Here is a 43,286-nt window from a genome sequence, read left to right as displayed (position 1 = left end):
CGCGGTGCCGCACAGTACGAGGAAGCCTGGGAGCCCGCACGGAAGGTGGCTGAGCTGACGGCTGCCATGGGCGGCGAGCACATCGTGGTCATTCCCGCGATGTGGCGCGACGACGTCACCGGTGAGGCTGTAGAGAGCGGGGAGCTGTCGCAGGAACAGTGGAATGATCTGTTCGCCGGCCACAACCGCATGGGCAAGGTGCTGCTGGAAGACTTCGGCTTGAAGCAGCAATTCCACTCCCACGCTGATTCCCATGTCGGCGCCCAGGCGGATATCGAGCACCTGCTCGCCGAGACCGATCCCCAGTACCTGAACCTGTGCCTGGACACCGGACACGCGGAATACTGCGGAGCCTCCAGCCTGGAACTGATCAAGAACTACCCGGACCGCATCGGCTACCTGCACTTGAAGCAGATCAACCCGGACGTCCTGAGACAAGTCAACGAGGAAAACATGACCTGGGCGGCAGCCAATCTGGCCGGGGTCATGACCGAACCGCCGAACGGCCTCCCGGACCTGCGTGCAGTCATCGAAGCCGTTGAAGGACTAAACCGCCCGATCTTTGGCATTGTGGAACAGGACATGTACCCCGTGGCCTTCGACGTTCCCATGCCCATCGCCAAGCGCACCCGCAACTACCTGCTCTCGTGCGGTTCCCGCACCACCGTTCAGTAGCACAGGCACAGACAACTAAGGACAGAACATTGACTGACATTCTTCGCGTGGCCGTCATCGGCGCAGGCCGTATGGGCGCCGACCACATCAAGCGGCTCAGCACCCGCATCCACGGCGCCGAAGTGGCCGCCGTCGTCGACGTCGACCTCGCCCGTGCGCTGGCCGCCATCGAAGGGATCGACGGCGCCGTCGCCCTCGCCAGTGCCGAAGAGGCCCTCAACAACGGCGACGTCAACGCCGTACTGATCGCCACGCCCGGTTTCCTGCACGAGGAAATCCTGTACAAGGCACTGGAGAAGGACTTCCCCATCCTCTGCGAAAAGCCGCTCACCCCGGATGCCGAGAGTGCCTGGAAGGTTGTCCAGGCCGAAACGGCACTCGGCCACAAGCGCATCCAAGTCGGCTTCATGCGCCGTTTCGACGCCGAATACGCCGCCTTGGGTTCCGTGATCCGCGATCGTGAACTCGGCGAGCTCCTCATGCTGCACCACCAGCACCGCAACCCGGACACGCCCCAGGGCTTCACCAACGAGATGCTCATCAACGACTCGGTGGTCCACGAGTTCGATGCCATCCGCTTCTTCACCGGCGAGGAAATCACCTCCGTGCAGGTCCGCCTCGGCAAGGCCACGCGCAACGCCCCGAACGGCCAGCACGACCCCCAGCACGTCCTGATCGAGACGGAGTCCGGCGTCCTGGCCGACGTCGAAATCTACGTGAACGCCAAGTTCGGCTACGAAGTCGCCACCCAGGCGTCCTTCGAGGACGGCATCGTGAGCATCGGCGGCGACGGCGGTCCTTACGTCCGCAGCGCCGGCCGCTGGGGCGGGAAGGTCACTCCCGGTTTCGAAGAGCGTTTCGGTGCCGCGTACGACGTCGAGGTCCAGGCCTGGGTGGACGCCGCCCGCCGCGGCGAAATCGGCGGTCCCACCGCCTGGGACGGTTACGCCACCGCTGCTTGCTGCGAAGCAGGCGTCGAAGCCCAGAAGTCGGGCGAAAAGGTCGCGGTACAGCTCAACACCAAGCCTGAGCTGTACAAGTAGGAATGACCGTGAAGATTGCCCTCGATCCCACACCGTTCCACCACAGCCACAGCCTGTTGGAGTTTCCGCGGCTGGCCGCCGATCTCGGCTACAAATACCTGCAGCTGACCCCGCATGCTGACTTCATCCCGTTCTTCAACCACCCCAAGGCCGACGACGAGCTGGTGGGCCAGTTGAAGAAGGCGTGCAAGGATGCCGACGTCGAGATCGCCTCGGTGCTTCCCGTGTTGCGTTGGTCCGGTCCCGACGAAGACGCCCGCGAGGCCGCTGTCCGTTATTGGAAGCGTGCCATCCAGATCACGGTTGATCTTGGCGTGCAGACGATGAACACCGAGTTCAGCGGCCGCCCGGAGAAGGCAGAGGAGTCCGAAAGGGCCTTCTACCGCTCCATGGAAGAGCTTCTTCCGATCATCGAGCGCGAAGGCCTGGACGTCCTCATCGACCCGCACCCGGACGACTTCGTCGAGGACGGACTCGCCGCCTTGCGCGTCATCCGAGGCGTGAACTCGCCCAATATCGGCATGGTCTACGTTGCCTCCCACACGTTCCACATGGGCAACAAGCCGCTCGACATCATGCGGGCCGCGGGGGACAAGCTGCGCCTCGTCCACGTGTCAGACACCATGGACCACCACGCCTCCCACGGGCTGCGCTACATCACCAACCCACCCGGGAACGCCGTGCGCGTGCACCAGCACCTCAAAATCGGCGACGGCGACGTCAACTGGGACGAGTTCTTCGGCGGACTCAAGGAAATCGGCTTCCTGGACAAGGACAACACCGTCATGGTGTCCAGCGTCTTCGCCGAGGACGACAACGCCAACGAGGTGTCCCGCTACCAGCTTGAGACCATGGGCAAGTACATCGCCAAGGCCTAGTAGGGGCGGACAACAGGGCGGCGATCTCTCAAGATCGCCGCCTCTACCGGAGCAGGGAGGTCAGGCAGGTATTGAATCCGGCCATGACTTCCTCGAAGTTAAGCAGTCGCGGCGTGCCGTAAGCGCTGGTTGTCTTGGGAAGTGCGGGGAGTTCTTCCGGGGCGCACAGCAGCGGCTCGCAGCTGTGCCCGGCGGCTGCCAAGGTGGCGATGCCCCAAGGGTGAACGGCCTGTGTGACGGTAATGCCGATGGCGTTCAGCGTGTCGGTCAGGAGGTTGCGAGTGACTGACTTCCAGGCGGCAATGAAGGATTCGCGGAGCATCTCGAACTTGTCGTTGTCTTTGAGATCATAAGCCCGGCGCAACTCCTCGGAGAGTGTGTCCCATTCCTCGGCGGACCGCACGAGCAGGTGGGCGGCCCGGATACGGGGGCTGGTTTCGTTCAAGGAAGGCATTGGTCTTCTTTCAAGGGTGGGCGTCGGTGGGGTCGGTTGCGGCCGGACCGGATTCCGGGTTCCTGCCGGGGTCGGGTGCGGTGCGTGCCCTGGCGGCGCGGACGACGTGGCTTCGGGCGTGTTCCACGGCGGGGGCCAGTTCAGTGAAGAGGTGTTTGTGGTGGCGAAGGGAGTCCAGGACCCCGACCTGGGTGACGAGCCGAAGGTGGCGGTCCTGGATTCCTTTGATCAGCACGGTGATTCCGCGGCGTTCCAGGGCCTGGATGATGTCTGTGATGGTTCTGGCCCCGGTTGCGTCCAGGATCTGCAGCTGCGACATGCGGATGATCACGACGTCGACGTTCCGGATGGTGCTGACCCGGTCCAGGACGCGCTCGGCGGCGGCGAAGAAAAGTGCTCCGTCGAGCCGGAATACCGCGATGTGTTCGTCCCCTTCGTGGACTGGGCCGGGGATTTCTTCCCGGTGCACCCCGCTGGATCGGACCAGGGCGCGTAGGGCGAAGAATGCGGCGACGGCGATGCCGATTTCCACGGCTTCGATCAGGTCGAAGGACACGGTAATCAGGGCGGTGACGAAGAACACGACCGTGTCGGCGCGGGTTGATCCGATCACGCTGCGCAGGGTCTTGAGCGAGACCATGCGTGCCGCGGTGACCATCAGCACCCCGGCCAGCGCGGCAAGGGGGATGCGTGAAACCGGGCCGGTGGCCAGGTACACCACGGCCAGCAGGACCAGCGCATGCGTGATAGCGGCGAGGCGGGTCCGGCCGCCCGAGCGAATGTTCACCGCGGTGCGCGCGATCGCACCTGTGGCCGGCATGCCGCCGAAGAATCCGGAGGCGACAGACGCCAGGCCCTGGCCCAGGAGCTCACGGTCCGCGTCGTAGGGGCCGGTATCGGAGATCGACGCCCCGACCCGTGCCGAGAGCAGCGACTCGATCGCCGCGAGGGCCGCGATCGTGGCCGCGGACCCCGCCAGCGCGGTGATCGTCGCCAGGTCCAGGGAGGGCATCACAGGGGCTGGCAGGGAATCGGGCAGGGCTCCGATCCGGGTCACGGGCAACTCGAGCAGCTGCGCGGCCACACTGGCGATGATGATCGCGATGAGCGAGCCCGGGATCCGCGGGTGGATCCGCGGCGCGGCAACCATGATCACCGCCACGAGAGCCACCACGGCAACCGGGGCGAGAACCGCAGTTGGGGACACGGTGCCGATGGCCTGGATTGCCGAGACGACGGCGTTGCTGCTGGGCCCGGGCTTGACTCCGAACGCGGCAGGGACCTGCTGAAGGAAGATGATCACCGCGATTCCGACGGTGAAGCCCTCGATCACCGGCCAAGGCAGGAGCGTCACGACCCGCCCCAGTTTGAGCAGCCCGGCGGCAACCACTATCACCCCGGCAAGGACCGAGACCGCGGCCAGTGCGCCGAGCCCGTGGGCCGCGATGACCGGGCCCAGAACCACGACCATGGCTCCGGTGGGTCCGGAGACCTGGATGTTGGAACCACCGAAGACGGCCGCGATCACGCCGGCGATCACGGCGGTGATCAGTCCGCTCGCCGCTCCCGCGCCGGAGCTGACCCCGAACGCCAAAGCCAGCGGCAGCGCGACAATGCCGACGGTGACCCCGGCGACCAGGTCCCCTTTCCAGGTACGAGGCAACAGCGTGTAGTCCTGCCGCCCGGGCAGGAGGGCCCGGACCGCGGCCAAGGGCTTCACCGGGTGCTGGCCGCTGCGGCTGACGAGGGTGCAGTCGCTTCTGAGGACTCAAGCTGCGCCCGGGTGGTGTGCAGAATGTCGTTGAGCAGCAGTCTGGCCACGGAGAGGAGTTCCGCGACCTGTGGGTACGCCAGGGTGTAGAACATCTGCAGCGCCCGTCGCTCTCCCTTGACCAAGTGATATCGACGCAGCACCGACAGATGCTGGGACAGGTGCGATGCCTCCAGGCCCGTTGCGGCCAGAAGCTCTGTCACTGACACCTCGGGCGCCGCCGACAGCAGCTCAAGCACCCGGATCCTAACCGGGTGGGCCAGCCCCTTGAACAGATTGGCCTTCACCTCGTACAGCGGTGCCCGGAAATCCGCGAACTCTTCCATGCATGTCTCCCTGCCCGTCAGCACAACCCCTTGCTTGACTATTTTATGGATTCATCATCCAGCATAACAAGGGTAGGAACGCGTCCGTGACTTCCGGCGGACGGGCCGGTTCCAGACCCGCACGGCGCAGCAAGCAGCCGACGCCGACGGAGCAGCGTGAGGAGGCGACGCCGTCGTTGGTCAGTACGTTGAGAGGGCTCCATCCGAACTTCGGATGGAGCCCTCCGTTACGCTGGCTTGTAGAGGAAACTCCAGGAGATGCCCGCACATGATCGAACAGAACGGTTTTTCCATCAGTGAGCTACGGCGCCGTCCCGTTGCGGCCCTCACGGGATTGCTGGGCGTGCTACTTATTGTGATCGCGATTGCGCTGCCTGCGCTGTGGACAGACAGCTACCCGGTTCGAATATTCTCAGCGAGCATGACCGTAGCGGGCGCTGGCGTCTTGGTGTTCGGGCTTTCAGTGAGCACGTTCCTGAAGTCAGGTACCCGCGCCAAAGAATTCACCTTCATAGGTTGTGGAGGGATTGGAATGGCAATGATGGTCATCGGCGCACTGACGCTCGTGGAAATCTACCGTCCGGTTTAGAACCGACTGGGAGGGCCGGGAACCCCGGCCCGCCCACTCGATTAGTGCGACGGACTGCTCAGGCAGTCACCCTCAGCGACGCCGTGAGCGCTGCGTCCGCGTCCCGCAGGACCTTGGCGGCCACTTCGAGACCTTCGATCCGGCCGAGGGAGGTGTCTTCGTGCTCGATGTTGACCAGCATGTTCGGGTCCACCTCGTGAAGCGCACGCAGGAACTCGGTCCAGTAGGCGGTGCCGTGCCCGCGGCCCAGGGCAACGAAGTCCCACGCGGAGTTCTTGGGCCACTCATTGGCCCACTCGTCGCCCCCGAGGTTGGTGCGGTTCTCCTCCGGCGAGAGCCGGCGGAAGCTGTTGTCGAGGACCCCGTAGAGGGCGGCGTTCGCGGTGTTGACTCGGACGTCCTTCGCGGCCGCCTGGAAGACCAACGGGCCGAGTTCTCGGACCACGGCGACCGGATCCATGTGCTGCCAGAACAGGTGCGATGCGTCCAGTTCGACGCCCACGTGCGTGGCGCCCGTGAGTTCGATGAGTTTGTGGACATCTGCGGTGTTGAACACGATGTTCTGCGGGTGCAGTTCGAGGGCCACCTTGACGCCGTGGTCCGCGGCCAGGCGGTCGGTCTCGCGCCAGAACTTCGCCGCGACATCCCATTGGTAGTCCAGCACGTCAAGTGCCGCCGAGTTCCAGGCGTTGACCACCCAGTTGACCGTGGTGGCTCCCGGCTCACCCCCCGGCAGGCCGGACATGGTCACCACCCGGTTCTGGCCGAGGCGCTCTGCGAGCCGGATGGAGCGGCGGACGTCGTCGGCATGCTTCTCGCCGATCTCGCGCTTCGGGTGCAGCGGGTTTCCGTTGCAGTTCAGGCCTGCGATGGCGACGCCGGTGCCCTCGAAGATCGCGAGATAGTCATCACGCGCGGCGTCCGAAACCAAGATGTCGTCCATGGTGGGGACGTGGACGGCCGGCAGGAATCCGCCCGTGTTGATCTCGATCCCCGTCAGACCCAGGTCAGCGATGACCTTGAGGGCCTCGGGAAGCGGCCTGTCGTGCAGGATTGCGTTGTAGACGCCGAGTTTCATAGCGTGATCGTCTTTCCGTTGTTGAGTGCGGATTCCGTGACAGCGCCGAGCAATTCCATGTTGCGCACGCCTTCGTCGAACGTGGCACAGCGGGGGAGGGACTCGGCCTCGGGAATGCCGGCAACCTCTTCGAGGAACGCCCGGGCCTGGTAACCGAAGGCGTCGTTCTGGCCGAAGCCGACTTCGGGGGCGTCCATGGCCAGGCCGCCGGCGATGTAGGGGTGGCCCGGGCCGAGGATGACTTGGCGATAGCCGTTTTCGTTTCCGGAGCCATCGTTGAGGAAGAGCTGGATTTCGGAGGGGCGGCGCTGGTCGAACTTGGCCGCACCGTTCTCGCAGAACACTTCGAAGTTGAGGCTGTTCGCGTGTCCTGCCGCAACACGGGAAACCTCGAAGCTGCCCGCGCCGCTTTCGAACGCTGCGTTGAAGGCGGCGTAGTCGTCATTCTCCACAGCCTCAAAGGTGTCGCTCACCGCTGCATGGTCATGTCCCATGACGGCGCCGAGCGGCAGGGGGCGCTTGTCGATGACGGTGCTGAGGCGACCACCGGAGATGGACTTGATGTCGCCGCAGAGGAACTCGGAGATATACGTCAAGTGGCTTCCGACGTCGGCCAGCGCGCCGGAGCCGGGCCCGCCCTTGTAGCGCCAGCTCATGGGGGCGGACGGGCTGAATCCGTAGTCGGTCCAGTAGCGGCCGCTGAAGTGCAGCACCTTGCCGAGGACGCCGGTGCGGATCAAGTCGCGGATGTAGGCGATCCCGGGCGTGCGGCGGAATGTGAAGCCGATGCGCGCGATGCTGGAAGCGTTGCGGGCGGCTTCCGCCATGGCGCGGGCGTCCTCGATCGAGTCGCTCAGTGGCTTCTCGCAGAGGACGTGCTTGCCTGCGGCCAGGAGTCCCTCGACCACCTCGCGGTGGAGGGAATTCGCGATGACGACGCTGACGACGTCGATATCGTCTGCTTCGGCGATCGCCTGCCACGAGGTGTCATTGCGTTCGTAGCCAAATCGCCGGGCAGCGAGGGACCCGAACTCCGCGTTCACGTCGCCGATCGAAACGAGGCGCACCGGCGGAAGCACCGGGCTGTAAAGGGCAGACGCTGTGCGGTAGGCCGCCGCGTGTGCCTTGCCGGCCATTCCTGCGCCGATGACGGCGACCCCTAGGCTCTCAGCCATTGATTTCTCCTTCGAAATTCAGCCTGGGTGCCGAACACCCCTATGGCATTTTGGAGCGCTACAATTTAGCACTGGACTCAAAGCCTAATCATGTGAGTATGTCCTGTCAATGTTCTGCGCATACCCTTGACAGCAGAGGAGAAAGGTTCCCGAATCATGAGTTCGACAAGTCCCAAAACCCGCCGCCCGACCATCTATGACGTTGCCAAGCATGCCGGCGTCTCGCCGTCGTTGGTGTCTTTGGTCCTCCAAGCGCCGGCGCGGGTCAGCGACAAGCGCCGCGAAGCCGTCCAGGCTGCAATATCGGAGTTGGGCTACCGGCCCAGCCGGGCCGCAACCACCCTGGCGAGCAATCGGACCAAGAGCATCGGCCTGGTGATCGACGACTACCGGAACCTCTGGTTCGTGGACCTGCTGAGGGGCATGGAGTCCGTCCTCTCCGACCTCGGCTACCACGTCATGCTGGCCGACTCCCAGCCCGGCGAGAATCGCATCAAAGAAGCCACGGACGGCCTCCTCGCCATGCATATTGACGCGCTGGTGATCGCGGCGGAACCGAGCGAGCCAATGCTGGCCCGGACGTGGGTGCCTACGGTGGTGGCCGGGTGGCGCAAGGCGATGCCGAGCGGCGCAGACCTCATAACCAACGACGACGACGGCGGGGGCGCCATGGCCGCCAGCCACTTGCTGGGGCTGGGTCATACCCGCATCGGCCATCTCTCGGGGTCCGATGGCGCGTCAGCCCATCGGCGCGCCGGTTTCCGGCGGCAAATCCAGGCCGCCGGCGTCGAACTTCTGATTGCCGAGTCCAAGGGTACTTCGGAGGAAGATGGCTACGCCGCCGCCTCTTGGCTCCTGGACCACCATCCAGACACCACCGCGATCTTCGCGGCCAACGACACCATGGCCGTGGGCGCCTTTGCCGTCCTCAAGGCCCGGGGCCTTCGCGTGCCCGGCGACATTTCGGTGATCGGCTATGACAATTCCCCGTTGGCCAAGTCGAGGTATCTGGATATCACGTCCGTTGACAACCGAAGCGACGTGGTGGGGACCGACGCTGCGCACCGTCTGCTCGCGAGGATTGAAGACCCCACTATCAAGCCCGAGCGCACTTTGATTGATCCCATCCTGGTTGTCCGCTCGACGACCGCGAGGGTGTCGCGCGCGGCACCCTAATTCGTCATCAAACCGCTTCTTCACGTAAAAACATCCTAATGTCAGGACAAAGTATTGACATATGTGAGGCTAGTCACCATGATCTGTGTAGAGGGCTTTGAGCTCCTGCAGAGTGGCAGGGCCACAACCCCGATCAAAGGAGATAAATCGTGAAGAAGTTTTCCTGGCGGAAGGCGGCACTCGTTGCGGCCGTCGTTCCGATGATGGCTCTCAGTGCCTGTTCCAGCACGGGCGGGAAGCCCGCTGACAGCGCCAACGCCGCCGGAGGCGGACAAGCCGTAAGCACTCCTCGCATGAAGGTGGCCCTCATTACTCACGCCGCTGCGGGTGACACGTTCTGGGATATCGTCCGCAAGGGCGCTGAAGAAGCGTCGGCGAAGGACAATGTTGACCTCCTCTACACAAGTGACCCGGAAGCTGGCCGCCAAGCGCAGCTCGTGCAGCAAGCCATCGACCAGAAAGTTGACGGCATCGCCGTCACCCTCGCCACTCCGGATGCGCTCAAGGACGTGCTCAAGAAGGCCACCGACGCCGGCATCCCCGTGGTGAGCCTCAACGCCGGGGAGGACGTCTCGGCACAACTCGGCGCGTTCACCCACTTCGGCTCGAACGAGAAGCTTGCCGGCGAGGCCGTTGGAACCAGGCTGGCATCGCAAGGCTTCAAGCACCCGGTCTGCGTGATCCAGCAGCAGGGCCACGTTGGCCTCGAAGCACGGTGTGCCGGTGTTAAGGCGAAAGTACCCGGAACGGAAATCCTTTACGTGGATGGCAAGGACATGACCTCGGTCCAATCTACCGCCACCGCGAAGCTCCAGGCAGCCAAGGACGCTGATGTCATTATCGGCCTAGGCGCACCGATCACCCTCACGCTCCTCAAGTCGGTCACGGACGCCGGCAGCCCCGCAAAGGTTGCCAGCTTCGACCTGAACGCGGACCTCGCCCAGAAGATCGTGGATGGCTCCGTAATCTTCACCGTGGACCAGCAGCCGTGGCTCCAGGGCTACATGTCCGTTGACGCTCTCTGGCAGGCCAAGCGCGGCGGCTTCAAGCTCGGCGGCGGACAGCCTGTCCTGACCGGTCCGACCATCGTGGACAAGTCCAACGCTTCCGACGTCCTCAAATTCGCCCAGCAGGGCGTCCGCTAGATCCAGGATTCCGGCCGCGCGGCGGGCGACCGCCGCGCGGCCAGACCAACAAGGAGCTCTTCCTATGGCAAACACAGCAACCCTGCCGCCGGCGCCGGCTTCGGCCCCCGGCGATGAGCGGATCGGACGCCGTAGCCCGATCCAGAAGTTTTTGGGCAGGCCCGAAGTCGGCGCCCTGGTGGGGGCCGTTGTCCTCTTCATTTTCTTTGCTTCGGTGTCCCAGACGTTCACCCAGCCGAATGCTTTGGCGACGATCCTTTACGGTTCTTCGACGATCGGGATCATGGCGGTGGGGGTGTCGCTGTTGATGATCGGCGGCGAGTTCGACCTCTCCACCGGTGTGGCCGTGATTTCCTCGGCCCTGACCGCTTCCCTGTTCAGCTGGAACTTTTCCCTGAACGCGTGGGTCGGCGTCGTGCTGGCCCTCGTCGTCTCGCTCGGCATCGGGTTCATCAATGGGTGGATTCTGGTCAAGACGAAGCTGCCGTCCTTCATCGTGACGCTGGCGACGTTTTTGATGCTCACGGGCCTGAACCTGGCCCTGACCCGCCTGATCGGGGGCAGTGTGTCTTCTCCGTCGATTTCGAAGCTGGATGGTTTCGATTCGGCGCACGCGGTGTTCGCGTCCTCGATCAGCATCGGCGGGGTCGAGGTGAAGATCACGGTGTTCTTCTGGATCATCCTGGTCGCGATCGCGTCCTGGGTGCTGTTGCGCACGAAGGTTGGCAACTGGATCTTCGCGGTCGGCGGGGACGCGAACGCGGCCCGGGCCGTGGGGGTTCCGGTGACGAAGACGAAGATCGGGTTGTTCATGGCGGTCGGGTTCTGCGGCTGGATCCTGGGCATGCACAACCTCTTCGCGTTCGACGCGGTGCAGTCCGGTGAGGGCGTGGGCAACGAGTTCCTGTACATCATCGCCGCGGTGATCGGCGGCTGCCTGCTCACCGGCGGCTACGGTTCGGCGGTGGGCGGGGCGATCGGTGCGTTCATCTTCGGGATGGCGAACAAGGGCATCGTGTACGCGCAGTGGAACCCGGACTGGTTCAAGTTCTTCCTGGGCCTGATGCTGCTGCTGGCCACCATCGTGAACCTCATCGTCAAACGCCGCGCGGAACTGAAGTAGAAAGGGACCCGGGAACATGAATGCCAAACAGATCGACCAGCAGACCCTGCTGCGGGACGAGAAGGACCCGCTGACCCACACCCCCGTGCACCTGCTCTCCCTGGAAGCGGTCGGCAAGCATTACGGGAACATCATCGCCCTGCGCGATGTGACGATGGCCGTGGACAACGGCCGGGTCACCTGTGTGCTCGGGGACAACGGCGCGGGCAAGTCCACGCTGATCAAAATCATCGCCGGCCTGCACCAGCACGACGCCGGGGTGCTGAAGATCATGGGCCAGGAACGGAAGTTCAACTCCCCTAGGGACGCCCTGGACGCCGGGATCGCCACCGTGTACCAGGACCTGGCCGTGGTCCCGTTGATGCCGATCTGGCGGAACTTCTTCCTCGGCTCGGAACTGACCACCGGGTTCGGGCCGTTCAAGTCCATGGACGTCCAGAAAATGAAGGACATCACCCTGAAGGAACTCGCCGAGATGGGCATCGACCTGCGCGATGTCGAACAGCCCATCGGCCAGCTCTCCGGCGGTGAACGCCAGTGCGTCGCGATCGCGCGGGCCGTGTACTTCGGGGCGAAGGTGCTGATCCTGGACGAACCCACCGCCGCGCTGGGCGTGAAGCAGTCCGGCGTGGTGCTCCGGTACATCCTGCAGGCCCGGGACCGGGGCCTGGGCGTCATCTTCATCACGCACAACCCGCACCACGCCTTCCCCGTGGGTGACCGGTTCCTGCTGCTCAAGCGCGGCAAGTCCATCGGCTACTACGACAAGAAGGACATCACCCTGGACGAACTCACCGCCCAGATGGCCGGCGGCGCGGAACTGGCAGAACTCGCCCACGAACTCGAACAACTCGGCGGCCACACCGAAGCCCTCAAGGAAGTCCAAGCCGAAGTCGCCGGGGTAACTGAAGTGACGGACGTTGCCGACACATCTGACGCGTCAAGGGAAAACAGCCCACGGCACGCGTAGCGCACAGGGAGACAGTGCGGACGGAGACGGGGGTCCCCCGGAAGAGCGGATGGGCCCCCGCTCGCCGTGCCACGGCGGGAATGTGAACAAAGTAGTAGACGGGAAGACAACATGCCGATCCGGGTAGGCGTTATCGGCGCCGGCGTTATGGGCGCAGACCACATCAGAAACCTCTCCACCACTATCAGCGGGGCCGAAGTCACTTTTGTGGCAGACCTCGACGCCGGACGTGCGGCAGCCGCGGCGCCGCCATCCGCGCGTATCACCACCGACCCTTCCGAGCTGATCAACTCCAGCGACGTTGACGCCGTCGTCGTCGCTTCCCATGACTCCACCCATGCGGGGCTGGTGCTGGAATGCTTCGAAGCGATGACCCCGGTACTATGCGAAAAGCCGTTGGCCCCCACGCTCCTGGAAAGCCGCGACGTAGTGGAGGCCGAAGCTGACCTCCTGGCCGCAACGGGTGCCCGGCTGCTGTCAATGGGCTTCATGAGGCGCTTCGATCCCGGCTATGTCGCCCTGCGCGAAGCCACCCGGGCGCGCACGCAAGGCGAGCCTTTGCAGGTCCACTGCATTAGCCGGACCGAAGCTGCGGGACCGGGCACGAGCTCGGAATCCGCCATCACCAATTCGGCCATTCACGAGCTCGACATCATCCCCTGGCTGCTGGACTCGCCTATCACCGAGGTGTCCTGGCAAGCGGGGCGGAGTTCCCGGTACAGTACCGGTGATCTGCGGGATCCCGCCTTCATGCTTCTGCGCGCGGCCGACGGCACCCTGGCCACCCTCGAACTCTTCCTCAATGCGCAGTATGGCTACACCACCCGGTGCGAGGTCGTGTCAGAGTTCGGCACCGCGGCGCTCCCGGAACCGGCTGCCCTCGATGTCCGGCAGGAGGGGAGGCGCAGTTCCGAAATCCCTGCCGACTGGCGTCCACGCTTCGCCGACGCTTACCGCTTGCAGCTTCAGGCCTGGATTTCAGCCCTCGAAAAGGGAGAGCCTGCGCCGCTCGCCACGGGTGAGGACGGATTGAGGGCATCGCAGCTTGCCCAAGCCATGATCCGTTCGCTCCACAGCGACGGAGCGTACACGAAGGTGGTCTACTGATGGTTTCATCCGGTCTTCCGGTGTCCCGCGTTCCGGATTCGCGCGAAGCCCCGGCGTTGCGCTGGGGGATCATGGGCCCGGGGTGGATTGCCGAACGCTTTACGGAATCGGTGCAGGCGCATTCAGCGCAAGTGATCGCCGCCGTCGGCTCCCGTTCGTTGGACCGGTCCAAAGCTTTCGCGGATGCCTTCGGCGTGCCCGCCGCCTATGGGAGCTACGAAGAGCTGGCTGCGGCTCCGGACATAGACATCGTGTACGTGTGCACGCCACACAACTTCCACCACGGGGCCGCCGTGCTCGCCATCGGCGCCGGCAAACACGTCCTGATCGAAAAACCGATCGGCCTGAACGCTGCGCAGGCCCGGGATATCGCCGCGCGGGCCAAAGCAGCCGACGTCTTCGCGTCCGAGGCCATGTGGAGCTTCTTCCTTCCGAAGTTCGACGTGATCCGGCAAGTGCTCGACGCCGGGACGCTGGGTACCGTGACAACGGTCCTGGCAGAGTATGGCGAGCACTTCGAACGCAGCCACCGAATCTTCGACCCCGCACTGGCTGGTGGGCCTCTGCTGGACCTCGGCACCTACCCGCTGGCCCTCATCACTGAGGTCCTGGGTCCGCCGGAACGGTTGAGCGCTTTCGGCCAGCCCCACGAATCCGGTGTCAACGCCCAGCTCTCCGCCATCATGCAATTCCCGGGCGGAAGCCAGGCCGTGATGAATACGCACCTGCATAATTTCACCCCTACTGCGGCAACGATTGTCGGGTCCGAGGCCACGTTGACCATCGATGGCCCCTTCAACATGCCCGGAGGTTTCGAGATCCGGTTCCCGGACGGCACGCGACTTCGCCACAACGAAGCGGCGGGCGGGCATTTAGAAGGCTTGCACTACGAAGCCGCAGCGGTGGCCCGCGCCGTCGCCGCCGGTGAGACTGAAACCCAACAACGGCCCCTCGCCTCCTCCATTCGGACGATGGAAGTTGCCGATGAGATCCGCCGCCAAGTGGGCATTGAATTCCCGGGCGAAGGCAACGCGCCCGCCTGAGCAATTGTTGTACTGACTATCGAAAGGACGGGCCCATGGCCTACATCGAACAGCATTCAGCCGGATTTCCCACTCCCGTGCGGATTGGCCTCATAGGCTCCGGCTGGATGGGAGCGTTCCATGGCGAAAGCATAGCCCGCAGGGTTCCCGGTGCGGTCCTGGCCGCCGTCGCCGATCCCAACGTGGACTCCGCAGCGTCCGTGGCTGCCCAGCTTGGTACGGCGAAGGTCACCGCAGACGCCGCCGACATCATGGCCGATCCGGACATCGACGCCGTGATCATTGCCAGCCCGGCCCGCTTCCACGCTTCCCTGATTGCCCAGGCCGCCGCCGCAGGCAAGCACGTGTTCTGCGAGAAGCCTGCCGCGCAGAGCCTCGAAGAGCTCGACGCCGCGCTCTTCGCCGTCGATGCGGCGGGGGTACATTTCCAGATCGGCTTCAACCGCCGCTATGCCACGGACTTCCAAGCGGCCAAGAAGGACCTGGCCGGAGGAATTGTTGGGGAGCCGCAGCTCTTGCGTTCATTGACAAGGGATCCGGGCACCGGGAGCATCGGACATGCAGCCAGGATTCCGGCCTGGACGATCTTCCTGGAAACCCTCATCCACGATTTCGACACGCTGAACTGGTTCAACGAAGGCGCCGAGCCGGTGGAGGTCTACGCTGTCGCGGACGCCTTGGTGGAACCGGGCCTGCGTGACCAGGGATTCCTGGACACCGCCGTGGTCACCATCCGCTACAGCAATGGAGCTTTGGCGGTGGCCGAAGCTAACTTCAGCGCGCTGTACGGCTACGACGTCAGGGGCGAAGTCTTCGGCTCCAAGGGCATGGTGCAGGCCGGACGGCCCACTGAAACGGCTGCCCTGCGATACACCGCAGAGGGCCTTTCCGCCGAGACTCCGAGGCTCAACGTCGAACTGTTCCGCGATGCCTACACCGATGAACTCGCGGACTTCGCGGCAGCAGTCCGCGCACGCCGCGATGGCACGCAGCGGCCGTCGGGCGCTTTCACCCTCACCCCTGGGGCCGCTGACGCGCGGCGCGCCCTCGCGATGGCGTTGGCCTGTATCGAGTCGGTCCAGCAAGGCGGACCGGTGGCGGTACCCGCCGTTTCGAGCAACAGCGCCGTTTCGAGCAACAGCAAGGCCGGTGTCTGATGCGGCTGGCCGTTTGTGCGGAGATGGTCTTCACGCAGCTGCCGTTCATCGAACGGGTACATCGGATCCACGAGGCCGGTTTCGACGTCGAACTCTGGGACTCGAGGAGCAAGGACATTGCGGCACTCAAGGCGAGCGGCGCGGTCTTTTCCTCCATGACCGGATACACCTCGGGGAGCCTGGTTGACGCGGACACTGCCGATGACGTCGTGAAGACCGCTGAGACGCTGATTCCGACTGCTTTGGAACTCGGCGTCAGCCGCATGGTGGTGCACTCGGCGGAACTGATCGACGGCAAAGCAGCCCGACCCGTTTACCGGTCCAACGGCAGCATGTGGATCACGGGCGCCCGAACCCTGGAGCGCCTTGGCGCGCTCGGGGAAAAGCACGGACTGACGTTCTGCCTCGAAAACCTCAACACTCTGCTGGATCACCCCGGAATTCCGCTGGCCCGTGCCAAGGACACTTTGGTGCTGGTGGAGGCGGCCGGACACCCGAACGTGAAGATGATGCTGGACCTCTACCACGCACAATTGGGGGAGGGGAACCTCATTGAGCTGGTCCGCACCGCCTTGCCGCACATCGGCGAGATCCAGGTGGCGGACGTCCCGGGCCGCCGCGAGCCCGGCACCGGCGAAATCAACTACTCGGCCGTGGCCCGGGCGCTCGTGGCTGCGGGCTATGAAGGCACCGTCGGCATGGAGGCATGGGCCAGCGGAGACAGCATGGAGGCGCTCGAGGCGTTCCGCCGGGCGTTCACGCTTGAGGCCGACACGGTTCACGATGGCCTGGGTCAGGACGCAACAGCTTTTTCAACGGAGGTAGCACTATGAAGGACGTCGTTCTCGGGCTGGTTGGAGTAGGGCGGATCGGCGTGATGCACGCCAACAACATCGCCGCCCTCAACGGGGAATTGAATGCTCAGGGCATCAACGTGGAGTTGCGGCTCACGGACGTGGCTGAAGAACACGCCCGTCGGGTGGCCGCCGGGCTCGGCGCTCAGTTCCTGCCGTCGGTGGAGGCTTTGATCGCCTCCGGAGTGGATGGGCTGGTGATCGCGACCGGAACGGGCACGCACCCGGAACTGATCCGCGCGGGAGTGGACGCCGGTATCCCGGTGTTCTGCGAGAAGCCCGTGGCCATGAATGTGGCCGATTCGCTGCCGGTCTTGGAACACATCCGCGCCAACGATGGTGTGGTGCAGATCGGGCACCAGCGTCGCTTCGATGCCGGCTACCTTGAGGCCAGGCGAGCCTACCAAGCGGGGGAGCTCGGCTGGATCCACTCGCTGCGCGCAGTCACCTGCGATATGGCTCCGCCGCCCGTGGAGTTCCTGGCAACGTCCGGCGGGCTGTTCCGCGATTGCTCGGTCCATGACTTCGACATCCTGCGCTGGCTGACTGGCCGCGAAATCGTGGAAGTCTATGCCAAGGGGTCGAACAATGGTGATCCCGCCATCGGCGAAGTGGGCGATGTGGATACGGCCTTGGCTTTGATCACGTTCGACGACGGGACGGTTGGCACAGTCTCGGCAACCCGCTACAACGGTGCGGGGCACGACGTCCGCCTCGAAATCCAGGGCTCCAAACGTTCCCTCATGGTTGGCCTGGACGACAAGACAGCCATGGAATCAGCCGAAGCAGGGATCGCCTTCCCCTCCGGAGAACCCCACAAGACCTTCGCCGAACGCTTCGACCAGGCCTACCGCTCGGAAATGGCAGCCTTCGTTGAACTGGTCCTGGGCCAGCGGGAAAACCCGTGCACCCCAGAGGACGCCGTCGCGGCTTCCCGCGTGGCGGATGCAGCGCAGGAGTCGCTGGCAAGCGGGGTCCCGGTCAGGGTAGCGCTGGTGACGGCCTAGGCCAGTTAGGCGATTAGGGGCCCCAACTGACTCGCAGTTGTTGTCGTTTTGACGGCCCAAAACGACAACAACTGTTAGTCAGTTGGGTGTGCGAACGACTTAGGCGCCGAACGGCAAGCGGGGGTCGATGTCCTGTCCATCCCAGCTCTGCCGCACCCACCCGTGGTGGGGGTCGTCGCTGATGAGCCATTCGCGCACGGGTCCCGGGCCGGCCATGACGTTCAGGTAGTACAAGTCGTAACCGGGAGCGGCCATGGCGGGGCCGTGCCAACCATACGGAACAAGTACGACGTCGCCCGTACGAACCTCCGCGGCCACATCGATCGGGCGCTCATCGGAGGCGTAGACGCGCTGGTAGCCGATCGCGTCTGCATGTGCGGAGTCAGGGGCGCCGGAGCCGTCAGCCACGCGGGTCTCGAAGTAGTAGATCTCCTCGAGCTGCGTTTCGCCGTCCTTTTCCTCGTCATGCTTGTGCGGGGGATAGGAGGACCAGTTGCCCGCGGGGGTGAGCACTTCGCAGACGATGAAACGGTCGGCCTCGAGGGCGGCTGGAGTGCCGAAGTTGTGGACCTGGCGGGAGCAATTGCCTGCTCCGCGCAGCTCCACAGGGGTTTCCGCGGCGGTCACTAGCCTGGTGGGGTACGACGCGTTGGCCGGGGCAGTCGCTACAGCGACGCGGCCGCCGTCGGGCGAACTGATGGTGACGGCAGCGTTCGTGCCGGAATACAGGACATCGCTGGGGCCATGGAAAACCGACGCCCGCCCCGCAAGGGGATACTCGACGTCGTCGACCGTCACTGTAAAGGCGCCGTTGAGCGGCACAACGATCCGCTCTTCCGCTGCGGCGGGGAGCTCGACGGCGGTGCCCGCGGCGAGCGTGGCGACCTTGAGCCCCGTGTGGGCCCAACCGTCCACGGTCAACGCGGAATCGGAGGTTCCGAGTGAGATGTCCCAATCGCCGTCGTTGGCGGTTCCCAGTGGATAGACCCAGTTGGCCATGAAGTTATGTCCTTGCGTTAGCGCTGTACGAGTGTCATTTCAAAGCTGTAGGAATCGGCCCGGTAGACGTGGTGGCCGGTCTCTACCATGCGTCCGGTGTCGTCGACGGCGGTGCGTTCCATGGTGACCAAAGCCGAGCCGACCTCCGCCTCCAAGAGCGGTGCCTGGTAGTCGTTGGCGATCATGGCGCCGATCCGCTGCGAAGCGAGGCGGAAGTTGACGCCGCCGCGGCGGAGGATGGCGTAGAGGCCTTCCGCAGCCAGCATGGACTCGTCCATGGTGGCGATGTCGTCGCGGACCCAGTTCTCCATGAGCGCCAGCGGCTTGCCGCCCACTTTGCGCAGGCGGGTGAAGTGGTAGACCTTGGAACCGGCCGGAAGCTGGAGGGCGGTCAGCGTGGCTTCGTCGGCTTCCATGTGCGAGAAGCTGAGGACCTGCGTTGTGGGCTTCTTGCCGTTGTTCGTCAGATCGTCGTAGAGACTGGAAAGCTCCAGGGGCCGGCGGACCTGGCTCGACACCACCTGTGTGCCGACGCCGCGCTTGCGGACCAACAGGCCTGAGCGGACGAGTTCGTCCATGGCCTTGCGCATGGTGGGCCGGGACAGGTTGAGCTGGGCGGCGAGGTCTATTTCGTTGTCCAAGCGGCTGCCGGGCTCCAAGACTCCGCTGTGGATGGCGGCCTCGATGCCCTGGACCACCTGGTGGTACAACGGCACAGGGGAAGAACGGTCGATAGTGAGGCCAAGTTGATTCGCCATTGCATGCTCCCTCGCATTCCGGGACTGTCCCGGAAGTTGCAAGCATGTCCGCTCATGTTCGCTTGATAGGACATACTGCTTTACTGATGATAGCAGGAGCGTTGCGCGGGTCAAGGGTATTGGCGCTGCGTCTATTGCGCCGTTTCAGAGTCCACGTTTGGGACATGTCCAGACATCAGAACCAGGCGTCGACGCCGGTGCGGCGCGGACGTTTAGCGGCTTCCGGCGGCGCGTGCCTTCCGGCGGCGCGGACGTTTAGCGGCGGCGTTGGCGGGCGCTGCTGCGTTGCCTGAGGTAGCCGACGCCTGCCAGGACCGCGCCCAGCCCCTCGGCGACTGCGCTGAGGGACTTCTCGAAAAACCATACCGGCTCGTACATGGAAGGGATCGGACCTATGGCAGGTATGTCGACATAGCGGTAGAGGAGGACCGCTATCAAAGCGCTTCCAGCGACGACCAATGCGGCCGCGTAGGCCGGCCTACTGCCGCGGACCAGGACATACAGGCCAACGAGGATTGCGGCGGCGGCCTCAATGCGGAACAGATTGCCTTGCCCGATTCCGCCAGGGGCGCCCAACTGGTAGCCCGGGGCAAGATCGAAGTGCACCACGGCGTCGATGACGAGGGCTGCCGCCACAAGCAGTCGCAGCAGGATGTCCCGGGGCCGGCGGTTCGTCGGCTTGCGGCGGGCCGCTTCACGAGTGCTCATTTCCCTGTCCTCATTTCCCGAGTGCTCATTTCCCAAGTGCTCATTTCACTGTGCTCATTTCACGACCAGGGTTCCATGCATATTGGAGTGGTAGGCGCAGTGGTAGGGATAGCTGCCCGGTGTGGTGGGCGCGGTGAACTGAGCTGTTCCACCCCCGCCATCGACGGCGGCGTCGAAGGCCTTTCCATCGTCCGAGGTGACCGTGTGGGCCTGGGTGTCCTCGTTCTTCACGGTGATTTTGGCGCCCGGGCTGACCGAGACGGGTCCTTGATAGCCGAAGTCCTTGATGGTGATGGTGAGCGATTGGGAGGTCCCGGACGGCGGAGCAGTCGAGGAAGCTGCAGTAGGTTGGCTCGACGACCCGCCCTGGTAGCCATTTCCGGACACCCCGCAACCGCTCAAGGCAATCAGGGCGGCCGCTCCAACGATGGCCATCATGGCTTTGGGGTTGTTCCTCATGTTTGGTTCCCCGCTCTTCGTGTCCGGTGGCGCGAATTTGCTTGCCACATTGATGAGACGAATTCCGGGGCGGTCAGGTTCACCGGAACGGGCAATTTCCTCCGGCAGGCGGACACCGGCCGTCTCCGTCAGGCCACGGGACGCAGCGTCCTACAGACCTCCACGAAAGCCTTGAACGGGGCGAGCCGTTCCTCCTCAGGCAGCTGCGAGGCCTCGGGATGCCATTGCACTGATGCCACCCAGCGTTGTGGGTCCTCAAGGGCCTCCACCGTGCCGTCCTCTGCCACCGCAGTCACCACCAAGCCATCGCCTACCCGGGCCACGGCCTGGTGATGTCCCGAAGCAATCCGCACCGAGTCCCGTGAGCCGTAAAGCCCGGCCACTTTGGAATCTGGCGAAAGTTCGACGTCGTGCCACGCCCAGGCGCTCAGCTCACCCTCCGCCGGAGTCAGGCCGTTGTGCTCCACCAACGATGGGTGCATGTCCTGGATGAGCGTCCCGCCGTAGGCCACGTTAAGGAGCTGGTGGCCGCGGCAGATGCCGAGGGTGGGCAAACCGGCGTCGAGCGATCCACGGGCGACCGCCAAGTCCAATCGGTCCTGGTCAGGATTGACGTCGTAGCAGGCTTCGGTCGCTTCTTCACCGTAGAGTCGCGGATCCAGGTCCCCGCCGCCGGGCAACAGGACCCCGTTGAGCGAACGGAGCTCGGCGGCCAGCCGGCCGGCTTCGTCGGTGAAGGAGGCGTCCAGCAGTACAGGCTCCGCACCGGCGTCGCGCACTAATTCGACGATGAAGTCGAAGAGTTCATTCGCCTCTCCGACGCGGGCATCCGCGTTTTGGGAGCTGCTCAGGCGGACGGGAATGCCGATCCGGGGCCGGACGCTGCTCTGCTGTTCGGAAGTCTGCATGCTCCATGATGCACTGGCCGGGCGACTCCTGCGCAACGGGAACCGCGGGCTTACGCTGATGCCATGAATCCGTCCCGCGCCCTGGTTCCCAGTCCCCGCACACTCGACATTGAGAGCGTCGCCCATTTCGACAGCTTGCTGAGCTCCGGGGCCGCAACGATGCACGGATGGCACGCCCAGTCGCTGGACCTGCGAGGCCGACGGGCGGACCTGCAGAGGCTGGATCCCCAAGGCGCCATCTTCCTGGGCTGTACCTTCGACGACGGCGTCGAGGACTCCCTGCGCAGCCGCGGAGCACTCATCTTTCCGAAGCTGCGCGGCGTGCCGTTCAACCCGTACCGGGGCAGCCTCTACAGCGCCGCTGAACTGTACGAGGACATTGACGCCACGGAGTACGAAGCAACCCTGGACGCCCAGGTGTACCACTGGAGCATCATGCCGGGGCAACGGACCAGCCTGGACGCCACCCTCGCCGCCGCGCTGCACGACCACGCCATCGGGGACGCTTTGGACGAACTCCTGGGCAACGGGGATTTCGCGGGGAACAAGATCGTGGGAGTCATGGGCGGCCACGTCGCGCAACGCGGAACACAGGACTTCGACGACGCCGCGCGCTTGGGTCGGCTCTTGGCGCTGTCCGGCTTCACAGTGGCCACCGGGGGAGGGCCGGGTGCCATGGAAGCCGCCAATTTGGGCGCCTACCTGAGCGGCCTGCCCGACGTCGACTTCGCCGTCGCGCTGCAATCGCTCGCGGCCGTGCCGGGTTTCCGGCCCTCGGTGACGGCGTGGGCGCGGGCGGCGGCCGCCGTCGTCGGGCACCATCCCCGCGGGACGACGTCGCTGGGGATCCCCACCTGGTTTTACGGGCACGAGCCGCCAAACCTCTTTGCCACCCACATCGCCAAGTACTTCGCCAATTCCATGCGCGAAGCGATCTTGCTCGAGCTATGCAACGGCGGGATCGTGTTCCTCCCGGGCTCCGCCGGCACTGTGCAGGAAATCTTCCAGGACGCGTGCGAGAACTTCTACGGAGCCCCGGAAACCGTCACGCCCATGGTGCTCGTAGGGCGCGACCACTGGGAGCACAAGTATCCCGCTTGGCCCATGTTGCAGAGTCTTGCTGCCGGGAAAGTGATGGAGGGCCGGATCTTCCTGGTGGACAGCGTCGAGGAAGCGCTCGCCGTCGTCGCGGACTAACTGCGTTCAGTCGCCGCGGCCCTTGGTTCCCGCCCGCCCGCCACCGCCGCCACCGGCACCGCAGCCCAAGTGACTCGCATTTGTTGTCGTTATGAGGGCTCAAAACGACAACAAATGCGAGTCAGTTGGGGCTTCCCGGCAGGTTAGTGCGGGGCGCGGCCGCCCAGGCGAGTGGTGATTTTGCCGGCTGCGTCTTGGCATGCCTCGCCGAGGCTGGCGAGCGTGTCCTGCGAGACCCGGAACTTGGGCGCCGGGATCAGGACGGAGGCCACGATGTCTCCGCGGTGGTCAAAGACCGGGGAGGCGACGCCGACTTCTTCAATCGACGTTTCGCCGAAATTGAAGGCCCAGCCACGCTTCACTGACTCCTGGAGTCGGAGAAGGTAGGCCTCGAGTGCTTCGTCGTCGAGACCGGGCAATGTAATGGAGCCGCTGCGCAGGAGCATACGCACGCGGTCGGCGTCTTCGGAGGCAAGGAAGACCTGTACCGAGGAGCTGAGCGCCTCGTTGTAGCGGGCACCCAACGGGGCAAGATGCTTGACTTGGTGACGGCTGGCGATTTGCTCCACGCACATGGATTCGCTCCCGTTCCACACCATGAGCGCGCTCGTCTCGCCGGTCCGTTCGCTCAGCTCACGCAGCACGGGATAGGCCACCCGGCGCTCTTCCAGTTCGGCAAGGAGCGGGCCGGCAAGGGCGATCATCCCCAGGCCCAGCCGGAAGCGGCGGGACTCGGGGTCGCGCTCCACCAAGTGTTCCTGTTCGAAGGTTGCCAGGATCCGGGACACGGTGCTCTTGTGCAAGCCGATCCTGCCGGCGATCTCGGTGACACCCAGCAAGGGTTCCTCGGCGGTGAAGCTGCGGAGCACGGCAATGGCGTTCTCGAGGACCGAGGCGCCTCTGGAATCGCCGTTGGCCGGAGTGTCGCTGGTGGTTGCACGCGGTTCTGCTGGGGTCATGATGGTCACTATATGGCTCTTTTAATCGGGACATGCCCAGCCATGGCCTACAGCAATGAGCATATGAGTCATATGTCCACTGCTCGGGCGCAAGGTTGGGCATGTCCGGTGGAGGGCAGGTGTTAAGCGCCGATGATGTTGTATTCCGGGCCGAACGGGAACTTGGTGATGTTCTCGGCACCGTCTTCGCCGACCACCAGGATGTCGTGTTCCCGGTACCCGCCGGCACCCGGCTGGCCGTCGAGGACCGTGATCATTGGCTCCATGGAGACCACCATGCCGGGCTCCAGGACTGTGTCGATGTCTTCGCGCAGTTCGAGGCCGGCTTCGCGGCCGTAGTAGTGCGAGAGGACGCCGAAGGAGTGTCCGTAGCCGAAGGTGCGGTTGGCGAGCAGTCCATACGAAACATAGATCTCGTTGAGCTCAGCGGCGATGTCCTTGCAGACCGCCCCGGGCTTGATGAGCTCCAGGCCACGCTTGTGTACTTCCACGTTGATGTTCCACAGTTCCAGGGAGCGGGCATCGGGTTCGCCGTAGAACAGGGTTCGCTCCAGCGCCGTGTAGTAGCCCGATGTCATGGGAAAGCAGTTCAGCGACAGGATGTCATGTTCCTGGATCTTGCGGGTGGTGGCCCAGTTGTGGGCGCCGTCCGTGTTGATGCCGGACTGGAACCACACCCAGGTATCGCGGATCTCGGAGTCCGGGAATGTCCGGGCGATCTCGTGCACCATGGCTTCGGTGCCGATCAGAGCGACCTCGTACTCAGTGATTCCTGCGGTGATGGCGTTGCGGATCGCCTCGCCACCAAGGTCGCCGATCCGGGCGCCGTGCTTGATGACCTCGATCTCCTCGGAAGACTTGATCATGCGCTGGCGCATCGCGGCTTGGGCTACATCCACAAGCGTCGCGCTGGAGAAGGCGGCCTGGATCTTGTTGCGGTTGTCCAGCGGAAGGGAATCGTCCTCGACACCCAGGCGCCGGACGTTGATCCCGCGGGTGCGCAGCACTTCCTGGATGCCAAAGATGTAGTTGTCCCGGCGCCAGTCCGTGTAGACCAGGTTGTCCCCGTAGCTGCGGCGCCACGGCATTCCGGCGTCGATGTTGGCGGTGACAGTGACGGTGTCGTCGGCCGTGACCACCATGGCGTAGGAACGGCCGAAGTAGGTGAACAGGAAGTCGGAGTAGTACTTGATGGAGTGGTAACTGGTTAGGACAACGGCGTCCAGTTCCTTCTCGGCCATGATCCGGCGAAGACCGGCAAGGCGTCGCTCAAACTCAGCGTCGGAGAAAGTCAGGGAGACTTTCTCTCCGTTGTTGAGGACCTTGAGGCGCTCAAGCTTGGCGACGTCGCTTACGGCTTCATTCTCGGTGATGGTCATGGGTGGTGTTCCTTTCAATGGGTGGGTTGTTTCAGTCCTGCTGCAGGGGCTTCTTGGAAGTCTCCACAGCGAAGAGGACCGCGATGAGGGAAATGACGGAGGCTGCCACGAGGTACCAGCCGGGGGCCAGTTGGTTGTGGGTCAGGCCGATGAGGAGTGTCGCCATGAACGGGGCTGTGCCGCCGAACAAGGCGTTGGAAAGATTGAAGCTGACGGCGAAGCCGCTGTAGCGGACCCTCGTGGGGAAGAGTTCGGCCAGGAAGCTGGGCAGGGTGCCGTCGTTGAGGGTGAGCATGCCGCCCAACAGGATCTGCACCAGGACAATGACTAGAAAATTACCGGTGTCGAGGAGCATGAACGCCGGAACGGTCAGCACCACGAACAGCACGGAAGCCGTGATGAGCATGCGCTTGCGGCCGAACCTATCCGATGCGATCCCCGTCAGGAAGATGAATCCGATATAGCTGAGGAGGGCAATGGTGGTGGCCAGGAACGATTCGGCTGCACCGAAGTGAAGCTCCTCGGAGAGGTACGTCGGCATGTAGCTGAGGATCACGTAGAAGCCGACGGCGTTGAGCAGCACGGCGCCCGTCGCGATGACGAGCTGCTTGCGGTACGTCTTGAACATCGCGAAGGCCGGAGCCTTGACCGCGGTGTCTTTCGCGGCCATTTCGCGGAAGGCCGGGGTGTCTTCGAGCTTGGTGCGGATGTAGCGGCCAATCAGGCCCATCGGGGCGGCAAGAAGGAAGGGCAAGCGCCAGCCCCATTCACCGAGCTGCTCGGCGCTCAGCACCGAGCTTAGGAGTGCCGCCAGCAGGGAACCGAGCAGCAGGCCTGCAGCCGTACTGGCAGGTACGACGGCGGCGTAGAGTCCGCGCCGATTGGCCGGCGCGTACTCCACCAGGAAGGCTGAGGCACCTGCGTATTCGCCTGCTGCCGAGAATCCCTGGACGACGCGGACGAGCAGCAGGAGGACCGGCGCCATGACGCCGATGGTGTTGTAGCCGGGGATGAGGGCGATGCAGAACGTTGCCACGGACATGAGCACGATCGACAGGGAGAGTGCTTGTTTGCGTCCGAGCCGGTCACCGATGTGGCCCCAGATGAATCCGCCCAATGGACGGACAAAGAAGGAGACGGCGAAGACGCCAAACGTGGCGAGCAGGGCGGTCTGCCGGTCCGATGCGGGGAAGAAGACGGTCGAGATGATCCCGGCAAGGTAGCCGTAGACGGCGTAGTCGAACCATTCGACGAAATTGCCGATGAAGCTTGCAGTGATGACTCGGCGCCGGGTGTCTTTGCTGACCGGGTTGTGGTCGGCTGGCTTTGACGGGCCGCCAGGGGTGGCTGTTGCATCGGGAAGGTCGCCGGATCCGCCTTTGGATCCGGCATGAGCGCTTCCCGGGATGGCTGCCACGGAGGATGCTTCGTTTTTCATGAATCCACCAAGAACTTTTGGGGTTGCATTCAACGCAACGCTGTTGCACCAGAATAGATGTGTTCCCCGTCACCGTCAAGGGCTCTCGGTTGCCGCCCAACTAACTCGCAACTGTTGTCGTTTTGAGGGCGCTAAACGACAACAAGTGCGAGTCGGTTGGGGAGGGGTGGTTGCGGGCGGGGGAGTGGCGGTGCGTTAGTTGCAACGTGGTTGCGTTGAGTGGTGCGAAGTGAGTTGAGGGAGCCTTGGAATGCAAAAAGAAGCTCCCCGGATCAGAGTGATCCGGGGAGCTTCAAAGCAAGGTGCGTTGGGAGACTATTTGAGCCAGGCAGCCACCACGTCGGGGTGGGCGTCCACCCATTTCTTGGCGGCGGCGTCAGGCTTCATGCCGCCCTGGATGTCCGTTGCCACAGAGTTCTGGTCCGCATTGGTCCACGAGAAGGCCTTGAGCAGTTTCGCGGCGGGAGAACCGCTGTCCGCAAACTTCTTGGCCATCACTTTGTTCAGTTTGTAATCGGGGTAGTCACAGGCCACCTTCTCGGCGTCGGAATCGCAGCCCGGAGTGTAGGCGGGCAGGCTGACCTTCTTGAGGGGGACCTCGGAAAGGAACCATTGCGGTTCGTAGAAGTAGCCCAGCAGCGGTGTCTTGTTCTTCTCGGCCGTACGGAACGACTGGATCAATGCTGCTTCCGAGCCGGAAAAGACCACTTTGTAGTCGAGGCCCAGGTTCTTGACGAGGGCTTCATCGTTGGTCACGAATGCCGGGTCGCCGTCCAGCACCTGGCCCTTGCCGCCCGATTCGGACGTGGCAAGGAGGGACGCGTATTTGTTCAAGTTCTTGCTGTCCAGGATGTCCGGGTACTTCTGGACCATCCATGGTGGTACGTACCAGCCGATATGCCCTTCATTGCCCGTGGGACCAGCATCCACTGCCACTTTCTGATCCGTGATGTACTGCTTTGCGAGGTCCTCGTGACCCCAGTTCTCAAGAATGACGTCGACTTCACCTGAGCCGAAGCCCTGCCAGGAAATCTGTTCCGACAGGTCCTTCTGGACTACGGTGCAACCAAGCTTGTTTTGGGCTATATAGCTGTAAACAGCCGCATTTGCCGTGTAGCCCACCCACGCGTTGAGGGCCACATTGACGGTTCCGCAGGCCGTATCCGTAGAACCTGCGGCAGCCGCTTGGTTGACGGAGGCGCCGCCGCAGCCGGCAAGCAACAGGGCGGCAGCAACGGTTCCGGCGAGCGTGGGAATTGTTCGTTTCAACAGCAGTCCAGCTTTACTCATGGTGGGGTCTCCTTGTTGGGGGCAGTGCGTGAGCGTGAAGGCCGTTAGTGGGCGGGTGATTTTGCCGAAAGGACTTTTCGGACGGGGTTGGCTGCGGCAGCCTGCGTCATGCGGTCCAGCAGGATGCCGAGGAAAACGATGGCCAGGCCTGCGGCGAGGCCCTTGCCGAACAGGGAACTTTGGACAAAGCCGGCGACGACGTCGTACCCGAGGCCGCCTGCTCCGACCAGCGCTCCGACAACCACCATGGCGAGGACGTAGATCAGGCCCTGGTTGGCGGCGAGGGCCAGGGATTGCCTGGCCATGGGCAACTGGACCTTGGTGATGACTTGCCAGGGAGTCGAGCCACTCGATACGGCCGCTTCCATGACGGTGGGGGAGATTGCGGCGATGCCATCGGCCGTGATCTTGATTGCCACAGGCGCCGCGTAGATGATGCCGGCGATGATGGCGGTGAACCGTGTGGCGCCGAAGAGGCCCAGGAACGGAACCAAGTAGACGAATGCGGGCATGGTCTGTCCCGCGTCAAGCATGGGCCGCATGAGCTGGTCCACTTTGCTGGACCTGCCCATGGCCACGCCGAAGATGACGCCCAGGACCATGACCACAGCCGTGGCCACGAGGGTGCCTGCCAGAGTGACCATGGAATCGCTCCACAGGCCCAAATAGATGATCACTGCCAGGCATGTGGCGGTGACGGCTGCCAGCTTCCAGCCGCCGAGGGCAAAAGCCGCTAAGACGATCACGGCGACCAGCAGGTAGAACGGGGTTTCCGTGAGAAGTGACTGGAACGGGTTGAGGATCCCGTTGGTGACTGCTTCGCGGAAGGACACCGTAAAGAGGAAGAGGTTGGTCTGCAACCATTCGCTGGCCGAGCTCACTCCGCTGACAATGGCAGGGCCAATGTTGAGGTCCTTCGGGAAGGCGGCGGCCCAGAGCATCGTGCGGGACAACTGGACCATGGCGAGGACCACCAGCAGGGTCGCCGCGAGCAAGATATACCGGGTTCGCCGCGATATCCGCCGTTTGCGGTTTGCTCCGGGTTCGGCCCGGCGGCTGGCGGCCGTGGTCACGCGGTCCAGCACGATGGCCAGCAGGACGATGGACAGTCCGGCATTGACCGCTGTACCGACGTCGAGCGACTGCAGGGCGCGGATCACCACCTGTCCCAGCCCGGGCGCTGCGATGAGCGCCGCGATGGTGACCATGGAGAGGGCAGCCATGGTGGTTTGGTTGATCCCCATCACGATGGTGCGCCGCGCCAGGGGAAGCTGCAGGGTGAGAAGCCGCTGCCAGCCGGTGGTTCCCAGGGAGTCGGAGGCTTCCCGGGTGTTTTCCGGGATACATCGGATTCCATGCGCCGTCAGTCGGATGACCGGGGGTGCCGCGTAGATCACGGTGGCGATCACGGCGGAGGCGGGGCCGATCAGGAAGATGAGGGCCAGCGGTGCCAGGTAAACGAAGGTGGGGAGGGTCTGCATGAAGTCGAGGACCGGAGTGATGACTTTGGCAACCCGGCCGTAGACTCCGGCCAGGACTCCGAGGGGGATGCCGATCAACAAGGTGAACAGCACGGCGGTGATGACGAGGGCGAAGGTGTAGGCCGCTTCCACAAACAGCCCCTGAAGGCCGAAGAACACGAAGGCCGCCGCGGTCAGCAAAGCCACCCGGGCGTTGCCCACGGCGAAGGCGATCCAGCTGAGCAGCGCGACGGTTCCCAGCCAGCCGATTTCAGGCAGGCGAAGCCCGGTGGAGCTCGCGGCGAAAATGCCGATGAACAGGTTGGCAACCGCGTCGACGGCGGCTCGGAGCGGAGTGAAGACGTACTGGAAAACGGGATTGTCCGCCCGGTTTGAGGCTACCCAGGCATTGAATTGGTTGAGGGAGCGGTGGAGGTCAGTGAGCTCCGACGCCGGCAGCGTGAGCGTCGCCGTGCCGTGGAGGAACAGGAATCCAATGAGCCAGACGACGCCGGCTCCGCCCAGGATCAGGGTGCGACGGCTGAGCCGTTTGCGCGGTGCGCGGACGGAAACGAGACCGGTCTGAACCGGGGCGCGATCGCGAACGAGTGTGGACATCACGCCGCAACTTCCGTGCTCCGGATGACCGACAAGATGCTGTCGCGGTCGATCTGGCCGGTGATTTTTCCAGAGTCTTCAACGAGCACAGGACACAATGAGTTCATGACTGTGGGAATGGCGTCGCGGATGATCGTGCCGGCGCTCAGGACAGGAGCATCCGCGGGAGTGCCGAAAGCTACAGGATCGGTGATCCACTTGAGCGTCAGGACATCCGCGCGCGGTACCTCGGAGACGAAGTCGGCAATGTACTTGTCCGCAGGCGATCCGACGAGATCATCGCCGGTGCCGCATTGGACCGTCTCCCCGTTCCGCATGATCAGGATGCGGTCCCCGAGTTTGAGCGCTTCGGACAGGTCGTGGGTGACGAAAACCATCGTCTTGCCCATCTCTTTGTGGAGCCGGATGACTTCCGCCTGCATATCGCGCCGGATGAGCGGGTCCAGGGCCGAGAATGGTTCGTCGAAGAGGATGGTGTCCGGATCGCCAGCCAAGGCGCGGCCCAGTCCGACGCGTTGCTGCATTCCGCCGGAGAGCTGGTCCGGAAAATGCTGCTCGTAACCCTTGAGCCCTACGAGCTCGATGATTTCGTGGGACCTGGCGTAGCGCTCGTTCTTGGCGGCGCCACGGATCTGCAGCCCGTAGGACACGTTGTCCAGCACGGTGCGGTGCGGCAAGAGGCCGAAATGCTGGAAGACCATGGACATTTTCCGCCGGCGAAGCTCCCTAAGCTCACCGGTTCCTGCCTGCATCACGTCCTTGCCGTCCACCAGGACGCTCCCCGACGTCGGTTCGATCAGCCGGGTGAGGCATCGGATCAGGGTGGACTTTCCTGATCCGGACAGGCCCATGACGACGAACACCTCGCCCTTCGCGACGTCGAAGTTCATGTCGCGTACTGCAGCGTTGCACCCGGTGCGTTCAAGCAATTCGGCCGAGCTCAACGCCGAGAGTTCGGGATCTTTGGGGATCTTTTCACCTCCCGGTCCGAAGACTTTCCAGAGGTTGCGCACTGATATGTCAGGACTGCTCATTGCTGTACTCCTGCCTGTGGCGGCTCGAACCAATGGCTGGGCCCGGGGCTGATGTTTTGCCAGATGTGTTTTGTTTCTCTGTATTCGGCCAAGCCCGCGAGCCCCAATTCGCGGCCATTGCCTGACTGTCCGAAGCCGCCCCATTCGGCTTGCGGAACGTACGGGTGGTAGTCGTTGATCCAGACCGTCCCGTGGCGAAGAGCCCCGGAGACCCGCTGGGCCTTTGAGGCGTCGGTTGTCCACACGGCGCCGGCCAGTCCGTAGACGGTGTCGTTGGCCAGCCGGATCGCCTCCTCCTCAGTGGTGAAGGTTTCCACTGTCATGACCGGTCCGAAGGATTCCTCCTGGACCACGCGCATCGAGGTCGTGCAGCCGTCCAACACGGTGGGCGGGTAGAAGCTGCCGTCCGCCAGTTCCGGGCTGTCCGGAATTAAACCCCCGCACAGCAGCCGGGCGCCTTCGGCCACGCCGGCCTGGACGTAGGCATGGACTTTGTCGCGGTGCGCCCTGGATATCAGTGGCCCGGTTTGTGCTTCCGAATCGAAGGGACCGCCCAGCCGGATCTGGCGTGCACGGCGGACCACCTCGGCCACGAACTCCTCGTGGATGGATTCTTCGACAATGAGCCGCGCCCCTGCCGAGCAGACCTGGCCTGAGTTCAGGAAGACGGCAGTCAGGGCGTTGTCGATCGCGGCCTCCCGGTCGGCGTCGGCGAACACCACGTTCGGGTTCTTGCCGCCGAGCTCGAGAGCCACGCGCTTGACCGTCTCCGCGGCGGCCACCATGATCCGCTTGCCGGTTTCCAGGCCTCCCGTAAAGGAGACAAGATCGACCCGCGGATCCGAACTGAGCACAGCCCCCACTTCCGGTCCCGTTCCCGTCACGAGGTTCGCGACGCCGTCGGGCACGCCGGCTTCTCGCAGCGTGTCCATGAGCAGGATGGACGTCGAAGGCGTCAGCTCGCTGGGCTTGAGCACAAAAGTGTTGCCGGCCAGGAGCGCCGGTGCGACCTTCCACGAAGCTTGCAGGAGCGGGTAGTTCCACGGGGTGATGAGGCCGCAGACACCGACCGGTGCATGGACGATCCGGCTGATGGCGCCGGGCCGGCCGGTATCGATTACGCGGCCCGCGTCGGTGCCTGCCACGCTGCCGTAATAGCGGAAGCAGGCTATGACGTCGTCAATGTCGTATTCGGCTTCGATCAGTCGCTTGCCAGTGTCGAGGGCTTCGGCCGCGGCGAAGCCGGCTTTGTCCCGCTGTAGCAACTCGGCCACGCGAAGCAGGATCGCGCCGCGTTCCAGCTCCGGCGTGTTCGGCCAGCCGCCGGCGTCGAACGCCTTCCGGGCGCTCGCAACCGCTGCCTCGGCGTCGGCCTGGGTGCATTCGGCGACGTCGGCAACATGCGTGCCGTCCGCCGGGCAGCTGATGCTCCGCGTGCCTCCGCTGGACTGCTGCCAGCCGCCGTCGACGTAGCTGCCCCGCACCGTCAGGGTCTGCGAAAGTTGTGGGGTGTTCATGCCGCTCCTTAGTTCCGTGCCGAGCTGGCTTCGGGCCGGCTGTCCACGTTGCCCTGACTGTCCAAGTCCGCAACCGCGCTGTGCCGGTAGAACTCGGCGGCGACCGGCGCGAGAGGCTCGCGCCCCTGAATCAAGTCCGCAGCTTTTTCGGCCAGCATCATGACCGGCGCGTAGATGTTGCCGTTGGTCACGTAGGGCATTGCCGAAGCGTCAGCCACGCGCAGGCCCGAGGTGCCATGCACCCGCATGCTGAGCGGGTCCACCACGGCCAGGGGATCGGTGGCCGGGCCCATCTTGGCCGTGCAGGAAGGGTGCAGGGCGGTCTCGGCGTCGCGGGCTACCCAGTCGAGGATTTCCTCGTCTGTCTGGACGGCTGGACCGGGGGAGAGCTCACCGCCATTGAAGGCGGCCATGGCCGACTGCTCCAGGATGTTCCGGGAAATCCGGATGGCTTCGACCCACTCGCGGCGGTCCTGGTCCGTGGAAAGGTAGTTGAACTTCATGGACGGATGGGCGGTTGGATCCGTGGAAGTGATCTTCAAGGTGCCCCGCGCATCGGAATACATGGGCCCGATGTGCACCTGGTAGCCGTGCTTCGCATCGGCCTTCTGGCCGTCGTAGCGGACTGCAACGGGCAGGAAGTGGAACATCAGGTTGGGGTAGGCCACATCCTCGTTGGAGCGCACAAAACCGCCGCCTTCGAAGTGGTTGGTGGCCGCAGGTCCCTTGCGCCCGAAGAGCCACTGCAGACCGATCCATGGATAGCGCCACAGGCTCAGGCTGGGCTGCATGGACACAGGCTGGGTGCAGGCGTGCTGGATGTAGACCTCCAGATGGTCCTGCAGGTTTTCGCCCACGCCTGGGAGGTCAACCACGGGCCTGATGCCCAGGGATTTGAGATGCGTGGAGTCCCCGACGCCGGACAACTGCAGGAGCTGCGGGGTGTTGATGGCCCCTCCGCACAGGACGACTTCCTGGGCATCCACGCTGTGCTTCTTGCCGTTCCGGCGGTAGCTGACGCCCGTGGCCCTGACGCCGGAAGTACCAGTGCCGTCGAAGTTGATTTTCGAGACGAGTGCCCGGGTCCTTACCGTGAGGTTGGGCCGGTCGAGGTGCGGCCGCAAGTACGCCCGGGAGGCGGAGAGCCGCTGGCCCTTGTGCACGTTGCGGTCGAACGGACCGAAGCCTTCTTGCCGGTATCCGTTGACATCGTTGGTCCGCGCGAAGCCGGCTTGTTGGGCGGCGCGGAAGAAGGCTTGGAAAAGGGGATTGCGCGCCGGACCGCGTTCCAGGACCAACGGTCCGTTGTGTCCCCGCAGTTCATCGCCCGGATCCGCGGCGAGGGCGGTCTCCATGCGGTTGAAGTACGGGAGGCAGTGCGCGAAGTCCCACGTCTCCATCCCGGCGTCGGCTCCCCAGCGTTCGTAGTCCAGGGGATTGCCGCGCTGGAAGATCATGCCGTTGATGGAGCTGGAGCCGCCCAGGACCTTGCCGCGGGTGTGGGCGATCCGGCGTCCGTGCATGTGCGGCTCGGGGTCGGATTGGTACCGCCAGTCGTAGAACCTGTTCCCGCTGGGGAACGTGAGCGCTGCGGGCATCTGGATGAACAGGTCCCAGGGGTAATCGCTGCGGCCCGCCTCCAGGACCAGGACGGTCTTGGTGCCGTCGGCGCTCAGCCTGTCCGCGAGCACCGATCCGGCGCTGCCCCCACCCACAATGACGTAGTCGAACTTTTCATTAGCCATTAGTTGAACTCCTTTGAAGTGATCCCCATTGCTGTGTCCGGTAGCCAGGAGGGGTGTTAGCCTCTCAGCTTTTCCATGTTTGGATCCACGAGGGGATCGGCGGAGATGGTGGCGGGGATCCGCTTGCCGAAGTATTCGATCTCGACGGCGTCACCCTCGCCCGCTTCGCCGGGCAGCCAAGCGTAGGCGATGGGCTTGCGGACGGTGTAGCCGTAGGCGGCGCTCGTGACGTAGCCGGAAGGCTCTCCCTTGAAATAGACAGGTTCCTTGCCCAACACCACGGACGTGCCGTCGTCGACCGTCAGGCAACGCAAGCGGCGGCTGACGGGCAGTTCGCGGCGGGCTTTGAGGGCCTCGGCGCCGATATAGCCTTCCTTGTCCTTGCTGACGGAGAAGCCCAATCCTGACTGGAACGGCTCATGCTCCGGAGTTACGTCAGTGCCCCACAGCCGGTAGCCCTTCTCCAAGCGCAGGCTGTTGAACGCGCCCCGGCCGGCCGCGATGATGCCCTGCTCCTGGCCAGCCGCGAACAGCAGGTCCCAGAGCCTTTGGCCGTTTTCCGCCGTCGTGTACAGCTCCCAGCCCAATTCGCCCACGTAGGACAGCCGCATCGCCGTGACCGGGATACCGCCGATTCGGACCTTCTTGGTGCGGAAGTACTTCAATCCGTCGTTGCTGAAATCGTCAGCACTCACCTTGGCGATGACCTCGCGGGCCAACGGTCCCCAGAGCCCCACGCAACACGTGGAACCAGTGATGTCGCGGATTTGGACCCACTGGCTGACGTCCTCGGCGGTCTGCTTGCGGGCTTCGGTGGTGAAGTAGTCGAAGTCGATGTTGCCGTTGGCGCCCACTTGGAAGGTGGTCTCATCCAGCCGGGCCACCGTGATGTCGCTGCGGATTCCGCCGTCGCCGTTGAGGAGCAGGCAGTACGTCACCGCACCCGGCTTCTTGTCGACTTTCCCGGCGCTGAGGCGCTGCAAGAGGGCTACGGCGCCCGGACCGGAAACCTCTAGCCGCTTGAGCGGCGTCATGTCATAGAGCGCGACGGCGGTGCGCGTCTTCCACGCTTCGGCCGCGGAAATGGGGGAGTGGAACATGGCCGCCCACGGTTCGCGCTCAGGAGCCCGCCACTCTTCCGGGAGCACTTCGAGCAGGCCGCGGTTGGCCTCGAACCAGTGCGGGCGCTCCCAACCGTGGGCTTCGAGGAAGAACGCCCCGAGCTCCTTCTGCCGGGCATTGAACGGGCTTACGCGCAGCTCACGCGGGGAGACCCTCGGCTGCAGCGGGTGCAGGACGTCGTAGATCTCCACGAAGTTCTGCTGCGACGTTTCGCTGACGTAGCTCTCCGCAGTCTGGATTTCCTCGAAGCGGGACACTTCGCATTCGTGGAGCGGAATGCGGGACTGGCCCTCGATCAGCCGCTCGGCCAGGGCCCGGGCCACGCCGGCGGAGTGCGTCACCCACACGGCCTCGGCCACGAAAAAGCCGTCAACGTCCTTGGACTCGCCCACCAGGGGGCCGCCGTCGGGAGTGAAGGAGAAGATGCCGTTGAAGCCATCCGCAATCCGGGCGCCGGAGAGTGCCGGAAGAAGTTCTTTGGAGTCTTCCCAGCACGGCAGGAAGTCTTCTTCCGTGAACGGCAGGCGGGACGGCATCCGGTGCTCGGACATGTCATTCGCTGCAACCTCGGGCAGTTCACGAAGATCCACGGGCATAGGGCGGTGGGCGTAGGAGCCGATGCCCATCCGGTCCCCGTGCTCTCGGTAGTAGAGGTCCTTGTCCTGGTGCCGGAGAATCGGCATCCAGGCGCCGTTGGCTGGGTCAAGCAGCCGCGAGGTGTCGTTCCGGCCGACCAGCTCGGGCACCGAAGTCGTCTTAACATACTGGTGGGCCAGGGGGAGCAGCGGCACGGACATGCCCACCATGGCGCCGATCTTGGGACCCCAGAACCCGGCGCAGGAGACGACGATGTCTGCCGGGATCACGCCGTCGGGCGTTTCGACTCCGGTGACCCTGCCGCCGGACTGCTCGATGCCGGTGACGGGAGTGGAACCGCGGAACGTGACCCCCGCGGCGCTCGCCTTGGCGATGAGGAGGGCGACCGCACGGGCGGCGGAGGCGAGGCCGTCTGAGGGGACGTAGAGTCCGCCGAGTACCTTCTCCTGGTTCAGCAGCGGGTAGTGCTTGGCGCACTCGTCCGGATCGATGAGCCGGCCTTCGACACCCCACGACGCCGCGTAGCCCAGCTTGCGCTTGAGGTCCTCCAGACGCTCCGGAGTGGTGGCCACCTCGAGGCCGCCCACCTGGTTGAAGCAGGAGACGCCGGATTCGCTGAGCGAGAGCAGCTTGTCCACGGTGTAGGACGCGAATTGGGTCATGGTCTTGGAAGCGTTGGTCTGGAACACGAGGCCGGGGGCGTGCGAGGTTGAGCCGCCCGCCAATGTCAACGGGCCCTGCTCGACCACGATGATGTTGGTCCAGCCGCGGGTGGACAGCTCATCCGCGAGATTGGCGCCGACGATGCCGGCTCCGATGATGACGACGCGGGGTGTTGTGGACATGCGTGTTGCTCCTGAAGTAAGTGGTGTGGAAGTTTGGGGCTCGCCGGAAGGTGGCTGGAACCTAGACGTGGCCGTCGACGGTCAGCCCCGGCGGCAGGTTGGGGGCGTCTTCGGATTCCTTGACCATGATCTGGCCATCGACCACAAGGACTTCGTGGACCCTGATAGGCAGTTTGGCGGGAGGCGCATCGGCGGCCCCTGTGCGCAGGTTGAACTTGGAAGCATGGAGCGGGCACTCAACCCAGCAGTCCTCTACCCAGCCGTCGGCGAGGGAAGCGTCTTGGTGCGTGCAGGTGTCGTCGAGGGCGAAGAGTTCGCCCTCTTCGGTGTGAAATACCGCAATGGGTGGGGACGTCTCAAGACGAATCGCGTCCCCCGGGGCCAACGAGCTGAGCGGGCAAGCACTGTGCATCTCAAGAACCTCTTTCACCGGGTTGGTCAAAACCTGTGGGGCGGTTGTCTCATGATCAACGCTGATCACAATACGCAACAGAGTGATTGACCTCACACCAGCTTGTCAAGGGGTCGAATTTTCCTCTCCGATTCCTTGACACGCGTTGTGAAGTCCGTCACGCTGTTTCGCATAATGAAGTTTGTTGCGTAATGCGCAATGAATTTTGGAACGGCTCGGCGAGGAGGAAGCCATGGAGACATTGGCGATCGTGGGGGCATCATTGGGGGGTCTTTCCGCCGCCCGCGCTGCCCGGGCGCAGGGCTTTAGCGGCCGGCTGCTCATCATTGGCGATGAACAGCAGCGGCCGTATGACCGCCCGCCCCTGTCCAAGGAATTCCTGGCAGGAAGAATCGGTGTCAACCATTTGATGCTGGAAACGGAAGAGGCGGGTTCGGAGGACCCGCTCCAGGCCGAATGGCTGCTGGGCTCGCCTGCGCAGAGCTTTGACGCCGCCACCAGGACCATCACCCTCGGTGACGGGCGCACTGTGGTGGCTGACGGCGTCGTGATTGCCACGGGGGCCTCGGCCCGAACACTGCCCGAACTTGCCGGCCTGTCCAATGTTTTTACGCTGCGGACCCTCGAAGACGCCCAGGACCTGGCTCCGGAGCTTGTTGCGGGCAGCCGACTGTTAGTGGTCGGCGCTGGCTTCATCGGTGCGGAGGTGGCATCAACTGCCAAGGACCTGGGAATGGACGTCACCATCATCTGCAAGAGCGAAGTACCGCTTAGCGCTCCACTGGGCGCGGAGATGGCTGCCGTCATGGCCACCCTCCACGGGACCAACGGCGTGGAGCTGATTTGTGACACCGGAATCGACTCGTATTACAGCTACGAAGGAAATGTGACCGGAGTTCGTCTCAGCGACGGACAGTACCGTTCCGCCGACGTCGTACTCCTCGGAATCGGTGCAGTCCCCAACGTCGGGTGGCTGGCCGGTTCGGGCCTGGAGATCGACGACGGCGTCACATGCGATTCGATGGGCCGGACGAACGTCCCCGGCGTGGTTGCCGTGGGAGACTGTGCGGCTTGGTTCGACGAACGCAGCGGGCGGCACCACCGCGTGGAGCATTGGAGCGGCGCGCAGGAACGCGCAGCCCTTGCCGTCGCCGGACTCCTGGATCGCTCGGCTGCACCCCAACCTCTCAACTTGCCGTACTTCTGGTCAGACCAGTACGGAGTGAAGCTTCAGTTTGCCGGCCATGCCCGGGACGCAGAGCGCGTTGAGATCGAAGCGGGACAGCTCGAGAGCCACAGCTTCCTCGCCGTGTACTACCGCGGCGAGGAGCCCGTGGGCGTCCTCGGGGTGAACCAGCCGCGTCTCTTCACCCGTTGGCGCCGGCAACTCAACTCACACAATGCCCGCAATGCGCAGCCTGTCCTGGCAACCCCGTAAACATTCCCAAGCCTCAACCGCATTCATCACTGAATAGGAGTCAGCATGACCACTGAAGTTGTTTCCCCCAGCCTGATCCCCACTCTCCCCGGCCACACTTATGTCAGTGAAGACATATTCCGCGCCGAGCAAGAGCGCATCTTCGAACAAATGTGGTTCTGCGCAGTGCGGACCGCGGACCTGGAAAAGGCCGGCTCGTTCAAAACGGTGCAGATCGGGCGCGAGAGCGTACTCATCAACCGCACCCGCAAGGGGGAAATCCGGGCGTTCTACAACATCTGCCGGCACCGCGGAGTAAAGCTGTGCATGGAGGAATCAGGCGAAGCCAACCGCTCGTTCCAGTGCCCCTACCACGCCTGGACCTACGATCTTGAGGGAAAGCTCATCGCGGCCCCCAACCTCACCAAGATGCCGGATATCGACCGCAATGAATACGGACTGGTCAAGGTCCATGTCCGCGAATACATGGGCTACGTCTGGGTCTGCCTCGCAGATGAGCCACCGTCGTTCGAGAAAGACGTCATGGGGGCGATCGAGGAGCGCCTCGGGGACCTGCGGGCTGTTGACGACTATGACATCGCCAACCTGAGCCTGGGCCGGCGCATCAAGTACGACGTCAAGGCCAATTGGAAGCTCATCATCGAGAACTTCATGGAGTGCTACCACTGCGCCACGATCCACCCCGAACTCACCGAAGTCCTGCCCGAGTTCGCGGACGGTCTGGCGGCACAGTATTTTGTGGGCCACGGCGCCGAGTTCGGCGACGACATCAAGGGCTTCACGATTGACGGTTCCGAGGGCCTGGATCGCATTCCCGGAGTCGGCGATGACCAGGACCGGCGCTACTATGCAGTCACCATCAAGCCGAATGTCTTCGTCAACCTGGTTCCCGACCATGTCATCATCCACCGCATGTTCCCGCTGGCCGCTGACCACACGATCGTTGAATGCGATTGGCTGTACCTGCCCAGCGTGGTGGAATCCGGCAAGGACGTGAGCGCATCGGTGGAGCTCTTCCACCGGGTCAACGAGCAGGACTTCGACGCTTGCGAACGCTGCCAGCCAGCCATGGGCTCCAAGATCTACGCCAAGGGCGGCGTCCTGGTCCCGAGCGAGCACCACATTGAGGCGTTCCACAGCTGGGTCACCAGCAAGATCGCTGACGTCCCCGCCGAAGGCTAGCCGGAGCTATGTCAGTCGTTGTAACGGGTTACCGGGAACTTAGGAAAAGGAACGCAAGCCAATGGTTCACAAAGTAAAGGCAGTCATCGCCAAGGAGAAGAACGCCCCGGTCTCAGTGGAGACCATCCTGGTGCCGGACCCCGGTCCGGGCGAGGCGCTGGTGGACATCCTCACTTGCGGCGTCTGCCACACCGACCTGCACTACAAGCAGGGAGGCATCACCGATGATTTCCCCATCCTGCTCGGCCACGAGGCCACCGGTGTGGTCAGCGCCGTCGGCCCGGACGTCACCGATGTGGCGCCGGGGGACCGGGTCATCCTGAACTGGCGTGCAGTCTGCGGCCACTGCCGGGCGTGCGCCAAGGGCCAGCCGCAGTACTGCTTCAACACGCACAATGCCACCCAGAAGATGACGCTTGAGGACGGCACGGAACTTACTCCGGCCCTGGGGATCGGTGCCTTCGCCGAGAAGACCCTCGTGGCGGCCGGGCAATGCACCAAAGTGGACGACGACGTCGATCCCGCCGCCGTCGGGCTGCTCGGCTGTGGTGTGATGGCAGGCATCGGTGCCGCCATCAACACCGGTGAGGTCAAGCGGGGCGAGTCCGTGGCCGTCATCGGTTGTGGCGGCGTCGGCATCGCTGCCATTGCCGGGGCAAAGCTCGCCGGCGCCACCACGATCATCGCCGTGGACATCGACGCCAACAAGATCGAGATGGCCAAGTCCCTTGGAGCCACGCACGGTGTCAATTCCAGCCAGGAAGACCCCGTCGAGGCGATCCGGGCACTGACCGGAGGCAACGGTACCGATGTGGTGATCGACGCCGTCGGACGCCCGGAGACCTACAAACAGGCCTTCTACGCGCGCGACCTCGCCGGCCGCGTCGTGCTGGTGGGCGTCCCGACGCCGGATATGAAGCTCGAGCTGCCCCTGCTTGACGTCTTCGGCCGTGGCGGTTCGCTGAAGTCCTCCTGGTACGGGGACTGCCTGCCTTCCCGCGACTTCCCGATGCTGGTCCAGCACTACAAGCAAGGCAACCTGGACCTGGACGCGTTCGTGTCTGAACGGATAACCATCGACCAGGTGGAAGAAGCCTTCGCCAAGATGCACGAGGGCAAAGTGCTCCGTTCGGTCGTGGAAATCGCATGAGCGTCACCATCCAAAACCTCGTCACCTCGGGCACGTTTTCGCTCGACGGCGGCACGTGGGACGTGGACAATAATGTCTGGATTGTCGGCAACGACGACGAATGCGTGATCATCGATTCGCCGCACGATGCAACGGCGATCATCGACCAGGTCCGCGGGCGGAAGGTTCGAGCCATCCTGCTCACCCATGCGCACAACGACCACATCGGAGCAGCGCTCGAAGTGGCGAAGGCCGTGAACGCGCCGATCCACCTGCACCCCGCAGACTTGGTTTTGTGGGAGCAGGTGTATCCGGACGCGCGGCCGGACCGTCACATTGCAGACGGCGACATCTTCGAAGTGGCGGGCACGGCCTTGGAGGCCATCCACACGCCGGGCCACTCGCCGGGTTCCACCTGCTTCTACCTGGAAAGTGAAGGGACGGTGTTCACGGGCGACACCCTCTTCAATGGCGGTCCGGGCGCGACGGGCAGGTCGTTCAGCGACCACCCAACCATCCTGGCGTCGATCCGGGAACGCCTTCTGACGCTTCCGGCGGAAACCGTGGTCCGGACCGGTCATGGCGGGGACACCACCATCAAAGCCGAGGAGGAAAACCTCGCTTAGGCAGTGCGGGATCGCCAGGTTGACGGTCTCTAGGCGCCGCTGGCCGCGGTGTAACCCATCTTGACGCTGATTGAATACCCGGCCTGCTTGAGCGCATCGAGCAGGCCGGGTATTTTTTCCGGCTCGAAACGGAAGGCCGGGCCGGAAAGGCTAATGGCTCCGATCACAGTGCCGCTGTGGTTGCGGATCGGAACGGCGACGGCGTTGAGTCCGCGTTCGAGTTCTTCATACGTGGCGGCGTACCCCGCCTCCGCAATGATCGGCATTTGCTGCTCCAGCTCGTCGCGGCCGGTGATGGTGTGTGGCGTGTATTGCGCCTGGCCGGCTTCCCTAAGAACGCGGTCGCGCGTGGCGGGCGGCAGGGCGGCAAGCATGACCTTGCCGCTGGATGTGGCGTGGAGCGGGGTGAGGCCGCCGATCCAGTCCTGCGTACCGAGCGTGTTGGGGCCGATGGCCTGGTCCACGTTGACTGCGAAGTTTGATCGCAGCACGGCTAGGTTGGCGGTCTCCGCGAACTTCTCCGCCAGTGCTTCGAGGTCTTCCCGGGCTTCCCTCACCAGACTGAGGCGGGCCGGGATGGCACTAGCCAAGCGCAGGATGTTGAAACCGAGTTGGTATTTTCCGCGCTCGTGGTTCTGCTGCACCATGCCGCGGGCGTCCAGGGCGCTTAGCAGTCGCGACGCCGTTGACTTGTGGACGCCCATTTCCTCCGCGATCTCACTCACGCCGGCATCGCCGTTGCGGGCGATGATTTCGAGCACGGTGATGGCCCGGTCCACGGACTGCACACCTGCGTGCTGCCCGGCGGCGGGATCGGTATCGGGGTCGTTGGCAGTGCTTGCGTCAGCGTCCATGTGGTTCATCGTCTCAAACGCGGTCAAATGAGCGGCCTCTCCTGGCTGCGTGTCTTGCGACGCTGCTGTCTCTCGGGCCTTACCTGCTTATAGGATCGGGAGGTATGGCACTGCGACTTGTTCAGGTGAATTTCAAGGCACGGGATGATTCGGCGCTCGGCCGGTTTTGGGCGGAGGCGCTCGGCTGGGATGTTTCCAGTGAGGGACCCGGTGTGAGCAATGTTGAACCCGTGGGCTTCGTCGGGCCGGATCCCGCGGCTGTGTGCGTCGATGTCGTCACCGTCCCGGACCCCGAGACGGTGAGGTACCGCGCGCATCTCGATCTCGCCACCGCCTCGACGGCCCATCAGGCGGAGCTGGTGGCGCGCCTGTTGAAGCTCGGCGCGACGCCCGCGGACATTGGCCAGGGCGATGTGCCGTGGACGGTCCTGGCCGATCCGGAGGGCAATCTGTTCTGCGTACTGGAACCTCGATCGATCTACCAGGACACCGGGCCCATCGCCGCGGTGGTGGTCAGCTGTACGGATCCGCGGGCCATGGTCCGGTTCTGGAACGGGGCGATGGACTGGACCCTGCACGAGGTGAGCGACGATTTTGCGAGGCTGCGTTCAGCCAAGGATGTCGGGCCGTACCTGGAGTTCGTCCGGACACCCGCCGCGGATGCCGTGTCCGGCCGTGTCCATCTCGACCTGAGGCCGTACCGCGCCGATGATCAAGCAGCCGAGGTGGCCCGGCTGCGGTCCCTGGGCGCCACGGACGCCGACGTTGGGCAGGGTGATGTGCCATGGGTATGCCTCGCCGACACCGAAGGCAACGAATTCTGCGTCCTCACCCCGGGCTAACGCAGAGCCTCGGCTCCTAAGGCGCGTCCAGGCGTGCAGACGTCGAGGGTGTAGGGGCCTTCCCATGCTTCTCTCTGCGTTGACTTGTGTGGACGCTCGTTCCCTCGAAGGCAGGGCGCCTTAGCCTCGATCCACCGATGTGCCCGGGCTGATGATTTGAATCCGGTTCGGCTCGTTGTGCGGGCAGGGAGCATGCTGG

40 protein-coding genes are annotated in these 43,286 nt (G+C 64.1%); 19 read left to right on the top strand and 21 right to left on the bottom strand.

Annotated elements, in window-relative coordinates:
- The 3 genes from NFJ07_RS23340 to NFJ07_RS23330 form a co-directional block, all read left to right on the top strand.
- Positions 1-675 (top strand): sugar phosphate isomerase/epimerase family protein (locus tag NFJ07_RS23340; RefSeq protein WP_269998239.1); only part of this gene is annotated, 675 nt, incomplete at its 5' end.
- A 29-nt stretch (positions 676-704) separates the two neighbouring features.
- Positions 705-1,718, top strand: a complete 1,014-nt coding sequence (locus NFJ07_RS23335; protein ID WP_269998237.1) for a Gfo/Idh/MocA family protein — start codon at positions 705-707, stop codon at positions 1,716-1,718.
- A gap of 8 nt (positions 1,719-1,726) precedes the next feature.
- Entirely contained in the window at positions 1,727-2,596 is an 870-nt protein-coding gene (locus NFJ07_RS23330) for a sugar phosphate isomerase/epimerase family protein (protein ID WP_269998235.1), read from the top strand.
- Positions 2,597-2,639: 43 nt separating this feature from the next.
- Here NFJ07_RS23330 and NFJ07_RS23325 read toward each other — a convergent pair whose 3' ends face one another.
- The 3 genes from NFJ07_RS23325 to NFJ07_RS23315 are packed head-to-tail and all read right to left on the bottom strand — an operon-like array spanning position 2,640 to position 5,147.
- Positions 2,640-3,050 carry a hypothetical protein gene (locus tag NFJ07_RS23325; protein ID WP_269998233.1) on the bottom strand — a complete coding sequence of 137 codons (411 nt, stop codon included), beginning with the start codon at positions 3,048-3,050 and terminating at the stop codon, positions 2,640-2,642.
- 10 nt (positions 3,051-3,060) lie between these two features.
- Complete coding sequence (locus tag NFJ07_RS23320) at positions 3,061-4,770, bottom strand: SulP family inorganic anion transporter (RefSeq protein WP_269998231.1); 1,710 nt, start codon at positions 4,768-4,770, stop codon at positions 3,061-3,063.
- A complete protein-coding gene (locus NFJ07_RS23315) occupies positions 4,767-5,147 on the bottom strand; it encodes an ArsR/SmtB family transcription factor (RefSeq protein WP_269998230.1) in 381 nt (126 codons plus the stop codon). Before NFJ07_RS23315 ends, NFJ07_RS23320 begins: the two co-directional genes overlap by 4 nt.
- A gap of 268 nt (positions 5,148-5,415) precedes the next feature.
- On the opposite strand from NFJ07_RS23315, the gene NFJ07_RS23310 reads away from it, so the two are divergent.
- Positions 5,416-5,736, top strand: a complete 321-nt coding sequence (locus tag NFJ07_RS23310; protein ID WP_269998228.1) for a hypothetical protein — start codon at positions 5,416-5,418, stop codon at positions 5,734-5,736.
- A gap of 58 nt (positions 5,737-5,794) precedes the next feature.
- Here the strand turns inward: NFJ07_RS23310 and NFJ07_RS23305 are convergent, their stop codons facing one another.
- Both NFJ07_RS23305 and NFJ07_RS23300 read right to left on the bottom strand, forming a co-directional pair.
- Positions 5,795-6,814 carry a sugar phosphate isomerase/epimerase family protein gene (locus tag NFJ07_RS23305; protein ID WP_269998226.1) on the bottom strand — a complete coding sequence of 340 codons (1,020 nt, stop codon included), beginning with the start codon at positions 6,812-6,814 and terminating at the stop codon, positions 5,795-5,797.
- A complete protein-coding gene (locus NFJ07_RS23300; protein WP_269998224.1) occupies positions 6,811-7,989 on the bottom strand; it encodes a Gfo/Idh/MocA family protein in 1,179 nt (392 codons plus the stop codon). The genes NFJ07_RS23305 and NFJ07_RS23300 overlap by 4 nt, the downstream gene beginning before the upstream one ends.
- Before the next feature lie 156 nt (positions 7,990-8,145).
- On the opposite strand from NFJ07_RS23300, the gene NFJ07_RS23295 reads away from it, so the two are divergent.
- The 9 genes from NFJ07_RS23295 (at position 8,146) to NFJ07_RS23255 (ending at position 17,571) form a co-directional block, all read left to right on the top strand.
- The gene (locus tag NFJ07_RS23295) at positions 8,146-9,165 is read left to right on the top strand and encodes a LacI family DNA-binding transcriptional regulator (RefSeq protein WP_269998222.1); all 1,020 of its coding nucleotides are present in this window, start codon (positions 8,146-8,148) and stop codon (positions 9,163-9,165) included.
- 149 nt (positions 9,166-9,314) lie between these two features.
- Positions 9,315-10,310: a substrate-binding domain-containing protein gene (locus NFJ07_RS23290; RefSeq protein WP_269998220.1), complete on the top strand. Its 996-nt coding sequence runs from the start codon at positions 9,315-9,317 to the stop codon at positions 10,308-10,310.
- Positions 10,311-10,374: 64 nt separating this feature from the next.
- Positions 10,375-11,433 carry an ABC transporter permease gene (locus tag NFJ07_RS23285; RefSeq protein WP_269998217.1) on the top strand — a complete coding sequence of 353 codons (1,059 nt, stop codon included), beginning with the start codon at positions 10,375-10,377 and terminating at the stop codon, positions 11,431-11,433.
- A gap of 16 nt (positions 11,434-11,449) precedes the next feature.
- Complete coding sequence (locus tag NFJ07_RS23280; RefSeq protein ID WP_269998215.1) at positions 11,450-12,403, top strand: ATP-binding cassette domain-containing protein; 954 nt, start codon at positions 11,450-11,452, stop codon at positions 12,401-12,403.
- 111 nt (positions 12,404-12,514) lie between these two features.
- Positions 12,515-13,510 (top strand): Gfo/Idh/MocA family oxidoreductase, encoded by a 996-nt coding sequence (locus NFJ07_RS23275; protein ID WP_269998214.1) that lies wholly within the window; start codon positions 12,515-12,517, stop codon positions 13,508-13,510.
- Complete coding sequence (locus NFJ07_RS23270; protein ID WP_269998213.1) at positions 13,510-14,553, top strand: Gfo/Idh/MocA family protein; 1,044 nt, start codon at positions 13,510-13,512, stop codon at positions 14,551-14,553. The genes NFJ07_RS23275 and NFJ07_RS23270 overlap by 1 nt, the downstream gene beginning before the upstream one ends.
- A 35-nt stretch (positions 14,554-14,588) precedes the next feature.
- Complete coding sequence (locus tag NFJ07_RS23265) at positions 14,589-15,710, top strand: Gfo/Idh/MocA family oxidoreductase (RefSeq protein WP_269998211.1); 1,122 nt, start codon at positions 14,589-14,591, stop codon at positions 15,708-15,710.
- Positions 15,710-16,543, top strand: coding sequence for a TIM barrel protein (locus NFJ07_RS23260; RefSeq protein WP_269998210.1), 834 nt, complete (start codon positions 15,710-15,712; stop codon positions 16,541-16,543). The genes NFJ07_RS23265 and NFJ07_RS23260 overlap by 1 nt, the downstream gene beginning before the upstream one ends.
- Positions 16,540-17,571, top strand: a complete 1,032-nt coding sequence (locus tag NFJ07_RS23255; RefSeq protein ID WP_269998209.1) for a Gfo/Idh/MocA family oxidoreductase — start codon at positions 16,540-16,542, stop codon at positions 17,569-17,571. Before NFJ07_RS23260 ends, NFJ07_RS23255 begins: the two co-directional genes overlap by 4 nt.
- Positions 17,572-17,670: 99 nt before the next feature.
- On the opposite strand, the gene iolB is transcribed toward NFJ07_RS23255, so the two are convergent.
- The 5 genes from iolB to NFJ07_RS23230 all read right to left on the bottom strand — a co-directional run bounded on the left by iolB (position 17,671) and on the right by NFJ07_RS23230 (position 21,403).
- The gene (gene iolB, locus NFJ07_RS23250) at positions 17,671-18,570 is read right to left on the bottom strand and encodes a 5-deoxy-glucuronate isomerase (RefSeq protein ID WP_269998208.1); all 900 of its coding nucleotides are present in this window, start codon (positions 18,568-18,570) and stop codon (positions 17,671-17,673) included.
- 17 nt (positions 18,571-18,587) lie between these two features.
- A complete protein-coding gene (locus tag NFJ07_RS23245) occupies positions 18,588-19,328 on the bottom strand; it encodes a GntR family transcriptional regulator (RefSeq protein WP_269998207.1) in 741 nt (246 codons plus the stop codon).
- A 255-nt stretch (positions 19,329-19,583) separates the two neighbouring features.
- A complete protein-coding gene (locus NFJ07_RS23240; protein WP_269998206.1) occupies positions 19,584-20,036 on the bottom strand; it encodes a hypothetical protein in 453 nt (150 codons plus the stop codon).
- A gap of 54 nt (positions 20,037-20,090) precedes the next feature.
- Positions 20,091-20,495 carry a cupredoxin domain-containing protein gene (locus NFJ07_RS23235; protein WP_269998204.1) on the bottom strand — a complete coding sequence of 135 codons (405 nt, stop codon included), beginning with the start codon at positions 20,493-20,495 and terminating at the stop codon, positions 20,091-20,093.
- Between the two features lie 128 nt (positions 20,496-20,623).
- Positions 20,624-21,403: a gamma-glutamyl-gamma-aminobutyrate hydrolase family protein gene (locus NFJ07_RS23230; protein ID WP_269998203.1), complete on the bottom strand. Its 780-nt coding sequence runs from the start codon at positions 21,401-21,403 to the stop codon at positions 20,624-20,626.
- Positions 21,404-21,466: 63 nt separating this feature from the next.
- On the opposite strand from NFJ07_RS23230, the gene NFJ07_RS23225 reads away from it, so the two are divergent.
- A complete protein-coding gene (locus NFJ07_RS23225) occupies positions 21,467-22,600 on the top strand; it encodes an LOG family protein (RefSeq protein ID WP_269998201.1) in 1,134 nt (377 codons plus the stop codon).
- Between the two features lie 143 nt (positions 22,601-22,743).
- Here the strand turns inward: NFJ07_RS23225 and NFJ07_RS23220 are convergent, their stop codons facing one another.
- From NFJ07_RS23220 to NFJ07_RS23175, 10 genes are all read right to left on the bottom strand, one after another.
- Positions 22,744-23,559, bottom strand: coding sequence for an IclR family transcriptional regulator (locus tag NFJ07_RS23220; protein ID WP_269998199.1), 816 nt, complete (start codon positions 23,557-23,559; stop codon positions 22,744-22,746).
- A 122-nt stretch (positions 23,560-23,681) separates the two neighbouring features.
- A complete protein-coding gene (locus tag NFJ07_RS23215; RefSeq protein ID WP_269998197.1) occupies positions 23,682-24,938 on the bottom strand; it encodes an aminopeptidase P family protein in 1,257 nt (418 codons plus the stop codon).
- Positions 24,939-24,969: 31 nt separating this feature from the next.
- Positions 24,970-26,376: an MFS transporter gene (locus NFJ07_RS23210; protein WP_269998196.1), complete on the bottom strand. Its 1,407-nt coding sequence runs from the start codon at positions 26,374-26,376 to the stop codon at positions 24,970-24,972.
- Positions 26,377-26,691: 315 nt separating this feature from the next.
- Positions 26,692-27,666 (bottom strand): ABC transporter substrate-binding protein, encoded by a 975-nt coding sequence (locus tag NFJ07_RS23205; RefSeq protein ID WP_269998195.1) that lies wholly within the window; start codon positions 27,664-27,666, stop codon positions 26,692-26,694.
- Positions 27,667-27,710: 44 nt separating this feature from the next.
- Positions 27,711-29,744 carry an ABC transporter permease gene (locus NFJ07_RS23200; RefSeq protein ID WP_269998193.1) on the bottom strand — a complete coding sequence of 678 codons (2,034 nt, stop codon included), beginning with the start codon at positions 29,742-29,744 and terminating at the stop codon, positions 27,711-27,713.
- Positions 29,744-30,778 (bottom strand): quaternary amine ABC transporter ATP-binding protein, encoded by a 1,035-nt coding sequence (locus tag NFJ07_RS23195; RefSeq protein ID WP_269998192.1) that lies wholly within the window; start codon positions 30,776-30,778, stop codon positions 29,744-29,746. The genes NFJ07_RS23200 and NFJ07_RS23195 overlap by 1 nt, the downstream gene beginning before the upstream one ends.
- Positions 30,775-32,295 (bottom strand): aldehyde dehydrogenase family protein, encoded by a 1,521-nt coding sequence (locus NFJ07_RS23190; protein ID WP_269998191.1) that lies wholly within the window; start codon positions 32,293-32,295, stop codon positions 30,775-30,777. Before NFJ07_RS23190 ends, NFJ07_RS23195 begins: the two co-directional genes overlap by 4 nt.
- A gap of 8 nt (positions 32,296-32,303) precedes the next feature.
- Positions 32,304-34,040 carry a choline dehydrogenase gene (gene betA / locus NFJ07_RS23185; protein WP_269998189.1) on the bottom strand — a complete coding sequence of 579 codons (1,737 nt, stop codon included), beginning with the start codon at positions 34,038-34,040 and terminating at the stop codon, positions 32,304-32,306.
- A gap of 56 nt (positions 34,041-34,096) precedes the next feature.
- On the bottom strand, positions 34,097-36,604 hold the full coding sequence (locus NFJ07_RS23180; protein ID WP_269998188.1) for a GcvT family protein: 2,508 nt from the start codon (positions 36,602-36,604) through the stop codon (positions 34,097-34,099).
- A 61-nt stretch (positions 36,605-36,665) separates the two neighbouring features.
- A complete protein-coding gene (locus NFJ07_RS23175) occupies positions 36,666-37,016 on the bottom strand; it encodes a bifunctional 3-phenylpropionate/cinnamic acid dioxygenase ferredoxin subunit (protein WP_078106204.1) in 351 nt (116 codons plus the stop codon).
- A 232-nt stretch (positions 37,017-37,248) separates the two neighbouring features.
- On the opposite strand from NFJ07_RS23175, the gene NFJ07_RS23170 reads away from it, so the two are divergent.
- The 4 genes from NFJ07_RS23170 (at position 37,249) to NFJ07_RS23155 (ending at position 41,391) form a co-directional block, all read left to right on the top strand.
- A complete protein-coding gene (locus NFJ07_RS23170) occupies positions 37,249-38,454 on the top strand; it encodes an NAD(P)/FAD-dependent oxidoreductase (protein ID WP_269998187.1) in 1,206 nt (401 codons plus the stop codon).
- A 45-nt stretch (positions 38,455-38,499) separates the two neighbouring features.
- Positions 38,500-39,636 (top strand): aromatic ring-hydroxylating oxygenase subunit alpha, encoded by a 1,137-nt coding sequence (locus NFJ07_RS23165; RefSeq protein ID WP_269998186.1) that lies wholly within the window; start codon positions 38,500-38,502, stop codon positions 39,634-39,636.
- A gap of 61 nt (positions 39,637-39,697) precedes the next feature.
- Complete coding sequence (locus NFJ07_RS23160; protein ID WP_269998184.1) at positions 39,698-40,786, top strand: S-(hydroxymethyl)mycothiol dehydrogenase; 1,089 nt, start codon at positions 39,698-39,700, stop codon at positions 40,784-40,786.
- The gene (locus NFJ07_RS23155) at positions 40,783-41,391 is read left to right on the top strand and encodes an MBL fold metallo-hydrolase (protein ID WP_269998182.1); all 609 of its coding nucleotides are present in this window, start codon (positions 40,783-40,785) and stop codon (positions 41,389-41,391) included. The genes NFJ07_RS23160 and NFJ07_RS23155 overlap by 4 nt, the downstream gene beginning before the upstream one ends.
- A gap of 29 nt (positions 41,392-41,420) precedes the next feature.
- On the opposite strand, the gene NFJ07_RS23150 is transcribed toward NFJ07_RS23155, so the two are convergent.
- Positions 41,421-42,245, bottom strand: coding sequence for an IclR family transcriptional regulator (locus tag NFJ07_RS23150; protein WP_269998180.1), 825 nt, complete (start codon positions 42,243-42,245; stop codon positions 41,421-41,423).
- A 104-nt stretch (positions 42,246-42,349) separates the two neighbouring features.
- Between NFJ07_RS23150 and NFJ07_RS23145 the strand changes: the two genes are divergently transcribed.
- Complete coding sequence (locus NFJ07_RS23145; protein ID WP_269998178.1) at positions 42,350-43,087, top strand: VOC family protein; 738 nt, start codon at positions 42,350-42,352, stop codon at positions 43,085-43,087.
- Positions 43,088-43,286: the final 199 nt, after the last annotated feature.

The sequence above is a fragment of the Arthrobacter sp. B2a2-09 genome (assembly GCF_027587375.1).
Classification (GTDB): Bacteria; Actinomycetota; Actinomycetes; order Actinomycetales; family Micrococcaceae; genus Arthrobacter.
Note: the sequence above shows the minus strand (reverse complement) of the source record. Positions and strands in the feature narration are given on the sequence as shown.

What these genes read in the sequence shown, in the direction of transcription:
- NFJ07_RS23235 (WP_269998204.1), bottom strand. Translation starts at nt 20,495, where the DNA reads ATGAGGAACAACCCCAAAGCCATGATGGCCATCGTTGGAGCGGCCGCC.
- NFJ07_RS23275 (WP_269998214.1), top strand. Translation starts at nt 12,515, where the DNA reads ATGCCGATCCGGGTAGGCGTTATCGGCGCCGGCGTTATGGGCGCAGAC.
- NFJ07_RS23195 (WP_269998192.1), bottom strand. Translation starts at nt 30,778, where the DNA reads ATGAGCAGTCCTGACATATCAGTGCGCAACCTCTGGAAAGTCTTCGGA.
- NFJ07_RS23200 (WP_269998193.1), bottom strand. Translation starts at nt 29,744, where the DNA reads ATGTCCACACTCGTTCGCGATCGCGCCCCGGTTCAGACCGGTCTCGTT.
- NFJ07_RS23220 (WP_269998199.1), bottom strand. Translation starts at nt 23,559, where the DNA reads ATGACCCCAGCAGAACCGCGTGCAACCACCAGCGACACTCCGGCCAAC.
- NFJ07_RS23300 (WP_269998224.1), bottom strand. Translation starts at nt 7,989, where the DNA reads ATGGCTGAGAGCCTAGGGGTCGCCGTCATCGGCGCAGGAATGGCCGGC.
- NFJ07_RS23265 (WP_269998211.1), top strand. Translation starts at nt 14,589, where the DNA reads ATGGCCTACATCGAACAGCATTCAGCCGGATTTCCCACTCCCGTGCGG.
- NFJ07_RS23255 (WP_269998209.1), top strand. Translation starts at nt 16,540, where the DNA reads ATGAAGGACGTCGTTCTCGGGCTGGTTGGAGTAGGGCGGATCGGCGTG.
- NFJ07_RS23285 (WP_269998217.1), top strand. Translation starts at nt 10,375, where the DNA reads ATGGCAAACACAGCAACCCTGCCGCCGGCGCCGGCTTCGGCCCCCGGC.
- NFJ07_RS23155 (WP_269998182.1), top strand. Translation starts at nt 40,783, where the DNA reads ATGAGCGTCACCATCCAAAACCTCGTCACCTCGGGCACGTTTTCGCTC.
- NFJ07_RS23145 (WP_269998178.1), top strand. Translation starts at nt 42,350, where the DNA reads ATGGCACTGCGACTTGTTCAGGTGAATTTCAAGGCACGGGATGATTCG.
- NFJ07_RS23180 (WP_269998188.1), bottom strand. Translation starts at nt 36,604, where the DNA reads ATGTCCACAACACCCCGCGTCGTCATCATCGGAGCCGGCATCGTCGGC.
- NFJ07_RS23325 (WP_269998233.1), bottom strand. Translation starts at nt 3,050, where the DNA reads ATGCCTTCCTTGAACGAAACCAGCCCCCGTATCCGGGCCGCCCACCTG.
- NFJ07_RS23270 (WP_269998213.1), top strand. Translation starts at nt 13,510, where the DNA reads ATGGTTTCATCCGGTCTTCCGGTGTCCCGCGTTCCGGATTCGCGCGAA.
- NFJ07_RS23295 (WP_269998222.1), top strand. Translation starts at nt 8,146, where the DNA reads ATGAGTTCGACAAGTCCCAAAACCCGCCGCCCGACCATCTATGACGTT.
- NFJ07_RS23170 (WP_269998187.1), top strand. Translation starts at nt 37,249, where the DNA reads ATGGAGACATTGGCGATCGTGGGGGCATCATTGGGGGGTCTTTCCGCC.
- NFJ07_RS23280 (WP_269998215.1), top strand. Translation starts at nt 11,450, where the DNA reads ATGAATGCCAAACAGATCGACCAGCAGACCCTGCTGCGGGACGAGAAG.
- NFJ07_RS23205 (WP_269998195.1), bottom strand. Translation starts at nt 27,666, where the DNA reads ATGAGTAAAGCTGGACTGCTGTTGAAACGAACAATTCCCACGCTCGCC.
- NFJ07_RS23225 (WP_269998201.1), top strand. Translation starts at nt 21,467, where the DNA reads ATGAATCCGTCCCGCGCCCTGGTTCCCAGTCCCCGCACACTCGACATT.
- NFJ07_RS23245 (WP_269998207.1), bottom strand. Translation starts at nt 19,328, where the DNA reads ATGGCGAATCAACTTGGCCTCACTATCGACCGTTCTTCCCCTGTGCCG.
- NFJ07_RS23160 (WP_269998184.1), top strand. Translation starts at nt 39,698, where the DNA reads ATGGTTCACAAAGTAAAGGCAGTCATCGCCAAGGAGAAGAACGCCCCG.
- NFJ07_RS23165 (WP_269998186.1), top strand. Translation starts at nt 38,500, where the DNA reads ATGACCACTGAAGTTGTTTCCCCCAGCCTGATCCCCACTCTCCCCGGC.
- NFJ07_RS23240 (WP_269998206.1), bottom strand. Translation starts at nt 20,036, where the DNA reads ATGAGCACTCGTGAAGCGGCCCGCCGCAAGCCGACGAACCGCCGGCCC.
- betA (WP_269998189.1), bottom strand. Translation starts at nt 34,040, where the DNA reads ATGGCTAATGAAAAGTTCGACTACGTCATTGTGGGTGGGGGCAGCGCC.
- NFJ07_RS23150 (WP_269998180.1), bottom strand. Translation starts at nt 42,245, where the DNA reads ATGGACGCTGACGCAAGCACTGCCAACGACCCCGATACCGATCCCGCC.
- NFJ07_RS23210 (WP_269998196.1), bottom strand. Translation starts at nt 26,376, where the DNA reads ATGAAAAACGAAGCATCCTCCGTGGCAGCCATCCCGGGAAGCGCTCAT.
- NFJ07_RS23260 (WP_269998210.1), top strand. Translation starts at nt 15,710, where the DNA reads ATGCGGCTGGCCGTTTGTGCGGAGATGGTCTTCACGCAGCTGCCGTTC.
- NFJ07_RS23315 (WP_269998230.1), bottom strand. Translation starts at nt 5,147, where the DNA reads ATGGAAGAGTTCGCGGATTTCCGGGCACCGCTGTACGAGGTGAAGGCC.
- NFJ07_RS23190 (WP_269998191.1), bottom strand. Translation starts at nt 32,295, where the DNA reads ATGAACACCCCACAACTTTCGCAGACCCTGACGGTGCGGGGCAGCTAC.
- NFJ07_RS23305 (WP_269998226.1), bottom strand. Translation starts at nt 6,814, where the DNA reads ATGAAACTCGGCGTCTACAACGCAATCCTGCACGACAGGCCGCTTCCC.
- NFJ07_RS23310 (WP_269998228.1), top strand. Translation starts at nt 5,416, where the DNA reads ATGATCGAACAGAACGGTTTTTCCATCAGTGAGCTACGGCGCCGTCCC.
- iolB (WP_269998208.1), bottom strand. Translation starts at nt 18,570, where the DNA reads ATGGCCAACTGGGTCTATCCACTGGGAACCGCCAACGACGGCGATTGG.
- NFJ07_RS23175 (WP_078106204.1), bottom strand. Translation starts at nt 37,016, where the DNA reads ATGCACAGTGCTTGCCCGCTCAGCTCGTTGGCCCCGGGGGACGCGATT.
- NFJ07_RS23215 (WP_269998197.1), bottom strand. Translation starts at nt 24,938, where the DNA reads ATGACCATCACCGAGAATGAAGCCGTAAGCGACGTCGCCAAGCTTGAG.
- NFJ07_RS23230 (WP_269998203.1), bottom strand. Translation starts at nt 21,403, where the DNA reads ATGCAGACTTCCGAACAGCAGAGCAGCGTCCGGCCCCGGATCGGCATT.